The sequence below is a fragment of the Bacteroidales bacterium genome (assembly GCA_016707785.1).
Classification (GTDB): Bacteria; Bacteroidota; Bacteroidia; order Bacteroidales; family UBA4417; genus UBA4417.
In genome coordinates this window covers 1-52,796 of the sequence record JADJGZ010000024.1, presented here as the reverse complement: position 1 = coordinate 52,796, position 52,796 = coordinate 1, and the positions used below count along the sequence as shown (strand labels likewise).

Sequence of the window (52,796 nt, the reverse complement as noted above, 5' to 3'; positions counted from 1 at the left end):
ATTTTCCAGACCTGCCAAACTAGTCAGGAATAAGTTCAATCTTCAAGATGAACATCTCCCGGAATGGCAGTAAGATTGTCTAATCCAACGTTAGGTTGGCAATGAAATAGTTGCTCAATATGGAGACCTCCGATTGAGCTCAAATTGTCCAGTCCTTCCAGGTTGGTGAGGTAACTTTGTCTTATACTACCACACTCTCCTATAGACGCCAGGTTATCCAGTCCAATCAAATTGGGTAATAAAGACACCCATAGATAGATAAACTAACCTCCAATGGATCCACATTATTTAATCCGTTCAAATTGATTAACCCGTATCCATTGATTGCAAGATTTCTCATAGGATGTAACCACACTCAGTGCCATTCAGATTTGTAATATCACTTCCCGCTATTATCACATTTCCTGCGAGTTGTGTACAACCTGGATAAAGAGTCTGAAAATTATCAATATCACTCTGGGAGTAAAAGCAGTAGTCGCCATAAAATAGACAGGAAAATGCTATCCCACAGTCATCAGCCACTTCAGGTGATTATTGCAACCACTTGAATTGCTTGCTATAATAATTGTTCCGTTTGGATTAGCTAAGTAATTGCATACGCTTTCTATATTGCAGGTTGTTAATGAATCGTTATAGGTTAATTCTAAATGGTAGATTGAACCGGCATCAATATTATCAAGTCCCGACAGGCTTGACAGTATACTGTTTCCACTAATCTTAATTTCACCACCAGTGCTGGTAAGATTATTTAGCGCGGACAAACTGGTAAGTGAATAGTTTTCACTGATAGAAAGACCTCCTTGAATGGAAGTCAAATTATCAATTCCGGTAAGACATGTAAGTGAATTGTTATTTCTGATATCCAGGGCTCCCCCTATCGAAGTTAATCCTTCAAGCCCTGATAAAATGGTTAGTTCCGGATTTCCATCGTACCAATAAGGCCCTATTATAAAATTACCTCCAATAAAAGTTAGGTTATCCAAACCGATCATATTACTCAGGTATGTTTGTCCAATATGAAAATTTCCGACAATGGATGTCAAAGGAAATAACCCGTTCAGATTAACGATACTGTTCCCTTCGATATAAACACTGCCCTCTATTTGTGTGCATCCCGGATAATTGACCTGGAAACTATCAATCTGGGTTTGTGTGCTAAATGCAATGCCTTCGGGCAGGCAGCCCTGCCTGACCTGCGCTGATGCTGAGTCAGGCAGGCAGGCCAGGGAGAATACAGTTGCATGGCTGATGGTAAGTAATGCGAATAATAACATAAGTTTTTTCATAACCTGGGTTTTCCCTCACCCTTTGGTCCCCTCTTCTGGAGGAAAAGGGGAATGAAAAATAACATTACTGCATTTTTACAATTTTCTTTGTAAGCAATTGATCCTCAACCTTAAACCTGCAATAGTAAATTCCTGCCGGCAGGTTCCCGGCATTCCATTCTACCTGGTGTTCCCTTTGCATTGGTATTCATTTACCAATACCCTGAGCTGTTGCCCCAGGTGATTATGGATGGTTGCAGTAATGCTGGAATTATTCTTTATTTCATATTCAATCACTATGCGTTCCCTGAATGGGTTTGGATGAACGGTCAATGTAGATGTCGCCGGAGGGGCTTCTTCCCGGCCCACATGCCCTCCGCCGTTGGGAGTCATCAGGATGAGGCCATCTTCACCTACCGCATAGCCGGTATTGAGATTATTGAAAAATACAGATTGTAAGCTGCGATCCGGATAAGTCGACTGAACGGTCCAGCTTGCTCCTCCATCATCCGTTTTATAAATAATTCCAGACGTGGTATAAAAGCGACCTACAGCATATCCGGTTTCAGGTTCCGGAAAGCAGATCGATTTGAGCAACCCTGGACTTGCCATGGATGTGCTTGTCCATGATGAACCTCCATCAGTGGTTTTCAGGATAATTCCATGGTAATGTCCATTAATAAATTGATTACCTGTAGCATAACCGTTTTCAGCATCGATAAAAAAAACCGAGTTTAATGAAGCATCGGATGGGGCACTCATTAGTTGAGACCAGGTAGATCCGGCGTCAGTTGTTTTAATTACCTTATTACCTCCAACTGCATATCCGTTAGAAGCATCTGGAAAGCAAACTGAATTAAAACCACCATTTGCACCGGTACAGGCAACCAGGTCTCACCGCCATCCATAGTCTTGCAGACACCATTACCGGCTATATAACCGGTAGTGTTGTCAGTAAAATAAACAGAATACAAATTATTCAATAATAACAATTCCGTTATATACCATGAAACGCCTCCATCGATTGTTTTATAAATCACTCCCTGCCCATATACTTCTTCTTCATCGTAACCAACAATATATCAATGCTATCGCAAGGGAAGTGAATAGATTTTAAGCAAAAAGGACTATTAAAAATCACTGTCCAATCATTGCCTCCATTGATAGTCTTCAGAATTGGGTTAGAATGATAAAACGGATCACAACCATAAACATATCCCAGGGCAAAACCAGTGGAGTCATCCGTAAAGAAAACGGAATTAAGGTCTCCATAGGTAATACTTGATATATTGTTCCATCCTAAACCTTCATCAAATGATCGACAGATGGCTCCATTTTCTATACCAACCGCATACTTAATCATTTATCCCGTTGGTGGACGGGATAAAACAAACCGAATATAGCGATGAAAATAAATTGTGCATCTCGGAGGGCTCAGCCCAGGTTGTTCCTGCATCCATTGTTTTCAAGATGATCGGTCTGATACAGTAGATAGCATCTAACCAACCAACAACGTACCCTGTAGAATTATCAGAGAACATAATTGAATTGAATCCTACATTATAATTGGTACTTATATTCACAACCGACCAGGTTGCGCCACGATCAATAGTTTTCAAGATAGCTTCGCCACCAGCCGCATAAACTGTACTGTCGTTTGAAAAGCAAACACTTTTAAAGATATAATCTGATCCGCTGAATGAACTGCTCCAGGTCAATCCACCATCAGTCGTTTTAAGAATAATCCCACTCCCGTTGCCAAATCCCGCGATATAGCCAGTATTTGAATCGGTGAAGCAGACAGAATTCAGGAGAGTTACCGATCCCACCCATAAAACATTCCAGTTTATACCACCATTGATAGTTTTGATGATAACACTTGAATCCCCTGAAGTGTAATCTCCCCAACGGCATAACCCACATTGGCATCCGTAAAATAAACAGAATTTAATTTAAATCCTGTACAAGCTGTTAATGGAAGCCATGATAAGCCCCCGTTGATAGTTTTCAGGATGGTACCGCCATCTCCTACGGCAAACCCGGTATTGGAATCAATAAAATAAACAGCATTTAACCCGAATGTAGTGCCACTTGTCAAAACAGACCAGTTATTTCCCCCGTCAGAGGATTTTATAATAGTTCCCCTGGTACCAACTGCATATCCTGTGTTGGCATCGGGAAAGACGACAGATCTCAGATGCCTATCAGTAGGATGAGGATTTTGCATTACCCATTGGGCGGATGCAGTGAAGCAGAATAATGAAAAAGCAAGGAAGAAAGTAAACTTTTTCATAGCTGTGCGTTTTAAGCCTCGCCCACTGGCCCCCTCTTCTCTTGTAGAGGGGGCCAGGGGGTAAGGTTATTGAATTTTAATAATTTTATTTGAAACTATGCGTTCACTTGCCTGCAAATGGAAATAGTAAATCCCTGCCGGAAGGTTCCCAGGCATTCCAGAATACCTGGTGAGTCCCTGGAGCCAGCTCTCCATCCGCAAGCGTTGCCACAACCTGCCCCAGGCCGTTGTGCACAACCAGGTTTACCTTTGATGGTTCTTGCAGGTAGAATTCAAATGTAAATTGGCTTGGGGATGGATTGGGATAAATAGTGCAAAAGCCTTTTTCAGGAGAGTTTTCCAACCCCACCTGGCATGCCGCTTCCACTTCTTCAGGGCTGTTGCAGCCTGCTGTATTGGCATATATTTCAACAACACCATTGGGCGCGGCTAAATAATCACAAATGCTTTGTACCTCACAGCCAGATAATAAATAATTATAAATAATGTACAGATTTGTTATTGACCCGGCATCTATATTATTTAGTCCCGTCAGGCTGGTCAAGGTCGGGTTTACATTGATCTCAAGGTCTCCCCCGATGGAAGTCAATCGCCAAACCCATCAGGCTGGTCAGAACATAGTTATAATAAATATAAAGGCCTCCCCCGATAGTAGTCAGGTTCTCCAATCCCGCCAGGCTGGTCAAGGCAAAATCTCCCTGGTATAATTCGCCAATTATTAAATTCCCCCCGATGGAAGTCAATCCCTCCAATCCAGTAAGACTGGTCAGGGCAATGTTATGATAAAGCCCGAAAGATCCGCTGATGTATGTCAGATTCTCCAATGCTGTCAGGCTGGTTAGTGCATAGTTGGATGAAATCTCAAGGCTTCCTCCGATAGAAGTCAATCCCTCCAATCCAGTAAGATTGTCCAGGTAAATGTTATGATAAAGCCAAAATGATCCCTCGGTGGATGCCAGATTCTCCAATCCTGACAGGCTGGTTAAGGAATAGTTTGATGAAATCTCAATGCTTCCCCCGATGGATGTTATATTATCGAGCCCACTCAAGTTGTTAAGTTCGTTAGCTTTACGAATAGATAGAATCCCTCCAATGGAAGTCACGTTCGTAAGTCCGGATAAGTTGGTAATATCATTCCCTTCAATCATCACATTCCCCTCCAATGCTGTGCAACCCGGGTAATTGTTGGTAAAATTGTCAATGTCTGCCTGGGTATGAAAATAATAGTCCCCATAAGGTAGGCAAGGCATGGTCATTCCGCAATTACTGGCGATTTCCGGTGGGCTATTGCATCCGGATGCATTACCAAAGATTTGAACAACACCATTGGGTGAGGATAAATAATCGCATATGCTTTGTATGCTACAATTAGTTAAAGAATCATTGTTATTGATATACAACCCGGCAATGGAGCCGGCAGCTATATTTTCAAGACCATTCATGCTTGACAAAACAACATTCCCTTCAATTCTAAGATCTCCCCCGATAGAGGTCAAAGCTTCCAAACCCGTTAAGCTGGCCAGGGAATTATTGCCATAAATAGTAAGGTTACCCCCAATGGAAGTCACATTATCCAAACCCGCCAGGCTGGTCAGTGAGCCATTATAAGCAATAGTAACGGAATCCCCGATTGAAGTCACATTATCCAATCCTGTCAGGCTCGTCAGGGCGTCATTGCCTGAGACTGCAAGATAACCCCCAATGGATGTCAAATCTTCCAGGCCTGTTAAACTGGTCAGGGCATCATTATTTCCAATATCGAGGTATTCCCCGATGGAAATCACATTAGCCAATCCTGTCAGGCTCATCAGGGCGCCATTGTCTGCAATAGCAAAATCACCCCCGATGGAGGTCAAATTTCCCAAACCCGTTATGCTGGACAGGGCATTGTTGCCATAAAGAGTAAGATTGCCCCCGATGGAAGTCAAATTTGCAAACCCGGCAATACTGCCCAGGGCTGAGTTGTTAGCGATAGTAAGCAAGCCCCCGATAGAGGTCAAACTTACCAACCCCGGAATACTGGCCAGGGCACTGTTGTAATCAATATTGAGATTACCCCCTATAGAAGTCAAATTTGCAAACCCAGCAATACTGATCAGGGAAATGTTATTGTTAATCCTAATTCCTCCTGGGATGGAAATTACATTGTCCAATCCTGTAAGACTGGTCAGGGAAGTGCTGCAAATACTAATTCCTCCTCCAATAGAAGTTACATTGTCTAATCCTGTAAGACTAGTCAGGGGAGTCCTGAAAATACTAATTCCTCCTCCAACTGAAGTTACATTGTCTAATCCTGTGAGACTGGAGAGGGAATCATTCCCACCTCCATATTCGTCCCCAATTATTAAATTTCCCCCGATGATAGTCACATTATCCATACCCGTCAGGCTGGTCAAGGCAGAATCGTATTCAAATCTAAGATCTCCCCCGATGGAAGTCACATTAGCCAATGCCGACAGGCTCGTCAGGGCATAATCGCCTTCAATATCAAGATTACCCCCGATGGAGGTCAAACTTTCCAAACCCGTTAAGCTGGACAAGGCATTGTTGCTATAAAGATTAAGATTGCCCCCGATGGAAGATACATTGTTCAGCCCGGTCAGACTGATCAGACCCCAGGCACCAGTGATAGTCAAGTTGCCAGGAATGGATGTTAACCCTTCCAGCCCGGTTAAACTGGTTAGATTAAACCATCCAACATCAACAAGATTACCTATTTCAAGGTTACCGCCGATGGTAGTCAGATTACTTAAATCTGACATATTTGTCAAAGCTGTACCAAATATGCTAAGATTCCCTCCTATCGAAGTAAGTGCATGCAATCCATTGAGATTAAAAATATTATTTCCGGTAATTATATTTCCCTGAATATAAACACTGCCGTCTATTTGAGTGCACCCCGGGTAATTGATCGGGAAACTGTCTATCTGGGCTTGATTGCTAAATGAAATGCCTTCGGGCAGGCAGGCCTGGGATAATACTGTTATGTGGCTGATAGCCACTGCTGCGAGAATGAGAATAAGTTTTTTCATAGCTATTGAATTATAATAATTTTGTTGGTGTAGGTTTGAGCGCATACCTGCAACCTGCAATTGTAAATCCCTGCCGGCAGATTTCTTGCATCCCAATCAACCCGCTGTTCTCCTTCCTTCTGAAAGGAACTTACTGGTTCTGCCACCAGTCGTCCACACCCATCGAAAACCTGAAGCTGAACCTGTGATGCTTCTTCCAGGTTGTAGAGCAAGGTTGTTGAACTCTTAAACGGATTAGGGTAAATCTTCAATCCGAAATCTTCAATCCGAAATCCGAAATTATCGATCCCTGTATAATCAGTATATTCATATGCGCCCATATCAATATAGCTTGAACCCCATGGTCTTGGCGCTCCCAGGATATCATATTGCGGGCAGGAATGTGTTTCGCCGCAAACACAGGTGAATGATGCAATGCCGGCCTCGATTACAGGACTCCAGGAAGGTACATTTAAAGAATCCAGGTCAATAAAAAGCGGGTCCGAATTAATATTCCCTCCACCATCGAGAAAGTGTCCACCAACTACCTGAGCTGGTATAAAAATAGAATTTGCTATTTCAAGAGAGTCTTCTGATACGTCAATATAAATTTCATCGCCCTGTACAGCTGTATCACCCCAAAACACTGAATTAATGATCAAAGTATGAACTGAATGATAATCAACATAATATGCTCCTCCACGGTTATTAGCTTTGTTCCCGAAGAAACTACAATTAATAAAGGTAATCAGATGTTCTGTGTTCCCTGTCAACCCATATGCTCCATACACAGCGCCACCAAAAGCGGTAGCATGATTCCCACTGAAGACATTGTTTTGCAATACAACTGGTGCACCATTTAACTCTGCGGCACCACCTCTTCTGGCTTTATTATTGAAGAAATAATTATTTTCGACCAAAACCATTGCCTGATTCGGATTGCCAGAAGGGGCTTCAATACTCAATGTCCCAATATCATTGCTGATATTTTGCCTGAATATGTTATTCCGGACAACAGAACCCTCCTTTGGTGCCCACAATAATACCGCAGCACCGCCTTCAGAACTTGTACCTGTGCTGACTTCATTATTTTCAACTATATTATGTGAAAAAATTCCTGTAACTGATGCCAAACACACACCAGAGGAATGGGCCTGATTAATTTGCGCTTTTGAAAGATTATTATTTATTATGTTATTCTCAACTATAGCGAAGAAAGTAAAAAGAGATGCTGGTGGCTCGCAGTATAATCCGCTACCATAGGAATATGAATCTGCATTGCCATTGAGTGTATTGTCAGAAATTGTATTCCTGATTATCCTTGAGTTATAAAACATGCTGATTCCTGCTCCGGTTGCTCCAACACTGTTCGATGTACATGAATTATGATCAATTATATTGTCGCTTACAACAACCCAACTGTTATATGCATTCCATTCGCAACCAATTCCTGCACCATCAGCAAAATTGGTAGCTACATGCAGTGTATTGTTCAGGTTGTTCTCCGTAATATGGTTATGAATGATCTTTGCGCCCGAGGATGATATAAATACACCTCCTCCTCCTCTGTATGTATTGGATTGAGCTGCATATACAGTACCTCTGCCATGCCGGATGGTGAAACCACAAAGCACCGACGTTGTATCTTCTCCTGAAACAAAATACACCAGGGAAGCACTGTCCAAATTAGTAAACGTGCTTTTATCAATGATGGTGTTGTCAATATGGCTCATATTGCCATCCATTAGAAACAGGCTGGAAACCATCAAAGGCTTTTTCCCTTTGAAGTTGATCTGTTCGTCATAGGTGCCTTCGGCAACAAGAATGGTATCACCTGGGCTGGCAGCGTTGATCCCTTGCTGGATCGTTGGATAATCGGCAGGTACATGGATGATCTGTGCCTGTAATGCGGTCATAACCAACAGACAGATTGCAAAAAGCAGATTCTTTTTCATATTCTGAATAGTTAGGATGAATACTAAAGTGCTGATATTTAGAAGAGCAACTCTTAAATTCTCTATTTGAAAGGATTTAAAATAGAGCCCAGAAGGAAAATTACCTGGAAGGAACGCTGTCGTTAGCGGAGGATACAAATACGCAGAAGGAACTTAATTATACTGATTAGGAATAGCTTTGCAAATAAAGAAGTTCTTCCTTTTGGTATAACTCATTCTAATCAGTTTTGCTATCGCAAACTTGCCAGGAACGAGTCTGGCCTTCATTCAAACAGAGTTTAGTTTGTGTTTGTATTTATACTAAAGATAATGCACTTTGAACTGATATGCAAGTTTTTTATATGTGTACTAATGATTAATGCAACATTACTATTGTACTTGTTGAAATAATGAAAAGAATTTGTTAGTTGAAATATGTTAACTGTCTGTTTCAATCTCCTGTCAGCCATGGCTGACACCCCCTTTTGAAAAAAGGGGGACTACAAGTCCGTCCCCCTTTGGAAAAGGGGGATTAAGGGGGATTTGAAGCGGACATTTCTCAGAATGATTTTGCTTTCTGACAGCATCTTTCTGCATGGGGGAAAAATCCCCCGTCAGCCAAGGCTGACACCCCCTTTTCAAAGGGGGACCACAATAACCGTCCTCCTTTGGGAAAAGGGGGACTGCAAGTACCGTCCCCCTTTGGAAAAGGGGGATTAAGGGGGATTAATATTTCCGCCGTTCTTGTAATTTAATCGCAGTATAGATACTTTTCACCACATCATCAGTCCTATAGACTGCCTCATACTCAGAAAAGCGAATCACTGTATAGCCAAGTTTCTCTAAGTAATCCTGTCTTTCCGCATCCTGCTTGCCTTTAGTTAAATGGCTGCTTCCATCAATTTCGATGATCAGGTATAATTTTCGACATAAAAAATCAACAATATAGTTATCAATGGAAAATTGCCTATTGAACTGATATCCTTCCATAGCTCTAGCTTTAAGAGCTTTTTTCCAAAGGATAGCCTCTCCCTTTGTACCATCTTTTCTTAGTTTCCTTGCTAAAGGTTTAAAATTCTTATTGTAATGAGATAATGATGACATAAAAATGCAGATAAATAGAAATTATTGATAAAGTAAATTATAATCTAAAGAATCAAATATACTGAATTTTAAGACAATGTAGATGAATTTTTACTGCTATGAAGATCTCTTTATTGGCTGACAATGAACCCATTGCCGTCACCATTTGGAAAAGGGGGATTTGATGGGGATACTTCTCAGAAGGATTTTGCTTCCTGATGGCATCTTTGGACACCCCCTTTTGAAAAAAGGGGGACTGCAATAAGCGTCCCCCTTTGGAAAAGGGTGATTCAGGGGGATTTCAATCAGAACAAAACATTGAGCAGGCTGTCGTCAACAATATTGGGAAGAGTTACCTTCAGTCCAGGTTCTTCCTGCATTGCCCTTTGAATAGCAAACATTGCCCCTTCATTACGAGCCCAGCTGCGGCGGGCAATACCATTATTCACATCCCAATGAAGCATATTCTTTAAACGACGGTCGGCATCGGCAGTACCATCAAGCAGCATTCCGAAACCTCCATTGATGACTTCACCCCATCCGACACCTCCGCCATTATGGATACTCACCCATGTGGCTCCCCTGAAACTATCGCCAATTACATTCTGAATGGCCATGTCGGCAGTAAACCTGGATCCGTCATAGATATTGGATGTTTCACGATAAGGCGAATCTGTACCTGATACATCGTGATGGTCGCGGCCCAGGACTACCGGAGCAGAAATCCTGCCTTCAAGAATGGCTTTATTGAAAGCTTCAGCAATACGGGTCCTTCCAAGGCAATCAGCATAAAGAATGCGCGCCTGTGACCCGACAACCAGTTTGTTTTGTTTGGCTTCCCTGATCCAGCGGATATTATCATGCATTTGCTGCATAATCTCTTTAGGAGAATCTTTGGCAAGCAATTCAAGTACTTCCATAGCAATCTGGTCAGTTTTGTCCAGGTCTTCCGACTTTCCTGAAGTACAAACCCAGCGGAAGGGTCCGAATCCATAATCGAAACACATTGGACCCATGATATCCTGAACATAGGAAGGATACCGGAAAGTGCCATCTGGACTCATAATATCAGCTCCTGCACGGGAAGATTCAAGAAGGAATGCATTTCCATAGTCGAAGAAGTACATACCTTTTGCAGTCAGTTTATTTATGGCAACTACTTGTCGGCGTAATGATTCCTGCACTTTCTCCCTGAATTTTTCAGGTTCGGCAGCCATCATTTGTTTGGATTCTTCAAAACTTAGGCCTGCAGGATAATAACCTCCTGCCCATGGATTATGAAGAGAGGTTTGATCTGAGCCCATTTCAACTTCAATATTATCCTTTGCAAGGCGTTCCCACAGGTCAACCACATTGCCCTGGTATGCCAGTGAAACAGCTTCTTTCCCTGTTTTTGCCTTCCTGATCCTGGTCATCAGTTCATCCAAATTTGAATAAACTTCATCCACCCATCCCTGGGAATGGCGGGTATACACAGCTTTGGGGTTGATCTCAGCAATCACTCCAATGGCTCCGGCAATTACAGCGGCTTTGGGCTGCGCACCTGACATGCCTCCAAGTCCGGAGGTAACAAATATCTTTCCTGCCAGGCCTTCATCTCCCTTTTGAATTTTGCGTCCGGCATTCAGCACAGTAATGGTTGTCCCATGAACAATCCCTTGCGGACCGATATACATATAGGAACCGGCAGTCATTTGTCCGTATTGAGAAACCCCTAAAGCATTGAAGCGTTCCCAATCGTCAGGTTTGGAATAATTGGGGATTACCATTCCATTTGTTACCACAACCCTGGGTGCATCTTTATGTGAAGGAAATAAACCAAGCGGATGGCCGGAATACATGACGAGTGTCTGCTCATCAGTCATTTCCGACAGGTACTTCATGGTAAGCAGATATTGTGCCCAATTCTGAAAAACAGCACCATTCCCGCCATAGGTGATCAATTCATGGGGATGCTGAGCAACAACCGGATCCAGGTTATTCTGAATCATCAGCATAATAGCTGCTGCTTGCTGGCATTTAGCGGGATACTCTTCGATTGGCCTGGCAAACATGGGATACGCCGGACGGAAGCGATACATGTATATACGGCCGTATTTATTAAGTTCTTCTGCAAATTCGGGAGCCAGCACCTCATGATGCTTCTTATCGAAATACCTCAAGGCATTGCGTAAGGCTAGTTTTTTTTCTTCTGCATTCAATATATCTTTCCTGACAGGAGCATGATTCACTTCCGGGTCAAAAAAGGGGGCTAAGGGAAGGCTGGATGGTATCCCCTGGAGAACGGCTTTCCTGAATTCGTCTTTGTTCATATTAAGTATGCAATTAACTCATTATCAATATTTCTGTCATAAATCTACTGACAAAATTAGTGAATCCCAATCATAGCATTGCCAGGAAATGGGTATTTCTTGAAAATATTAATGGTTTTTAGGATGAGATAGTGAAAGAGCAGTTAAAGACCCGTTAATTCTAATGGTATTGCATGTCGAAGTTCATAACACAAGAATCTAACCAGGATGCATACTGATCATTTATTTGATTATCATTAATTAACCTATTAAAATAAGAATCCGACTGTCAATTTAAATGCCAGGTTTTCTTTCCAGGCAGGAAGGGAATAATAGCCGTATCTATAGAATGCTCCCACCCCTAATTTTGTAAGACCAATATTTAAAAGGTTGTTGATCAGGAGTCCTGACTCGAAATAACCTTTTTCATAGCTTTTAACTTCAAAGCCTGTATGATTTTCAGGGTGTGAAAGGGTTCCGATACCTATACTTGTTACTAATTCAGGTTGCGGATTGAAATGTTTGCTTCTGAAGAGAAGGCTTGCGAAATTATGGCGTAAGAAGAGAGCAGCATAACGATCGGCAACGAACTCACCCATTCTCATAGTAGCAAAACTATTTAATGAGTAAACAGAGAAAACTGCATAATCGCTCAATGCATTGAAAAGACAAGGATAAGGAGCATCCTTGTCCATTAAGCCCGTTAGAAGCGTGAAAGAACTCTTTCCCAGGTACTTAAAGGAAAATGTCTTCTGAACTTTTAGGTTGAGCCTTTATAGGAATATTGACCTCCAGCCATTCCATTGAAGGCTCCGGCCAGGTTTAACCAAACAATTGGATAGGTGGTTCCCATGGATACCAGTGACCGACTGTTCCTCATAAACTTTTCGCCATAGGCAAATCGGATCTGTATATTTGCCTCCGTTATATCAAACTCTTTGGATATTACCTGCAACCCTTCGTTTCTATGGGTTATGTAGCCATAATCGTATTGAGGAATAATATGTGATTTCAGTAATGATAATTCAACTTTGGTATAATTCAGGAACCTGCTGCTCAAAGCAATTTTAAACGATTTAGCATGATCCATCCTACTCACCAGAAGCTGCCTGTAATTCTCAGGATTAGTGAAGAGTTTATTATTCATAAAAGGATCTTCAAGACCCGCTTCGTTAAGATCGTCTTCGTATGAAAACCCAACCTTTGATTCATAAAGCCGGTTAAAAAGGATTTCAGCATTACCGCCATACTTTATCTTATGATCTTTGAATCCATATCCTCCATAAGCCCCCAGTTGAATAATTTTTGAGAATTTTTCATTGGTGTGCATCCCCGCTCCTAATCGTGTGCCTTCAAAACGATTCCACTTCAGTATTTTATCCATCTCCAGATACATAAATCCTATGGACATTTTACCATTCATTATTGCATCCAGCTTATATCCAAGGCGGTCAAAATGACGGGCTTTACCTATGCTATCCATAATATGATAGGTATTAAGTTCCCTGATGGTCAGGCTGTCGACCCTGTATTGTTCCCAAACATGCTCAGGTTTTCTGAAAGCATCCGGCTGCACATCTACCTCAACAAATCCAAACTGGCTTTTTTTAAATGCAGGATTAAGCCGGATGTTGGAAATATAACTTTTACCTCTTCCAACAAGGTCGCTTTGGTCAGAAGCTGGATTCTCCGGGCTCTTTCCAATAGTTATGTTTCCATTACCTATCACATTTTTAAAGACTATATCTGTATTCAACTGCAAAGGGAACCAATGCTCATCCTGCATAAAATCATACAGCTGCTGAATTTTTATTGTCATGTTTCCTGTCAACCTGGCTGGCTCTGCTATTACATTCCTGATAGCATAACCATTTGTGCTTATGCTGATGACTCCTTTCAGACCGTCAAAATTAGTCTGCAAAAGTGGCCTGAATGTCATGATATAGGTAGTATCATAGGGCCAGGGTTCGACGAGTGTATCAACCAGCTCAAAATTATATTTCGACAGGGTTCCGGAACTAATGGGATTAATATACTGCTTATCAGAAATTGTAATGGTTTCCTTATAAAACGAAGTTGACTGTATTTGCGACATCAGGAAGATAAATAATGGATCGCCGAATCCGGATATACGCGAGGCAATCACTTTATTATAGTTTTTGTCAGGGAAAAGGAATTTTCTTTCAGCTACACTTTCCATGATAAACAGGTATTGCCTGTCGAAAAATTTCTTCATTCTAATCGCCGAACTATCTAATGCCATGGCATCTGACCATGGAAGAGTATCATTCTCAGGTCCGAAAGTTATTTTTTCATAACTGGAATAGGCAAAGGATTCCATTCGTTCGTGATCATTCAAAAACCTGTTCTCCAATACTTTCCTGATGATTTTGTGAGCCGGATTAATTCCGGGCCTTATCACTACTTCTTCGAGCAGGACTTCACTTTTCTGAAGATTTACTGTTTGGTCTTTGCCATCTGGCCTGACTTCAAATACCATGGGTTCATACCCAATATAACTGATCCTCAAAGTCTTGATTGGATTGGTATCCCTGACCAGAAATTTCCCATCGATATCTGTTGCTGCGCCCATAGGCCCGGCATTGGAAATTATATTTACAAAGGCAAGTGGTTCATGGGTTTCGGCATCCAGGACCCGGCCTTTCACAAGAAATTCCTGCGCCAGAGAGGGAGAAAGAAATAAAAAGAGACTAATGGCCCATAGGAGTATAGGCTTACTAAAAAAAGGCATTGACAAAGTCAGGGTTTATGTGTAAATCGGCCTCAAAGGTAATCAAAGCATTCGAATGCATTTCATTTGACTATCAGGGCTCTGCAAGGAATAATACAAATCAGGTTTGGAGATAATTTACACACTAGTTTAATTGAAAGATAAATATGATTCTTAAAATTTAGTCCAATGGCCTTGATAAAAGAACTTTTACCTGAGTTTTTCATTATTCTTATGTCGCTCAGCATCCCTGACAGTCTTCTTCTCCAGGTTTTTTGCCAGGGCAGATTCCAGGTCGATCCCTGTTTGATTAGCCAGACAGATCAGGACAAAAAGCACATCAGCCATTTCATCACCCAGGTCTTTGTTCTTATCTGATTCTTTCTCTGATTGCTCTCCATACCTGCGCGCCATGATCCTTGCGACTTCTCCTACTTCTTCCATCAAAATTGCAGTATTTGTGAGCTCATTGAAATAACGAACACCGGTGGTTTTAATCCATTGATCAATGGTCTGCTGAGCCTGTTGAATGGTCATCAATTTGGTTTTTAGGTTGGGAAAACAAAGGTAGGAAGATTTGGGATGTTTGCGGATGTGGGATGTCGGATGTCGGATGTTGGATGTCTTATGTCTTATGTTTGATTTCGGATGTGTGATGTTGAGATTGTGAGATGAGATAATTTGGCAATTCGACAATTAAAAATTAATATTTCAAAATTTAGAAATTTTAGAAATAAAAACTACTCAATAGATAGGAACTCCCCTATTGGGGCTTTAGGGTAACCAAGGTGAAAATTGTGCTTAAATGGCCCATTGTTTAGCCAACCCCCCTGAGCAGGAGGAGCAGATTGAATTAATGAACACAATGATTGCTCCTAAACGAAAGAACAGAGAACTCCCTTTTCATAGGGGTGGGAAACACACAAATATTGCACTAATCCGATAATTTAGAAATTACAGGCAATTGAATAACTTAACACGAATCCGTCGAATTTTGACACGGCGACGTGGAAAATCTTCGTGTGCATTCGTGGAACATTCGAGGAAATTCGTGGAAAAAATAAATGTACTATGAAAAATATGCCAGCTCAGCTTTCAATAACTATATGTCCAGCACTTTTCACCCAGCACTCAGCACTCAGAGCCAAAGGCTCCCCTTTGGGGCACCCGGCACCCGGCACTCAGCACTCAGCACCTGCCCGACTGAGAGAATTATCTTTATTTACGCGCAATTTCCTCGGTCAGGCGGGCTCAGAGCCAAAGGTTCCCCTTTGGGGTACTATTCATTTCCCGCCTCCCTAACTTCCAGCCGGAAACCAGTGCCATGAACATTTACAATGGCTACATCGGGATCATCCTTAAGGTATTTCCGAAGTTTGGTGATGAACACATCCATACTCCGGCCAATGAAGTAATCATCATCGCCCCAGACTTCTTTAAGGGCTTTTTCCCGGGTAAGAACGGTGTTTTTATGACGGCATAAAACTGCTAGTAGTGCAGCCTCTTTTGGTGTGAGGCTATGCCGTACATTCTCATAGATAAGTTCAAAATTGGCTGAATCAAAAACATATTTACCCAGTTTCATCAGCTCTGGCTGGGCAGGTTGTGCAGACATGCATCTCCTCAGAATAGCTTCTATCCGGAGACTTAGTTCTTCACTGCTGAAAGGTTTGGAGATATAATCATCACATCCGGCTTTGAAGCCAGTGACCCTATCCTCCATCATCCCCCTGGCAGTGAGAAAGATAATAGGAACTAGCTTATTTTCATTACGTATATCAGCAGCAAGAGTAAATCCGTCTTTCCTGGGGAGCATCACATCCAGGATACAAAGATCGATCCTGGATTTACGGAAACTCTCGAGTCCTTTAACACCATCGGCTGCATGAATGACTTTATATCCCAGTAAATCAAGATAATCCTTCAGAACATCACTGAGGTTCGGATCATCTTCTACGAGTAGAATAACTATTTTATTCTCCGGAATTCCCATGAGTGTCTGTTTTACTGAAACCAAATGGTACAAATAATTCAAACCGGCTACCTTTGCGGAGCTCACTCTTAAGCTTTATCCTCCCCCCATGAGCTTCTATCATTGTCTTTACATAATAAAGGCCAAGTCCAAACCCCCTTACATCATGCACATTCCCGGTAGAGACGCGATATAGTTTCTTAAAAATATGTTTCTGGTTTTCATGACTAATGCCCATCCCCTTATCTTCGACAGCTACCACGATACCATCCTGATTACTTGAGGTTTCAATCAGAATGGAAGGGTGCTGTGGAGAATACTTGCATGCATTATCGAGTAAATTGGATAGTACATTTCTCATATGCATAGGATCCACATAGGCTTTCGCAGCAGTTGCTGAAAGTTGCAACCGGATATCACCTTCTCTCTCTTTTACATGCATCCTGAAAGGTTCTGCAAGTTCTTCTATCATCTGGTGAATATCTGTCTCCTGTTTGCGCAACCTGAACTCTTCCCTGTCGAGGACCGAAATCTGTAACACATGCTCTACCTGGTTTCTAAGGCGCTGGTTTTCGTCATAAATGATACCGGCGTATTTCCTTGCTTTTTCCTCCGAGGCAATAACAGCAGGCTTCAAAAGCATCTCACTTGCTAAAGAAATAGTGGCAATTGGTGTTTTGAATTCATGAGTCATATTATTCACGAAATCTGTTTTCATTTCGGAGAGCTTTTTCTGTTTCAGAAATGAAAATATGGTATAGGAAAACCCGAAAACGAGCAACAGTATCAAGACGAAGCACAGGATTAGCCACCACATGATATTCAATAGAGCCCTTTGTCCCTCATCAGGGAAGTAAGCTCCCAACTGCGTTTCACTTGAGCGATAGATGCATGAAAGGGATACTGCATGGTCACTGAGAATCAACTCATTTTTGTAGGTTGTATCGGAAATAAGGGAAACTTTACCGGTTTCAGGATTAAAAATTCCATAAACATAAGGTTCTCTCAGACCCATGCTTTTAAATTCAGCATGTATCAATGAGTCAAGGTAAGCACGGTTAATTTCTACCCTGTGACTGGAATGAGAATGGCTGCATTCCTCCTTACAAAACAGGCTACCTTCACAGGTATCATTCCTGCATTCATACATTTCATTTACAACGCTCTTCAGGCTGAGAATTGCACGATTGTCGAACTGCTCTTCCTGCAAGGCCACAGCATTCCTGATCCAGAATACCTGGATAAAGATGATCCCACATAAAGCAAGTCCGGTAAGTACTACAATTATCAGGAAGGTTGTGCGCTTCATGCAGCAAATGTAGCAAGTATTATCTTACCAGAATAGGTGATTAACAAGTTGTTAACAATATACAGATGTTGAGAACTACATTGAATGGCAAATAGGAATTAGCTGGTTCAAAACGCTTACCTTTGCAAAAATCTTTTTTCATGGAAACTGTTCGGATTGAGTATATTGGTGATTTAAGGACAAAAGCCAGGCACATGCGTTCAGGTGATGAATTTATCACTGATGCTCCAATAGATAACCAGGGAAAAGGTGAAGCATTCTCTCCAACGGACTTACTGGCTACTTCCCTTGGAACCTGCGCTATTACAACCATTGGTATTGCTGCCCGGACTCATGGATTCAGCATTGATGGAACTGAAGTGAAAGTCACCAAAATCATGGTTTCTGATCCAAGAAGAGTGGGTGAGATCATCGTAGAAATGAATTTCCCAAAAAATGATTATTCTGATAAACAAAAAGAGATCATTAAAAAAACCGCTGAACATTGCCCGGTAAACAAAAGCCTTCATCCTGACACTATCCAGACCTTCCATTTTAATTTCTAAAGCCAGAATGGAGAACCCGGGGGTGGAGGCCCCCCCCCCATTTAAAGCCGCCCCCCCCCCCCCCCGCCCTGCCGGGGGGCGGGGGGGGGGGGGTTCCCCCCCCCCCCCTAAGTGCTGGGAGGGAGCAACCACCCGGGGGGGGGCCCCCCCCCCGCGGAAGACAGGCCGACCCCGGGGGGGGGGGACACCCACCCCCACCCCAAGGACCCCCCCGCCGCCGGGGCCCCCCCCCCCCCCCCCCCCCCTCAGGGGGGGGGGGGGGGGAGAACCCTTTTTTGGGGGAAAAAGCTTTGTGAAAAAAGGGAAAACGGGGGGCGAACCCCACCCCCCCATTTAGTTGATAAACAGATTCATGAGTAAGTTTTGACTGCTTATGGTTCAATATTGAATTAAATCAGGCTGTTCGCAGTCCCTATACCTAAAGAGTTGACAGACAACACACAATTACCGGAAAAAAAATCATTAATTGCAAAAACGATCGCAGGCCTTGAGGAAGTTCTTGCCAGGGAACTTCAGGAACTGGGTGCCGAAGACGTTGAAATCCTTAACCGGGCGGTTCGTTTCTCAGGCGATGAACGCATGGTTTATAAGACTAATTTCTGTTCCCGGACTGCCTTGCGGATCCTGGTACCTCTATTCGATTTCCAGTTAGCGGATGAAGATGACCTTTATGGTCAATTTTTCAATTATCCGTGGGAAGAAATCATGAATGTTACCAGTACCCTGGCCATTGATGCTGTCGTAAGTGACTCAGAACTCACTCATTCTCATTATGTTTCGCTGAGAGCCAAGGATGCTATTGTTGACCGGTTCAGGGAACAATTTAATGGAAGAAGGCCATCCGTAGATATTGATGACCCTGATTTCAGGATCAACATTCATATTTTAGGGAGTACCTGTGATGTTTCCCTCGATAGTTCAGGAGCTTCTCTTCATAAAAGAGGATACAGGGTTTCCAATGCCGAAGCTCCGATGAGTGAAGTGCTGGCTGCCGGGCTGATCATGCTTAGTGGTTGGGATAAAAAATCTCATTTCATCGATCCTATGTGTGGATCAGGCACACTGCTCATTGAAGCAGCCTTGATTGCCAACAATTTCCCCCCGGGCATGTATCGGAAGTCCTTTGGATTTATGCGCTGGAAGAACTTCAATAGTGAATTATGGGAAGAAGTGAAACAGGAAGCTCATGATCAGGAAACGGAATTTGAATACCAGATTATTGGAAATGATATCTCTCCAAAAAACTTAGGTACCGCCAAGGCAAATGTTAAATCGGCCCGACTTCATAAAGATATTCATCTCAAACTGGGCCCCTTTTCTGAGTTAATGCCTCCTGAAGGTGAGCCTGGTGTAGTTGTGATTAATCCACCTTATGGTGAAAGAATTAAAACCGGCGATATCATCGGATTATACAGAGAAATCGGTGATAACCTGAAGAAAAATTTCGCGGGTTACCATGCATGGGTGATCAGTTCAGATCATTATGCTCTCAAATCGGTAGGACTCAGAGCTATTCGGAAGGATATCGTCTGGAACGGGCCGCTGGAATGTCGTTTCGCTGGGTTTGACCTTTATGTCGGAACTAAAAAAACCTGGATCAGGGATGAGCATCAACATGAGTTGGATACAGAAAAGACGGAAGGTACCGACGCACCTGAAGATCCTGGAACTGAGGGTACAACCGAAGTGAAGAGAAGAGTATCCTCCAATACAGGCAATGAACCGGAAAATGAAGGGGGCAACATAGAAAAGCCCTTCCGCAGGAGAGAAGAAGGCGAAGAGAGACGTTCGCCACGAGGCACAGGAAGTGAAAGGCCGGAACGTCCTTATCGCCGTGATGACCGTCCATCCGAAAGGAATGAACGTGGTTCCAGGTCACCAAGGAATGATAGTCATGGAGATCGCCCAGTGAGAAGGGATAGAGATAATGATAAACCTTTTGAAAGAAAAGACGGGCCTTCGAGGCCTTACCAAAGAGACCGCAATGATAGCAACGGGGATCGTCCGGTAAGAAGGGAAAGGGATAATAACAGACCTTTCGAAAGAAAAGACGGACCTTCGAGGCCCTACCAAAGAGACCGAAATGATAGCAATGGTGATCGTCCGGTAAGAAGGGACAGGGATAATGACAGACCTTTCGAAAGAAAAGACGGGCCTTCGAGACCCTACCAAAGAGACCGAAATGATAGCAATGGTGATCGTCCGGTAAGAAGGGACAGGGATAATGAAAGGCCTTTTGAAAGAAAAGACCGCCCATCAAGGCCCTTCCAGAAAGATCGCAACGAAAGCAGCGGTGATCGCCCGTTTAGAAGAGACAAGGATAATGACAGACCCTTTGAAAGAAAAGAACGAAGTTCAAAACCGTTTCACAACGACAGGAATGATAATAGTGGTGACAGGCCTGTAAGAAGGGAAAGAAAGGAAGGTGACGGGGATCGCCCGTTTAGCCGCGATAGAAAGAGTGACAGTCCGTTCAAACCTTATGGTAAAAGCAGGGATGAGAATCGTCCACCAAGAAGGGACAAGGATTCCGACAGGCCCTATCAGAAAAAGGATCGCCCGGACAGACCTTATTCAAGTGAAAGAGACAAGGACAGGACTGATCGCCCCCGGAAGTATGATGATCGCACTGACAAGCCTTATTCATCAAGGGGTAAAGATGCACCACCTCCCGGTGAAAAGAAAGAAATAGAAGTATACCAGCCTCAGAATCGGTTCAGTAAACCGGAGAAGACCTACCGTCGGTCAGATGGGAAAGTAAATGAGGGTGATCCGTCCGGCAGTAAAGAGAAACCTAAAAAAGAGAGCCGGCCAAGAAAACCACGGAAAGACGAGGATTAGAATCAATATTCCAGTCCTGGCAGCAGCTGACCATTTCCATGTTCTTACATTTGTAAAGTTCAGTTATAATTAATTTCCTGCCAACGATGCGCAAAACCCTTTTTGTTCAAGTTATGCTTCCTCTTCCGGTTGCAGGGCTCTTTACCTACAGAGTGCCCTTTGAACTGAATGAGGCTGTCATGATTGGCAAACGGGTGGTTGTGCAATTCGGGCAGAAAAAAGTCTACACAGGGCTCATTCATTCAATTTCAAATAAAGCCCCGGAATTCCAGGCTAAATATATCTTATCTGTTCTCGACCTTAAGCCCATCGTGAATGAGATCCAGTTTAAATTCTGGGATTGGATTGCTACCTATTATTGTTGTCATCCGGGAGAGGTGATGAATGCCGCCTTACCATCCGCCCTTAAGCTAGCCAGTGAATCAAAGGTAATGCTGAATCCAGAGGCTGTAATTGATGCGGAACTGCTGAATGAGCGGGAATACACCCTTCTGTTTGCACTCCAAAGTAATGGGAAAATGTCGCTGAGTGAAGTTTCGCGAACCCTTGAACTGGCTAAGGTTATTCCTCTTATTCATACCCTGATTGAAAAAGGATATATCATTACAGAAGAAGAGATTAGCGAAAAATTCAAGCCGAGGATTGAAACTTATGTTAAATTACATGAGGATTTTTCGGGGAATGAAGAGTTACAGGCACTATATACCAAACTAGAAAAAAAAGCGCCAAAACAACTGGAAGTACTGATTGAATATGTCCAGCGGTCACATTGTCTTTCCGCAATTCCATCAGAAGTGAGCAAACCCCTTTTACTTCAGCGAATCCCTGATGGACTGGCAGCATTGAACAGCCTTATAAAAAAAGGGGTATTTGTATTTTATGAAAAACAGGTAAGCCGCTTGAAAACCGGTACTGCCGCCTTTCACCCTTCTTCCATTAGCCTGACTCCGGCACAGGCAGATGCAATGGAAAAAATCAGGGCTGAAATGGAGAGTAAGAATGTGGTATTGCTCCATGGGGTGACCTCCAGCGGCAAGACTGAAATCTATATTAAGCTGATAAGGGAAACCCTCGATGCAGGGAAACAAGTATTATACCTGCTTCCGGAAATAGCCCTGACCGCCCAGATCATCAACCGGCTTCAAAAGTATTTCGGCAGTGAGGTGGGGATCTATCATTCACGATATGATGAAAATGAGCGGGTTGAAATATGGCAACATGTAGCCAAGTCTATTCCACAGGTAGTAGAAGGTGAACAAAAGCCTGAAATACTGACAGGTTCCTTCAATGTGATTCTTGGTGCACGTTCGGCTATGTTCCTTCCTTTCGAAAGACTGGGGTTAATCATTGTTGATGAGGAGCACGACAGCTCTTTCAAGCAGTTTGAGCCAGCCCCGCGATACAATGCCAGGGATGCAGCTATATTCCTTTCTTCCCTGCACCAGGCAAAGGTCCTGCTCGGATCAGCCACTCCTTCGGTTGAATCCTATTACAATGCTCAGAACGGGAAATACGGACTGGTAACCATTTCTGAACGCTTTGGAGGAATCCTGATGCCTGCCATCGAGGTGGTAGATCTACGGGAAGAACATAAGAGGAAAAGGATGAAATCCATCTTCTCTGAACCTCTCTTACAAGGTATTGAACAGGCACTTTCACAGAAAGAACAGGTGATACTTTTCCAGAACCGAAGAGGGTTTTCACTGCATATCGACTGTGACAATTGCAATTGGGTCCCGCAATGTATTCAATGCGATGTTTCTTTGGTCTATCATAAGAAGCAAAACTTGCTCCGATGTCATTATTGCGGGTATTCAACCCATATCCCGGATAAATGTCCTGAATGTGGGTATACAGGATTACTCATGAAAGGCTTCGGTACTGAAAAAATTGAAGAGGAATTATCGATCTTTTTCCCTACTGCAAGAATTGCGCGAATGGACCTGGATTCCACCAGGAGCCGTAACTCATTACACCGGATTATCTCTGATTTTGAAGAAGGCAGGATTGACATTCTGGCTGGCACCCAAATGGTAACCAAAGGCCTTGATTTTGATCATGTTAGCCTTGTTGGAATCATGAATGCCGATAGCCTCCTCTCCTACCCTGATTTCCGTGCCCATGAAAGGAGCTACCAACTTATGGCCCAGGTAGCCGGGAGATCAGGAAGGAAGCAAAAACAGGGGAAAGTTCTGATCCAGGCATTTAATGCCAAACATGCCATACTTCAGCTGGTGATCAATAATGACTACCCCGCCATGTACCATCAGCAAATTCTTGAAAGAGAAAAATTCAAATATCCTCCCTATTACCGATTAATCAGACTAACCTTGAAGCATGCCGACAATGATGTTCTGAACAGCGCAGCCGCTGAACTGGCGAAAATATTAAAGGGAAAATTCGGGAAAAGAATCCTTGGTCCCGAATATCCACAGGTTAGCCGGATTAGGAATCTCTACCTGAAGAATATCATGATCAAGCTTGAAAAAGGAGTCAATCTTCCCAAAGTAAAAGAGGACATTTTTTCTGCAATTCAGAAACTTTATACCAGTCATATTCATAGCCCGGTCAGGGTGATCATCGATGTTGATCCAGCCTAGTTTGAAGAAGTATTTCTTCTCAACAGAATAATATACCCTTTATATTCCTTAAATACATGGTAATCTGGATCAGAACCTGCTACAGCGGTTTCGAACCAGCGGTATTTCTCCTGATCGTCTTTGAGGTTTTTGTCGAGGAGGATGCAATCAATACCTAAATCCTTGCAACGTAATAACGCCTCGCTGCTATCCAGCTTTTTATTATTTATGACTTCATAGTACTCCAATGAATGGTATGTGAGTATTGATTTTTTACCAATTTCGTTGAAAATATAATGATAAGGTGCAAGAATTTTCTGTGTTTCAGGTGGGAGCATTTCTCCGATCTCAGCGTGAATAGAAGTGAAATTATAATTCTTTTGGAAGATGGAATAACAATGTTTAGAGAGTACTGCCAACTGTAATATGAATAATACAGCTGTAACAGAAAGCAGGATTACACGTTTTTCATTGACCAGGTTACGGATTGAAACGGCGATAATAATAGCCATTAAAGGCAGATAATAGATAAGGTATCTTTCGGCAATCTGGCTTCCCAGCAAGTTCAGTAAAAGGATTAAAAGTCCGGTATAGATCATCAGTGGCCGATGATGCTTTAAAAGATAACTGAATGAAGTGATTACAGAGAAGAAGAAAAGAGCAGAGAAAACAGCTACTTTGTCGCTCCAGAAGAAGCGCTGGTGCTCATTTCCTAATTTCAGCAGGATAGAAAGAAGAATGGAATTGTCTGATATATAATTTCCACTTACTGCATCAGGCCAGTTTTTCATCTGGGAGAGGAAAAGCTGTACGTTTCCGGCAGGGATCAGATCAATAAAATAGAGGGATGCTAATAAAACAGCTGAAATCGAATAAGCTATAATTTCCTTATACTTTCGGTAAATGATCAGGTAAAAGAAGCCAGCCACCCCGAAGATAATTCCATTCAGATGGGCAAGGAAAGCAGTTCCAACAGCCAATCCTGCCAGGGAAGCCCAAATGTAGTTGCTTTCACTATGATTCCTGACCTTTTCCAATGCCAGGAATGAAGACAATCCAAACATCATTACCAGGATTTCAGGACGATAGGTAAAGCCATAAATAAACATCAATGGATTCGCAAACACCAGAAAGGCTGTTAAGAGGAAAGTTTCCTTAGTGTAAATATTCCTCTGACTTTTCATCATTCTGTGCAGGAGCAGAAATGATAAGAGGTACACCAGGAGAGTAAAACCTTTAAAATAATAGACTGACCATCCCAGGGTCATGATCAGTAAAGCTCCAATCCAGATATTCAATTTATGGTAAACCAGCAGCCTGTTTTCCCATCCCAGTCCGGCTTCAATGCTTTTAGTGCTGACAGTTCCATCCTTCACCAACCAGTAAGCTTGTTCCCCGAACCAGCAGTCGTCGATATAGGCATACCTATGCCAAAGACTTACTAAGAAAGCAAGAACAACAGGAATAAAAAGAAAAAGGAGTATTTTTCTGGAGAAAAGTGAGGAAAGCAGATTCATGACATTTTTGATAGGCTAGAACAAGCCATGCAGATCAGCCTGTACGCGTTCAATGATCTTGCTTAAATCTTCAGGATTATCCTGGAAGTTCATGTCATCCACTTCGAAGATCAGTAATTTACCTTCTGTATAACCATTGATCCAGGCTTCATACCTTTCACTCAGACTTTTCAGGTAATCGAGACGAATGGATGCTTCATATTCCCTTCCCCTTTTCTGAATATTCCTGACAAGGGTGGGCACCTCAGCTCTCAGATAGATCAGCAGGTCAGGGGGTTGAAGGAAGGTAGTCATCAATTCAAAAAGTGATTTATAATTTTCAAAATCACGGGTGGTCATCAGGTTCATATCATGCAGGTTCGGTGCGAAGATGAAAGCATCTTCATAGATAGTCCTGTCCTGGATCACATTTTTCCCACTTTTCCTTATATCAACGATTTGCCGGAACCGGCTGTTAAGGAAATAGATCTGAAGGTTGAAGGACCAACGCTGCATGTCTTCATAAAAACTTGAGAGATAAGGATTGGTATCAACATCTTCATAATGTGCCTGCCAACCAAAATTCTTGGCTAATAATGCTGAAAGGGTTGTTTTTCCTGAGCCGATGTTTCCTGCGATTGCGATATGCATATGTAATAGAAATTTTATGTTAGAAGTAAATCTCAGTAATTATGAAGGATGCTGAGAGGTTGAAGTTAAGGTAAAATTTATTGTGATGGTATGAATGTTAATTATTGGGGCATTTGTAAGATATCGTCAACATATTTCCGGTCGTTCGAGAGTCGGGGGACTTTGTTCTGCCCACCCAGTTTACCCTTATCCCTGAGCCAGTTGTAGAAGGTTCCGGGCTTCAGGGAACGTACGATAGGAGGTTTTAAAATCATGTTGTGATACCGCTTGGCTTCATAGTCCGAATTTAAGGATTTTAATGCATTATCGAGGATTTCAGTAAAATATTCCAGGCTCTCGGGTGGGGATTCGAATTCTACCAGCCATTCATGTGCTGCATATTTCTTTTCATCCAGGTAAATGGGAGCGGCAGTATATTCACGGATTATAGCTTGCGATTTTTCACATGCTATTGCGAGTGCTTTATCGGCATTTTCAATCACCAACTCTTCACCAAATGCATTGATGAAGCTTTTTGTGCGCCCGGTGATCCTGATTCTGAAGGGATCGGTTGAAGTAAAAGTAATGGTATCACCAATCATATATCTCCATAAACCTGCATTAGTAGAAATCACCATGGCATAGTTTAAACCAATTACTACCTGATCAAGGCCAACAGTTATCGCATTGGGATTCCCAAGCTCGCTCACAGGAAGGAATTCATAATAGATTCCATAATCCAGCATCAAAAGCATATCGTCACCTGACAACCGATCCTGAATGCCAAAAAATCCTTCGCTGGCATTGTAGGTTTCAAGGTAATTCATTCCCGGCGGACATATTTTACGATACTGTTCCTGGTAGGGAATAAAGCTTACACCACCATGAACAAAGAGTTCCAGGTTGGGCCAGATTTCATTTATATTTTTAATGCCTTTTAATTCCATGATGCGATTCAGCAGCAACATCATCCATGATGGAACACCGGTAATATTGGTAACATCTTCTTCCATTGTAATCCGGGCAATCCTTTCAATCTTGGATTCCCATTCATCCATAAGAGCCACACTCAGGTCCGGGGTACGGATGAGCTGGATCCAGAAGGGAAGATTCTCCATAATAATGGCTGAAACATCTCCATGATAGGTATCAGCCTGCGCATCATCCAGGTTAAAACTACCACCCAATCCAAGCCATTTACCGCTAAAAATCCTTGTGTTCGGATTATTATTGCAATAGATGGATAAAAGGTCTTTCCCTCCTTTGAAATGACATTCTTCAAGGGCTTCCTCGGTAACAGGGATGAACTTACTCTTATCACTGGTAGTACCCGAACTTTTGGCGAACCATTTTACATCCGAAGGCCAGAGGATATTTTGATCCCCTTTACGCAGGCGGTCAATATAGGGTTTCAGGTCATTATATTCACTAATAGGGACCCGCTTCCTGAAATCATCCTCTGTTTGGATTGACCTGTAATCATACTTTTTCCCCCATTCAGTGTCCTTTGCTTCATTGATGAGCTTCTCAAACCATTCTTCCTGAACTTCATGAGGGTATTTCATGAAGAGCTCAATCTGGTGGATGCGTTTTCGTATAAACCAGGAAATGACAGAATTAAGAAGGGGCATGATGGAAAAGTTCGAGATTCAAACTTACATAAAAATGTGTTTACTTAGGCAGGGGGAGGGAAAAGAGTGCCGAAAGTGCCTGGAGTGAGCTAAAGTGCCTAAAGTGAGCTAAAGTGAACTAGAGTGAGCTAAAGTGAACTAGAGTGAGCTAAAGTGCATAAAGTGACTAAAGTGCATGGAATGACAGAAGTGGGATAAAGTTATGGAGAGTCATTGATTCTCAAGTTGCGAAAAACCCGGCGGGGTCCGTCGGTTGACGGACCCGACGGTGTTTGGGTTTTGCTAACCCTATTAATACTTCAACTTTTAGTACCTTTGATAGAGAAAAATAAATGAGATGAAAAATGCGATGATTGTCGGGGCCACCGGACTGGTTGGGGCTGAACTACTTCAACTTTTGGTGAAAGAGCATCTTTATGAAAAAATCCTCCTGCTGGTGCGCAGACCTCTTGATGTTAAGGATCCATCGATAGTGCAGGATGTGATCAATTTTGACCAGCTTGGGACTTTCCAGCCTCCTTTTCCTGTTGATGATGTGTTCTGCACCCTGGGAACCACCATTAAGACTGCAGGATCGCAGGATGCATTCCGCAAAGTTGATTTCGATTATGTGGTGGAACTGGGCAGATGGTGCAAAAGAAATAAGGCCAGGCAAATGCTGGTTGTGAGTGCCATGGGGGCCGATCCGAACTCCGGTATTTTTTATAACAGGGTGAAAGGTGAAATGGAACAAGCCCTCAGAAACCTCGACCTCCCGGTTACCATTTTCAGGCCCTCACTATTGATGGGCAACCGGAAAGAACACCGCTCAGGAGAAAAGATGGCTCAGTCGGTAATGGGAGGACTTGGTTTTCTTTTCGTGGGAGGATTGAAAAAATACAAGGCCATACCTGCCAATACCGTGGCAAAAGCTATGATCAGGGTTGCCAATGAAGGCACTAGCGGATTTAAGGTGCTTGATTCTGCGCAATTATGGTAAAATCAGCTATCTGAAAGCATCAAATGCAGATTTCAGGCAACGAAAGAACAATTCTGTCAATTTTATCAGATATTTGTAAACGGTAGCCCTAAGGTTCACCCATTTCAGGGCCATGGGATCATTCATCGTCAATGTTCCGGACTAAAGTTTCTATAAACCCCAGACTATGCAAACCATACCTGATTTCTTTGAACAGAGTGTAAGGCAGTTTCCAGAAAACGTTTACTTACTCGAGAAAACCAAACAGCACCTTTGATGGCACATCTTATGCAGAAACCCCAAATTGGTTCAACAATTTGCTGCTGGACTGCTCTCCATGGGTATACAAAAGGGGGATAGAATAGCCCTATTTTCGAAGGGAGAAATGCATGGATCATAAGTGAATTGGGCATTTGTATTCTGCGGAGCTATTAATGTTCCGATGTCGGTAAAGCTTACGGAATACGAAGAGATTAGGTACAGGGTTGCCCATTCAGGTTCAAGAATGGCTATTGTTTCCGAAAGGCAGGCTGATAAGGTGAGGGTTGCCAGGATGGACCTGCCTCAGCTCGAAACACTTATTGTTATTGGTGAAAAATCAGGGCAGCCCGGGGAAATTACCTTTGGAGAGGTGATGCAAAAAGGTGCGGCATACCTTGAAGCACATCCTCAGGCAATTACTGAAAGCCTTAAAACATCCTGCCAACCGATCCCGCCCGGCACAACGGCCGCACCTAAAGGTATTGTCCTGTCCCATAATAATTATGTGTCCAATGTCCTTCAATCTTATACCCTGATGGACATTCCACCCGATTATACCACGCTAGCCATCCTACCCTGGGATCATGCTTTTGCCCACACAGCCTGCATTTATTGCATGATGGGGAAAGGAGCCTCTCTGGCATCCATCCAGCTGGGAAAACTGCCCTCGAAACCCTGAAGAACATCCCCATCAATATCAAGGAAATCAAGCCCCACCTGATGATGAGCGTGCCGGCTCTTGCAATCAATTTCAGGAAAATATCGAAAAAAGCATCAGGGAAAAAGGCCCGGTTATCAATGCACTTTTTAACCATGCGTTGAAAGTATCATATAAGTATAACCGGACCGGTTTCGACAAAGGACAAGGCCTGAGTTTCATATATAAACCACTCGTTGGACTTTACGACAAAATCCTGTTCAGTAAGATCCGGGAAGGCTTTGGTGGCAGGCTTGAATTTTTCATTGGGGGTGGAGCTTTACTCGACATCGAACTACAGCGCTTTTTCTATGCTGTAGGAATGCCAATGTTCCAGGGATACGGGCTTACTGAAGCTTCTCCTGTCATTTCCTCCAACTCAAAAGCCAAACATAAGCTGGGCTCATCAGGGGTGTTAGTGAAAAACCTGGAATTGAAAATCTGTGATGATAAAGGCAATACGCTTCCCGTTGGTGCAAAAGGCGAAATCGTTGTAAGGGGTGAAAATGTGATGCTGGGATATTGGGATAACCCTGAAGCCTCTGCCGAATCCTTAAGAGATGGATGGCTCTATACCGGCGACCTGGGTTATATGGATAAGGATGGATTCCTTTATGTACTGGGCAGATTCAAGAGCCTGCTGATAGCTGATGATGGCGAGAAATACAGTCCTGAAGGCATTGAAGAGGCTTTCATTGCACAGAGTGATTATATCGACCAGTGTATGCTCTATAATAATCAGAGTCCTTATACCATTTGCCTGCTGGTTCCCAATAAAGAAGCACTGAAACGACACCTGGAACATAAACACCTGGGTTTGGATACCCCTGAAGCCACCAGGGAGGCTTTGCATATTCTCGACAAGGAACTGCAACACTATAAAGGACATGGTCATTACCATAAGATGTTCCCCCAGCGCTGGCTGCCTGCTGCAACGGGTATTTTGTCGGAAGCCTTTACAGAGGATAATCATATGATGAATTCCACCCTGAAAATGGTAAGGGGCAAAATAACTGAAGCTTATAAAGACAGGATTAATTTGTTGTATACCGCTGAAGGAAAGGACTTTTACAGCAAGGAGAATATGGAGGCGATGAAGAAGATGCTTACAAGGTAATTTAACAGGAAGCTATATGAAGACTTACAGTTTGGAGGAAATGATTGATAAACATATTGGTAAACCGGGTACTCCAAACCGGGATACCTTTGAAAATTGGCTTGACTTATTGGGTGAAGCAATAAAACAAGCCAGGAAGGAACGTCATTCAACTTAGGAAGAATTAGGAAATTGGTAGGTGAAAAAAAGCACAAATCTCAAAGCTGGAGAATAGCTTGACCGATGCAAGGTTTGAAACAATAATGAAGGTGTTTAAAGCACTCAATGCTAAAAATCTTCAATGTTGAGCTCTTGAATCATAAAGTTAAAATAGCGACCCAACCTAGCGCAAAATGGGTTCCGGCTTGTGTGAAGGAGGTACCACATCTTGACATCATTCTTGCTTTGACTAAAAAGCACCCACAAGTCTAATTGACTATTGAAAGGACACCATCCGGCAAACCCCTGATTGACAAGCAATAGACACAATTACATTCTTTGTTTCTTATGCCTTTATAGCTGGAAACTTTTACTATTCCGCCATTGAAAATGCTCCTTTTACAAGGATATCTTTTATTTCTTCATTTCCCAGAATTTCGGTGAAGCCACGGCTGGTTTTGCCTGTTTTTACCTCCTTGCGGGTGAAAGTGTATTTATCATTTGATTTCTTATTCAGGACATAAACAAAACTTTGATTCCCCGATTTGATGACAGCCTCCTCAGGCAGCGCCATGGACTTATTCTCCCCCACAATCAGCTCCATTTCCACATACATTCCATCAATCAACCCATTCTCCGGAACCTTTACCCAACTTGCCACACAATTAACGGTCTTATCGGTCGGATTCACCGTCTTACCCACCTGCATAACCCTCGCTTCAGTGCCTGTTTGATCCGGCCCTGCCATATTTAACCTGGCCTTCTGCCCGACTTTCGCCCTGCTGATATCCTTTTCATACAGTTTGAACTGGATCTGTAACTTACTTACATCCACAATTTCAAGCAGCCGGTTCTCAGGATTCACATACTGCCCGATCACTCCATTCTGGGATGTAATATACCCTGAAATGGGTGCATATATGCTGAAATAAGGCTGAATTACAGGTTTTGCAGCATCATCGGGTTCAAGGTTCAACAGGGCAAGTTCAGCCCGGAGTCCGCTCAGTAATGCCTGGTTGCTCTTATACTGACTCTCCATCGACACCCTATCCTTTTCGGATGATATATTTTCCTTTGCCAGTGCAGAAACCCTCTGGAAGTCCTTTTCAAGTCCTTCCATTTCCCTGCTCAGCCGGTAGTATTCCTTTTGAATATTTATGACTTCCTTGCTTTCAATGGTATAAAGCAGCTGTCCTTTCTGAACAAAACTACCTGCCGGGAAGGCAATCGTCCTGATCATCCCCGGGAGCTTGGCATTCACCTCCGCTTTGGCCTGGATGGGTGCCATCATCGTTCCCTGTGTGCGAATCACATCTTCAAACACAATCGTATCCATCTGTCCGATGGCCATCTTTTCAGCAGCAAACTGCTCATTGGTGATCTCAAAGATCATCTCACCGGACTCAGCTTCAGTTGCCGTTTCATTACCGCCATTCCCACAGGCTGTTGCCAGCAGTATCATGCTGCCGGCACAAAGCATTACTATCCTATTCAATTTCATCTCAGGCATTTATAAAGTTAAGTAGCTTAATTCAATCACTAGTTCATTGTACTTGCTAAGGTTTTCGAGGTAGGCCAGCCTGATATCGATGGCTGCCTCCAGGCTTTGAACAAACCGGAAGAAATCAATTTCTCCCATGGCATAACTGCGATTGGCTGCCCTCAGGATTTCCTGGTAGAGCTGATCGCCGGAAGTACGGTAATAGTCGATGGCCGACTGGTATTTCTGAAGTTCAATAAGCAGCGCACTTTTCCGGTTCTCAAGGGAGAGCGTATACTGATCCCTGAAATTCTCAGCCATGGCAACACCGATGATCCCTGTTTTAATCCTGGACTGCTGTTCCCTGAAAAAGAGAGGCAGGCCAATTCCCACCTGGTAACCATAATAATTGGCGGCCCCCTGGTAACGGTTTGTTCCGCTGAAGAAACCCAGGTTCAGCGAAGGCAGCATGGCTCTTTTCTCAGCAGTAACCATCATTTTTCGTTGCCGGATGCTCTGTTCCATGAACAATAAGCCCGGGTCGGAGGATGCAGACTTATCGGTTACCAAAGGCATTAATGCAGTCTCAGCGATACCATATCTGACCTGAGTCTGCATCAATAATTTCAATTCATTGTATGCAAGCTGAACCTCAGCATCCATTTCTGTCAACTGCCGGCTCATCTCCGCTTGCTTCGCCTGTGCTATCATCTGGTCGAGTTGGGTTGTGGCCCCATGCTTAAACTGAAGAGCAGCAGCATCGGCATAATGCGAGAAAACACTGTCAAGGTAATGGTAATAGGCCTTTCGGTTTTCTTTATAAAGCACCCCATAGTAAGCCAGGGCAACCTTTTTCCGGAGGATCCTGGCCTGCTTTTCATACTCAAGTTTGGTCATGCCTACCTGCAGTAAATTCACTTTCTGCTGTGCCAGGTAAGTCCCGGGGAAAGCAAAGGATTGTTCTGCCCCGACCACATAAAGCGGATAGCCGTTTTCTGCAATGTTGTTCTGATCGAAACCCATAAAAAACTGGGTTTTTTCAATAGCAAAAGCAGATGGGACAGCAGCTTTGTCATAATCAATTCTCATGCGGGCCAGTGCCAGTTCCCTGTTGTTCTGAACGGCAGAATCCATGCATTGCTGAAGGGTAAGCGATTGCGACTGTGCACCCGATATCAGCAGGAATAAACCAATGAAAATCATCAATCTTCTTGAAAGAAGGCTTTTCATCCATTTACCTTTCTTCTTCTCATCATTAAGTATGGCATAAAGCAGTGGTAAGGCAATCATTGTGAGTAAAGTAGAAGTTACCAGTCCGCCAATGACAACCGTAGCCAGTGGCCGCTGGACTTCGGAACCGGCAGAAGTGGAAATAGCCATGGGTAAAAAGCCGAGTGCTGCAGCTGCCGCAGTGAGAAGTACCGGGCGTAACCTTTCCCTGGTAGCTTTCATAATCAGTTCTTTCATATCGGTCATACCATCTTTCTTTAGCTCTTTCAGGTGCTCAATCAGAACGATACCATTCAGCACGGCCACACCGAACAGCGCAATAAAGCCAATACCCGCGGAAACGCTGAAAGGCATGCCCCTGAGCCACAGGAAGGCAACCCCTCCCACTGCAGATAATGGAACTGCGGTAAAAATGAGCGCAGCATCGCGCAGCGACTGGAAAGCAAAATGCAGGAAGATGAAGATCAATAAAAGTGCAACAGGCACTGCCAGTTTAAGCCGCCGGGTGGCATTCTCAAGGTTTTCGAACTGTCCTCCGTAAACCACATAATTCCCGGGTTTCAACTTGAGTTTTTTATCAAGGGTGGATTGTATATCAGTAACAACGGATTGCAGGTCCCTGTTCCTTACATTCACACTCACCACGACTCTTCGGTGGGTGTTTTCCCTGGAAATCTTAGCCGGGCCTGTGGTATTCTCAATTTCAGCGAATTCGCTTAGGGGTTTCTGACTGCCATCAGGCAGGGCAATATTCAGGTTTCGGATGTCTTCAATCCCTTTCCTGTGCAGCTCATCGAGCCTGACTACCAGGTCGAATTTCTTTTCTCCTTCGAAAATACTTCCGGCAGTAAGTCCGCTAAAAGCCATTGAAAGTTGCCGGTTGACATCTTCCACATTCATCCCATAGTAGGCCAGGCGGTCGCGTTTATAGGATACCGCCATTTGTGGAAGGCCGGCAGTCTTTTCAAGTATCACATCGGCTGCACCGGGGATGCCATCGATCAACCGTTTAACCTCATTGGCTTTCTGGTTCAGATAGTCGAGGTCTTCACCGAATATCTTTACGGCAATATCAGCCCTTACCCCTGTGATCAGTTCATTGAAGCGCATTTCAATAGGCTGGGTGAATTCGTAGTCGATGCCGGGAATCACCTGCAGGGCTTCTTTGAATTTATCGGCCAATTCCTCTTTCGTATTAGCGGAAACCCATTCTTTTCGGGGTTTTAATTTGATGATCATGTCAATTTCTTCCATCGACATGGGGTCGGTAGGGACTTCAGCCGCGCCAATCCTGCACACTATTTTATCGACCTCCGGGAAACCTGCTTTTAAAATGCTTTCCATCCGGGTGGTCATTTCCACAGTTTTCGAGAGGGAGGTACCCGTTTTCAGTACAGGCTGGATCACAAAATCGCCTTCATCAAGGGTTGGGACAAACTCTCCTCCCATATTCGAGAATAAAATCCCGGTAAAAATTAAGGAGAGCAAAGCCAGTCCGAGTACATACTTTTTATGCGAATACGACCATTCGATAGCCGGTTTATAGGAACGATGAATCCATTTCATCAGCCATTTTGAAAACGTTTTCTTATCCTTATCCACCGGCCTGAGGAATAAGGCGGATGCTACGGGAAGCCAGGTAAGTCCCAGGATCATTGCCCCCAGGATGGCAAAACTGAAAGATAGCGCCATCGGCCTGAACATCTTACCTTCAACACCACTCAGGGCAAAAATCGGGATCAGAACGATCAGGATGATGATCTGTCCGAAGATGGCTGAATTAATCATCCGGGAAGCTCCGTCATAAGTAATCCTGTCGAGAAGGAACCTCCGCTGTTCCGGGTTGGAAGATGCCAGCTCGCTTTTCCGGTCAGTAATGCGGATGGCAATGAATTCAACAATGATCACAGCCCCATCGATGATAATTCCGAAATCGAGGGCCCCCAGGCTCATCAGGTTGGCATCGATGCCAAAAATAAACATCATCGAAATGGTAAACAGCAAAGCCAGGGGAATCATAGAAGCGATAACCAGTGCCGAGCGGAGGTTGCCTAAGAGCAGGATCACGATGAGCATAACGATGAGACAGCCCAGGATCAGGTTTTCCGCTACGGTGAAGGATGTTTTACCTATCAGTTCACTTCTTTCAAGAATGGGATTGATGTATATACCTTCAGGGAGGTTTTTCTGCACTTCTTCCACTCTTTTCTTCACTTCCGAGATCACCTCCTTCGAATTGGCGTTCTTCAGCATCATGATCTGTCCCAGCACCTTCTCCCCTTCACCATTGGCTGTAATGGCTCCAAATCGGTTGGCATGTCCGAATTTCACCTGTGCCACATCCCTGATAAACACAGGCTTTCCATCAATATTCCTTATAACGATCGATTGTATATCCTCCAATGAATTTACCATTCCATCACCCCTGATGAAATAGCTTTTATTCTGTTTTTCGATGTAGGCACCTCCTGCAACATTGTTGTTCAGCCGGAGGGCATCATACACTTCAATCAATGAGATATTCATCCTTCGCAGCACTTCCGGGTCAATGGCAACCTCGTATTGTTTCAGAAATCCACCCCAGGTGTTCACCTCTACCACCCCTTTGATCCCTGAAAGCTGGCGCTTTACCACCCAATCCTGGATAGTGCGCAGCTCCATGGCAGTATAACGCCCTTCATAGCCGGGTTTTACATCGAGGGTGTACTGGTAAATTTCACCTAATCCGGTGGTGATAGGTCCCATTTCGGGGGTACCAAAGCCCTCGGGTATATTGGCGGCGGCTGTTTTCAGCTTTTCGGCAATCAGTTGCCGTGGCAGGTAGGTTCCCAGGTCATCATCGAACACAATGGTTACCACTGAAAGCCCGAATTTCGATATCGACCTGATTTCTTTCACCCCCGGGAGGTTCGACATCTCCAGTTCGACAGGGTAAGTAAGAAATTGTTCCACATCCTGGGTTGCCAGGTTTCCGGAGGTGGTGATTACCTGCACCTGGTTGTTGGTAATGTCGGGGACCGCTCCCACAGGGATCCGCATTACAGCATAAATGCCATATGCGGCTATTGTAAGGGTAAACAGTATGACAATCAGCTTATTCCTGATTGAAAAATTGATAATATGATTGATCATTCCCTTATAATTAATTGTGATTCAAAACCCATCAAAACAAAAACCGATACTGACTAATCCACTTATACGTCAAATAAATCCCTGCTTCAAATCATAGTCTAAAGTTATTAAAGAAACTAGATTTCCGGCACAATTTCTTTGTAAAAAACTATCCAAATATTATGATTTATGTATATTTGCCTGAGAAAAATTATTGTATTAGTAATCAAGGGATTATCTAGGGTTAGTTTGATTTCATACAACAATGGTAATATAAAGAAAAAAGAATCCAGAATTCAGAATTCAGAAGCCAAAGGTGAATAGAATGTTTGCTTGTCATGAAATAAAATTATGAAGAAAGTGATAAAATTAGGAACTTAAAGACTAATGTATTCTGAATTCTCGTGTCCTGCTGGAAGCCTTCGGCTTGAATTCCATATTATTAAACAGTCCAACTTTACCTATGAAAAACAAATCACTTTCCCTTACCTTCATTCTTGTGCTTGTATTTTCCTTTTCATACGCACAGCTAACTTTTGAACAATCCTACACCGGGGCAGCAGAAGTGGCCGATGTGGAAAACTTTGGATATAAATACTTTGTTACGGATTACCTAATGAATTCTGTCCAGGTTTATAATGAAGACCATACCCCCTGGAAAAACATATCTGTTCCTGTTCCTACGAACACCTATTTGTACGATGTTGCCTATGTAAGCTCAAAAGTCTTTAATCTGGATGACCTGGTTGAAATTCTTGCCGTGAGTTATGAATATGTAGCTACTTCCGACACTTCGGGGTATTACATTTATACCACCCTGGTGTTCAACGAAAATGGAACTGTTTTGCTTACAGTGCCAGGAGGGGCTTACTCATTTACATTTACTGACAATAGTAATAAGAGCAAATTGGTGGTTTATGTTTATGATTATTCGGTTTCGACTTATATCACCTCCACATCGGTGTATGCACTCCCTGATAAAGTCTCGGGCATAAAAAACGGCGAAACGCCTAACCCGCTGCCATTTCCCAATCCAGCTGCGCAGGAAATCAACATTCCTATTGGGAATCAATTGCAACAAACCTCCCATTTCATTGTGATCAGCGACCTCAACGGGAAAGAATATCTTAAGGTGCCGGTACAGCAAGGACAATCCCTCAGCAATATTTCAACCTCATCATTACCCTCAGGATCATATATTTACCGGGTTGAAGGGAATGGAATTTCGATGCCTGCCGGAAAATTTGTCAAACGATAGTTTTCCACTGCTTCCCGGTGATTTCCGGGTCATACTTTGTTCCTAGGTACAGATCGGAAATGCTTGCTACAAAGACTTAGCGTACTTATTACATATTCCTGTTCTGACAGAAAAAAGCTGATGCCGGATAAGTCTCTTTTCGTAGATTTGCCGCGGTATCAAAGCATGCAGCCATGGATTCATGCTGATTCAGGTGCTTTGTAACTCTTTCAAAAGTCTGACAGATTCTTTTCAGCGGGAGCAAGTTAAACATGGAACAACACAGTTTACCCACCACTTCATTTTCTGATACAAGAAACCATTATGTTATTCTCGACGGGCTGAGAGGTGTTGCAGCAGTCATGGTGGTTATTTTTCACTTCTTTGAAACCTTTTCGGGTGGGAATCATCTGACCCAGATCATCAATCACGGGTACCTGGCAGTTGACTTCTTCTTTGTTTTATCGGGCTTTGTGATCGGGTATGCCTATGATGATCGGTGGAAGAGTATGAGTGTTAAAGAATTCTTCAAGAGGCGTCTGATCAGGCTTCACCCGATGATTATTATCGGGATGCTCATTGGCGCCATTGGTTTCTATTTTTCTGCTTCCCCTGTTGTATTCCCCGGCATCAGCGCTGTTCCTGTGTGGAAAATGCTGCTGATCATGCTGATTGGATTTACTTTGCTGCCGGTTCCTCCTTCCATGGATATCAGGGGCTGGGGTGAGATGCATCCTCTTAATGGCCCGGCCTGGTCGCTGTTCTTTGAATATGTGGCCAATATCCTATATGCCTTCTTCCTCAGGAAAGCATCCAAACTTGTGTTGTCGGTACTGGTGGCCCTGGCAGGAATTGCATTGATACACCTGGCTGTTTCAGGCCCCAATGGTGATGTGGTTGGAGGCTGGTCGCTCGACCCGGTGCAGATTCGTGTTGGACTAACCCGATTGCTTTATCCCTTCATGGCTGGACTCCTGCTTTCAAGGATCAGTAAGCCGGGAAAATTCAGGCATGCCTTTCTATGGTGCAGTTTGTTGCTCATCCTCATCTTTTCATTTCCACGCATCGGGGGAAGTGAACATCTATGGTGGAATGGGCTTTATGATTCGCTTTCCATCATTTTTCTGTTCCCGCTTATTGTCTACCTGGGTGCCAGCGGACAACTCAGGGGAAAAATTTCTGCCAGGGTTTGTGGATTCCTGGGAGATATCTCCTATCCGATTTATATCATCCATTACCCTCTTATTTACATCTTCACAGCCTGGGTTGTCGATAACCAGGTTCCATTACAGAAGGCATGGCCGGCGGGATTGCTGTTGTTATTCTCATCCATTGCCATTGCATGGGCCAGTCTGAAATTGTATGATATCCCTGTAAGAAAATGGCTTGTGAAACGACTGATGGTGAAACCCGTCAAATAAGAAGTTTTATCCACGAATTTCCACACACCTTCATCCTGGGGCATTCAATGCTTCATTTTACCCCTTCACCAATAAAACAGGCACCTTCACCGGAAAATAATTTCAGCACCAAAGCAGTGTAAGGATATTTGCATCCTCAATAGTGGTCGTTTCTAAAAAATCTGCTGTTGAGGAAACTGCAAGAAGAATCACCCCTCCAAGCTGCCGGTCTATGAAATTAATATCTGCTTTAATTATAACAGTTCTTATGCTGATAAAACTCCCATTTACCGGGCTGTGTCAGCAAATTACCCCCTCCGATTCATTAACAGGACAGGTCAGCATTCTAACTGACAACGGCAAAGTGCTGCATATTACCACCCTCACCTATGGTGGCACAGGTGTATTGTTTACCTCTGTCAATAACCAGTTTACGGTTATGAATGGGGGCCGGGGTTCTGCAACTTTCAACAATCGGCTCACTTTTGGTGGTGGCGGATGGGGAATGGCAAAAGGGGTTGAGGTGACGAACATCCAGGAAGACAGCTACTCTTTTATCAAAATGGGTTATGGGGGACTTGAGATCGGCTATATAGTGCTTCCCGGAGAAAAACTGAATATCGGCACTCACCTGATGACTGCCTGTGGTGCGCTTTTCAAGGAAACCATCCCGGATGATGGCGAAGATGTTATGAAGATTTTCCCGGTAGTGGAACCTTCCGTTTTTGCACAAGTTTCGCTAGGCAAAATCTTTCGTCTCGACATTGGATTAAGTTATCGCTTTGTACGAGGTGCCAATTTCCCGGAAGTGAGCGACCATGAACTGAGTGGTTTTTCCTGCTACTTGGCACTCCTTGCCGGTGCCTGTAAATGCAATAATTAAGACATGAGCATTCCATGAAGAAAAACCCATTTCCATCACACCCATGTAACCGCAATTTCTAAACTACATGAATACATGTCAAAAGCTTCCGGAAATAAATTTTTAAAAATCGCCTTGAAAATGTTTCTCTATATCCTTTCAGGTATTGCAGCCATCCTCCTCATAATTATTGGGTTACTGATATACCTAAGCCCTGGCACTCCTGAAAAATTCAAAGATGAAAACAACCTTGTCATTGAAGGCAGTATCTCCGAAAAAGTGTTTGTAACCATTGGGGGAGTCAGGCAGGGAATGTTTATCCGGGGTAAGAATATCCACAACCCTGTGCTGCTATACATTCACGGAGGGCCGGCATTCCCTAATTATTTCCTCATCGATAAGTACAAGCCCGGACTGGAAGATCATTTTACGGTCTGTTACTGGGAGCAACGCGGAGGTGGCCTTTCCTACAGTCAGGAGGTTACTCCTGCAAGTATGACCTTTGAACAACTAACCAAAGATGCCATAGAGGTTACAAACTACCTGCGCAAAAGGTTCGGACAGGAGAAAATCTTTTTAATGGCCCATTCGGGTGGGACTGCCTTCGCGATTAAAGCAGCTGAACAGGCTCCTGAACTTTATCATGCATATATCGGTATGGCACAGATTACCAATCAGTTGAAGTCGGAGAGGATTGCATATCAGTATATGTTGGAGCAATACAAGGAAAAAGGGGAACATTCCAAAGTAAAAGAATTGCAGCAATACCCCGTCATGCGGCTTGATACGGCTGCCTTGTCATTTTATAAATCACTGGTTAGGGATCAGTCCATGCATGAATTAGGTATCGGGACTATGCGATCCATGCATTCTGTTTTTACCGGGGTATTCGTTCCTGTCTGGCTATGCAAAGCCTATACGCTGAAAGAAAAGTGCAATATCTGGAAATCAAAATTCTCTTTCCTCAAAAAAACGAATCTGTCAAATCAACTGTTTGAAACAGATCTCCCGGTTCAGGTTACAAAACTCAATATTCCCGTCTATTTTATGAGTGGTAAATATGACCTCACTGTAAACACTGCACTTTCCCGTGATTATCTTGAAAGCCTTGATGCACCGGTGAAAGGGTTTCTACACCTTCGAAAAATCTGCCCATAGCCCGATTTATGAAGAGCCTTCGAGGTTTATGGAAATAATGGTAAAGGATGTGGCAGGGTTAACCAATGAACTTGCAGATAATCCTGGAAATGACTGAAAGTACAGTGCCTGAAATGCAGCATACTCGCGCAGTTTGAAATTTTAAGCACAAACATAGGAATATGAATCGGTCAGGCCTAAAGGCCCGGATCAGATCACTTAGACTAACCCCAGCCTGAAGGCTGGGGTTACAGGATGAATCAATTGATCTTGAAACCCCAGCCTTTAGGCTGGGGATGAGCAAACTGAACAAACCTATGGCCTTCAGGCCTGACTTATTATTTGACCATGCTCAAGAAAAGACTTCAAAATTCATCTTGAAACCCCAGCCTTGGCGGGTGAGCAACAACAAATCTGCTCTCCCCAAAAAACCATGGTCAGTTTGATATGCAGAAAAGATTCAAAATTATCTTGAAACCCCAGCCTTTAGGCTGGGGATGAGCAAACTGAACAAAACCTATGGCCTTCAGGCCTGACTTATTATTTTGACAATGCTCAAAAAGGGAAAACTATTGTTCCAATCATCCCGACAGTGTTCAAAAGAACAATATTCATGTTTACCTCCTGCACCCCAAGCCTTTTAGCTATTCTCATAAACGAAAAAAAGACTGCCCTTTCGGACAGTCTTTGGCTGACTAGTATAATTGAGGTTAAGGAAGCTGAAGGAAAGCGGTTCCGGAGTATGTCCCATTGATCCAATCGATCCTGTAGCGGGTGGGGCATTCATCATCACCGATGGGCTCATTATTTGTGTTAAATCCGAAGGTGATGGTGGCAGATTTATCAACTGCGGGAATCTGGTGGATCTTGATTCCTGATACCGGATCCCATCCGCATACTTCTTTATGCACCACACTCTGAGTGATTTGCGTGTAGAACTGTTCTCCCTGCCTGTTGGTTCCCCAGGTAACAAGATTAGTATATCCTTCAGTTGAACCAAAACCGTCGATGGTAACGAGCAGTTGTCCGGGGGTGCCTGAGTAGGTGGTCTGACGGGCTACACTCCAGTTGCGGGTGGTACCATTATCGAAGGTAATATTCATGTAACCACTTACTTTATGCACCAGGGAGGTCATTGAGGTTCCCAGCATCCAGATGAAACCGCCACTTACATTTTCGAAGGTTTTTTCACCATTCAGGACAATGGAACGTCCGGTAGCTACGCGGGTAACAGTGAAGTCGATGTACTTAATTTTTACTGTCGATAAAGGCTGTCCCCAATGTGAACCTAATTTTTTCCTGATTTCAACCTGCCCTGTACGCATGCGGGTTCCGTTGCAATTCAGTCCGTCGTAGGTAATGTATAAGGTGATAGTATCATTTACCACGGAAACCGAATCTACAGTTGCATTGCAGGGGATTCCGGAGGTAGACTTATAGCCACCCTGATAGGAAAGTACTCCTTCCACATCTTTCAGAGCGTCTTCAGTTACGTTTTCAACATTGTTTTCATCGGCACTCAATTGTTCCATTGAGGTAGAATCTGCTTTCCCTTCATCAATATTGTCTTTTTTACAACTTGTCAGGGATAGGCTCAATACAGTAAGAAGAAGAGCGCCAAGTCGGATAAATCTGCGTGTTTTCATGGTCATAAGGTTTAGAGTGATGTGTTGTTTTGTTTTCAGGTCAAATTTTGATGTTGTAGACATCTATATTACACCCTACTCATTTTTTACCCTTAGTCAAATGGGGGATTTTTTTGAGAAATTTTCTATCTTATTATGATTTAATTACTTAGGGGTAGACTTTTGTTTCCGTTTAAGAAGAATTCAAGAATTCAAGAATCCAAGAATTCAGGAGTCAGAATTCTCCCGAAGGGAAGCCTTCGGCTTGTATTCTTTTTTCTATGAAAATTCTTTTCTGCAAATTTCTGACAATCAGGCGTCCCATTCATCAATGATATCCCAACCGCATAAATCAGCCTGAAATCTCACTTATCCTCTATTTCTTAATAGAGTCTTTTCACTTTTACGGACTTTATTTCCGATTGGCCAACATCATGCTTCGTGATTTGAAACTTTTCCTGCTCAAGGTATCGTTCGATAAAAGGGAGATCCGGAGCATAAATAAAACATCCCCCAGGTTTCAATGAATCTAATATCTCCATGTACCTTTTTGCATAACCTATGAAATTCCCGTCATTACGCAAATGATGGTGCATGAAATGGTTGGTAAATCCTAAGTTACTGATGATGGTACCCCACTGCTGTTCTTCAAAAGGGAATTCAAACCAGTCAGCCTTTATCAAATCGGGTGTTTCTTCAACAAACCTGTCGAAGCCATAGGCTACAAAACCTTTCAGTCGCAAATATTTTACTAACTCCCCCTTTATCCCGCAACCCATATCAAGAATAGGCTCAACCAGTTGATTCATATCGAGTTGCAAAATCTCAAACTGAAGATCAGGGGAATACTCCGAACATGCTACGGCTTCCAGTTCCTCTCCTTTTGATGAATAGATCTTCTCAGCAAAAGGATTGGTCTGCTGCAGCCAGCTGATAATGTTCTCATAATGATGAGCAGCAATGGTTTCAACGGGTAATTGTCCTGTCTTTAGATTCAGGAAAAGCTCTACATATAGACTTCTTAAAGCCTTATATGCACCAGTGTCGAACGAATAATACTGATTCAGGTTACAGAACTTCTGAATTGCCCGATGGGTTAAATAATCAATTAATAAAACCTCAGCCTCTTCACTGAGCTGATGAATATTTTCGATGGCTTTCAGGGTTTCAGGACTGAACTTCAAGGAGTTTAATATTCCGTCCTGAAACAGGTTTTTATTTCGGTTATATTCGAATTGATTTTCAATATTTTCCTCAAAATTTTTCATTCCACAGAATGTAGCAGTTGAAATAAATAATAACCCCTGTATGGATTATTGTTCAGTATCTGTCAAAGTAGATTTGGATATCAGTCCATTAACCACTGATGTATTTGAGAGCACTGCACAGGCGCCGAAATAGCCAATAGCCCCGGAACTTAGATTGGTACCCACATTAGAAGGTGCGGAGCTGAAATACCCTCCCTGCCAGGTAGTTTCCGACAGTAAATCCCTCACAAAATCTGCATGCTGAGGGGTGAGTGTGTACCTTCGTTCCGTGATTTTGGTACCTAATGGGAACCTTACAGCTTCAATTGCCGGAGCAAATATTTCACTCACATCCAGCGTGGGCAGTGTGTAATAAAACATCCTTGCATGTGTGGATGACCAGCTGGAATCCTTCCAGGCGGGAAGATGCGACCAGTCGATAAGCAATTCGTACATCAGGGCTTTTTTCGGATGATAAGGCCTCGAGAGCCACACCAGGCGATACAGGTTGTCATCCTTGCGTGTAACATAAATGCCTTCACCGAAATTTCCCTGCCAGTTCACCATACCCGATTTGGCTGTAAAAACCTTGTTACCGTAACTAATCAATAAGGAGTGTTCCTTCCCGGGTTTCCCTTCAAATGGCACATTCGATAAATAGATCCCGGGCTGATCAGGCGACTCCTTAAAGTTGTATACATTTCCATTGACTGTTACAATCACTTCGGCACCTCTTACAGGCAAAACACTATCATTATATCCTTCCTGCGGGAATGTGATCTTCACCGATTGTTGTTTCATCTCATTGGTGATCACGGATTCAACAACAATCATATCGCTGGGCACTGTTTGTAAATCCCAGTCTGTCTGCTCCTCACAGGCATTCAAACCAAGCAACATTAGTAAAAGTGCCAGGATACTACTGAAAAAACCGCTTAACCTGCCAGAATCCTTTCGATTCTTATCGTTCCCTGAAGTATCTTCGGTATATGTTGTTTTGTCGTTCATTTGCTTTTAGGCTTCTAAAATCTGAAGGTATAATTTAAGGATGGAAGGGCGCCGGCTACCGATAGCTGGGTTGGAACAATTTCAAAATTCCCGTCGAGGTCGGAAGGAACATAAAAATTTCCTTTATCATCCATAATTTTATTGAAATTCACGATGAAAGGATTATGCCTGCCATATAAATTATAAACAGAGAAGACCAGGCTATGGCGGAATCGGTTTCCCGGTTTATTCAGCCAGCAGGTAATCGCCACATCCATCCTGTGATAATCGGGTAGCCTGTCGTTATTCTTTGCTCCAAAAATAGGAACGGTATAACCATTGTATTCATAAAAACCTACCGGTGTGGAAGTGGGTGAGCCGGTTAGATAAATCCAGCTTCCCGAGAACTCCCAATGCTTTCCTGAGCGATACGAAAGGTTGACACAAACGGTATTAGGCCTGTCGTAGTAAGCAGGATACTCTTTACCATTATTAACCCCTTCAATAGTCCGGAATACCCTCGACCAGGCATAGCCAATCCAACCTGAGAATTTGCCTTCCGATTTCCGGAGCAAGGCTTCCACCCCGTATGATTTCGCATCGCCAAAACGGATTTCTCCTTCAATCAGAGGATTATACAACATATTAGCGTGATCCATATATTCAATCTGATTCGAGAACAACCGGTAATAGGATTCAAGGGTAAAACTAACCCCTCGGGAAAATTGCTGAACGATGCCTAAACTAATCTGATCTGACTTTTGTGGCTTAATATTGGGTCCCGAGGGAGCCCATACTTCCAGCGATGTAAAAGGACTGGTTGAATTGGAAAGCATCTGCAGATACTGGACGGTATGGCTATAACCCGCCCTCACCAATAACCTTTTGGTTAACGCATAACCAATGCTTAACCTGGGCTCAACATTGGCAAAGCTTTTATAAACAGCACGGTCAGCCACTGTTGCTGTATCGATCACTTTATGGGTTCCATCAAAAAGGTACACTGTGGTAGGGCCCAGATCCCTCCAGGAGGTGAATCGCAATCCATAATTCAGCATGAGTTTTTCCCTGATGATCTGCTCATTGCTCAGGTATAATGTAACATCAACCGACTGATACTGAGGAATTACGGGTGTATTCTTCTGAATATCATCCTCAGAAAAATGGATATTACCCGGGTTGGAGTGATGATTACTTAATTCAACACCTGTTTTTACTGTATTGCCAGGGTTGGGGTACCAGGTGAGGTCGGTTTTCAGGGTAGCATTCGAAATGGAGGAAGTCCAGTAATTATTATCCTGACGCGAAATAAAAAGGTAATAATCATACCGGCTGAAACTGGCTGTGGTATTGGAAAACAATCGATTATTGAATATGTGATTCCAGCGTAACGTACCCGCCGCATTCTTCCACTGAATACCAAAAGTATGTACTGCAGAAGTGGAAAAACGACTGAAATCGTCATTCCCGGAATATGCGGTCAGAAACAGCCGGTTATTCCGGTTAAGCCTGATATTTATCTTGGCATTCAGATCATAGAAATTAATACTGAAGGTACGATTGCTTAAGCTTGAAAAATTTAACCAATTCAGATTTGACCTGCGGCCGGAAATAATAAAGGAGCTGAATTCCTTTTTAATCGGGCCTTCCAGTGTCAGGTCCGATGTATAAGGCCCAAGGTTCCCCGAGAACCCCAGCCGTTTCATATTGCCATCCCTGGCCCTGACATCAATTACGGATGATAACCGACCTCCATAAGAAGCCGGGAAATCACCCTTGTAGGCTTTTACATCCTTGATGGCATCAGGAGCTAAAGCAGAAAAGAAGCCAAAAAGATGAGAAGGATTATATATCGGGGCATCATCAATCATTAACAGGTTATGGTCGTTATTACCTCCGCGGACATAATAAAAAGTGGAACCATCGCCAAATGCATTAATTCCCGGCACTGAATTCAGCGATTTGATCACATCCACATTCCCTGCAAATCCGGGCATCTGCTTCAGGGTAGAACCGGAAAGCCGGACACTACCATTATTTACTTTTACAAGTGCCTCATCCCCTTCCTTACTCACAATTTCTATTTCCCGCATACTGATTGCAGCCTCTTTCAACTCTACCGACAGACGCATGTCTGAAGTCAGCTGAATGGGTTTTTCTACTTTTTCATACCCCAGGATCGAGAAAGCCATCTGGTAATTGCCTTCTGTGAGTGTGATGGAAAAAAAGCCGTACCCATTGGTGGTTGTCCCCTGGTAGGTGTCCCTGTCGTACACATTGGCTCCAATGATAATCTCACCCGTTGACTGGTCGCGGATGTACCCGCTTAGTGTAAACTTCTGCTTTTTTTGCAGGGTTTGTGCTGATTCATCTACAGTACCCGCAGGCTTAAGTACAATCTGCTGCTCGACTACACTATAGCTTATTCCAAGCGGGGTAAGTAATTGATCCAGCACCTGCCTGAGTGGCTGATTCTGAACTTTCAGGCTAACCTTTTGTTGCACTGGAACAGATTGCCGGCTATAGGAGAACATAATATTCCCCTTCTCCGAAATCTCGGAGAGCACCTTCCTTTAAAGGTTTATTCTTCACATTGAGTGAAATGCGCTGATCGAGGTTCTGGGCATAGGAACCACTGACAATAAACAGGAATAACAATATCCCTATATACCTGTATGTGAGGATATTAAATTTCAACAATTCAGATTTTAATTATTTACAGGCTTTACCTGAAAGGATGAAGATACTACCTTTTTGCTGTACTTTTAAATCCAGGGTGCTGGTGATAACATTTAATACCGAAGTAAGGGGCTGCTGATCAAAGGATGCGGTCACTGTGCATTCAGCCAGTCCGGGATCAGTGAACTGAAGTTCAACACCATATACTGATTTGAGCGTGGCAATGATCTGATCCATCCGGGTATCATCAAAATTGATTTTTCTTGTCTTCCAGGCCAGGTAATTCAGGTCGGTATTTACCTGCCTGATGATTGAATTCTTAACCGGAGAAACTTCAGCCTGATCGCCAGGACTGAGAATCATTTTTTTCGATGGGCTTGAATCGGTATAAAGGGAAACCTTTCCTGAGGTAAGTACTACCTCCATATTGCCCTGCTGATTCCGGGTTTTCACATTAAATTGGGTTCCCAGTACCTCCACATTCGACTCATTGCCTTTCACAATAAAGGGCTTCCCGGCATCGTGAGCAACTTTGAAATAAGCTTCTCCTTCCAGACGGACTATTCTTTTGTTCTTGAATGTTTTAGGATATTCAAGTTTTGATCCCTGGTTGAGCGATATCACTGAACCATCGGGCAGGGTAACTTCCCTGATGCCTGCATCGGCTGTGATTGTTACCATGCGTGAATTCCCAAAATAATAATATACAAATGTTGATGAAGCAATGAGTATCAACAAAGTTGCAGCCAGTTTCAGCCAGTTTTTTCCGGTTCCTTTTTTGGTTGATTCAGCGGCTGAGATATTGATTACTTTAGGTTCATGACGCTTTTCTTCAAAATTGATTTTGCCTGACAATGATGACCATTCAGCGTCCAGGTCAATTTTCTGGTCAATTATGGATTGTTCGGTGAGATTCCAGGCCTTGCCATAATCCTCAAACAACTTCCTGTTTTCAGCACTTTCTTTGATCCATCCTGACAATGACATCAGCTCTTCAGGACTTGCTTCTCCCGAAAAGTACCTGGTTATCAGGTCGATGTAATATGTCATTGGTTCTTCCATGGTCTTGTTCTATCAATAATACACCTGATCAATGGTTTACCCTTATCATGCACTAATATTTTTAAACTACCGAAGTCACTAAAATTGATTGCCACAGGTACTGAAAATTACCTATTTGAATCTGGATAAAGGTGCATCAGCAGGATCATGCATTTACTTATATTCAGCCAGTCGGAGCCGCATATGCTGCAAGCTTTCACATCTGCGCCTCAACGGTTTTCTGAGAAAGCTGTAAATGTTCAGCAATCTCATGATACTTAAGGTTTCGTAGCGGTTCAGCAGGAAAATCTCCTGCATTTCTCCGGCAATTCATCAATGACTGCTTTGATTGCCCGGCAAGTTCGGCTTCCACCAGGAAATCGGAGGCAACATTTTCGGAGAACTCCAGCAGGTTTTCAATTTCGAGGATATCGGAATTAAACTTCCTGTTGTCGCGAAGGTAATTCTGGCAACGATTGAAAATGATGGTGGTAAGGTAGATTTCACCGGACGGTTGGTATCAATGCTTTCCCGTTTTTCCCATAAGGTGATAAATGCATCCTGCACAGCTCTTTTGCTGTTTCAAAGTCCTTCACATACTTCTGTGCAAAGAAGCAAAGGCCTTGAATTCAGCACGGAAACAGGGATTCAAAAACGCCCTTGTCGAGAGCGCTGAAGTTATGGGATGCGTTACCTTCCAGTTTGATTATTTTTTTGCAAATCTAAGATTTGTGGATCAATTGCCCATATTTATTCCGGATAACGGGAAAAGGTAATATCCGATATACTGCTCTTGAAAAGTAAAAAATAGGCGAACCTGAAGCCGGTGAATATCTGGTTTCAGAAAATCAATAGCGTCCTAGCGCTCCCTTTGCGTCTTTGCGGGTAAAAAACCTGCTTTCTGCTGTTGGTTTTCCTATAACCTGATAAACTTAAGAGAATGAGATTCTTCTCCGGAAGGTTTATAAAATACATGCCTTTTTGCAGATCCTGTTTGTATGATTATCGTTGAGCCTTCTGAAGGAATTAACCCTTCAATCTTCAGATAATCAACCACAGGATTCGGACTGATCTGAATCCGTGCTTCTGTTGGCTCAGAAACAGAAGTAGTAAAGAAATCAGTGATAAACGGACTTCCCATCCAGCCATTGTCAATAGTTTGTACTGCCCAATAATAAGTGCCTGATGGAAGTTCGATGGAAAATTCATTTTGCGTGCCCATGTTTCCTGCGACCGGGTATTAAGTGTCTGTCCACCAGGTTGCGACAGGGGTGCCATAATTTCACATCCCCCGGGAGTGGTCCCAATGCGAAGATTGTACGTAAGGCATGGCTGCGGTGTAATTTCGTCGAAGGCTTCTTCCCAGCTGAATACAATCAAGTCCCCATCACTATTCGCCTGCAGGTTTTCAGGGCCACCAGGAGCGGTATTAGGAGTGGTTCCTCCTGTACTTCTATATACCATGCAATTCCTTCCCCCATAAGCATTCGCACCGGCTACCAAAACATCAAGAAAACCATCCTGGTCATAATCAGCCCAGGCCACATCACCATACCCTAAACCGGGAAAGGCAAGGTCATTTTCCGGCGTAAAAGTATCATCTCCATTGTTCCTGTATAATTTTGTCTCTGGAATATAAAAGTTGGTATCCAGCGACCCAATCATTAGAATATCCATGTATCCATCGTTGTCGTAATCTCCACAACCCAGGCTACTCCCTGTTGCCGGTGGAAGCATATGTCCGCTGAGCTGCAGGAAGGTCCCATCTCCCTGGTTTTTATACACATTTGTAGTAATGTCACGGTTCAATTCATTTCCTGAAGAGCCTGACTCAATAATATCAGGGAAACCATCATTATTAATATCACACCATACCGCCTCTCCGTAATAAACTCCAACCAGATCAGCAACCTGTGTGAAACTGCCTGATCCATCGTTTCTGAAGACTTTAGTTACCGGTTGTTCGTTATATGGATTACCGGTTGCGCCACAAAGTAAAAAATCAAGGGAACCATCATTGTCAAAATCCTGCCACCGGGCAGAACCATGGTAAACCCCGGGCAAAACAATCTGTGATTGTAATGTAAAAGTACCATCGCCTTTATTCCTGTATATACCGAAAAAGGATAAAGCTGATCAGAATTTAATATGCTGTCGCCAACCACAATCAAATCCATAAAGCCATCCTTGTCATAATCACCCCAGTCGGCATCTACAGATGGGCGTGTAAAGGCCATGATAATTTGTACTGTAAAGCATTGTCACTTCTGAGTAAATACCCTGCCCGTCATTCTTCATGATTTTCACAAGTAAATGTCCTGGATTATCTACCTTGTTAATAAAATGTCAAGGTCACCATCGTTGTCAAAATCCATCCAGCCTTCCTCACCACTGTCAACTCCGGGAAGATTAAGTGAGGTTAGTCCGGTGAATACCCCATTCCCATCATTCTTGAAAATCCTTGTGATGTTCGTATAACCTGAATGGCCGGTATTCAGTATATCCAGGTCGCCATCGCCATCATAATCACCCCAGTCCACTGAATTACAGACCGAAAGGGGCCATTGTTCAGGGTTTAACCCAATGTATAAAGTATCCACAAAGACAAACGACTGAGCCTTTAGTGAAAAATTTATACCGAAAATGGAAATGAGAAGGATTCCATAAAACAGCCGGGGAAACTTAAGACTAATACCTGATTTCATATTGAAGATTATTTGAATTGTAAAAGACTAAAGATAATGAATTTAAGTAGCTGTCTGAATGCATACTGCAATCATCGTGAAAGGATTATTTTCCCGGAATTCCAGGCATTATTGTGAAAGTATTTCAGCAGGTAAATCCCTGTTGGAAAACTACCCAGGTCAACTTGTACTTCTTTCCTGTTTTTATAATCATCAAGCTGCCTTTTGGACGTGAAAGCCGAACATTAGAACTGTACTTTCAGGTATTTCATTTTACCTCCTCCTTCCCTGATAATGATGATATAGACACCTCGAGGTAAGCTGGAAATGTCTAATTCCATAAGTTTGTCGAAGGGTTGAGGCTCAATCAGTTGCCGGCCCATTAGCGAAACCATGCTTACTTCCGTACCTCCTACACCTTTCTCTGAATAAAGAATAAGTCGTGTGTGGTCAGGAAGATACCACCGATAAACCGGTTCTGCTTCCTGCTCCCTCGTACCTGTCGTATAAGGATGACAATCACTGGCTTGCGAAGTGAGCTGCCGGATATGATCCGATTCCAGCCATACTTCCACCCTGAAGCGTGTCATCCCCTGGTAGGTCGTATCCGGCCAGACCGGATGAATGTGCCCGGAATATACATGGGCTGTGTATTCTCCCGCTGGCAGAGAATCCAGGCTGATCGAATAATCAAAAAAGCACATGCAGCCACACCAGATATAAGTGGTGTCCATCTGATACCACGACAAGGTGGAATCATTCTCCAGGTAAACACTTTGTAAGGCAGGTACAAAACAACAGTTCTGATAGGCATTGTCCTGGTGAATAGTCACCTGGTTACCGGTCACCACAGCGTATATGGTATCCAGTGCAGACTGGGAATGGACTGCAAGATGCAGCATCAATACCGGGATAAGCAGAACTCGTTTCATGATCGTTGTAAAAAGAATTTATTTAAGTGTATAATTTGTCTTGATCTGTATCCAGTGCTGAGAAATCGTTATTATGAGACTGTCAGTACCAAATTGTAGGTATGCCTTTTGTTATTTGGATAAAACGGATCAATCCTTCAGAACCAAAATTCTTACTATCTGATTACCAATATTTTTGATTTTAGGTTATTCCATTATCCAGCAACAGCCTGAAGGTGTAGAGCCCTGAAGGAAAGTGTGAAACATCAATGGCCAATTCCAACAAACCGGCAACCTCCCTGCTTTCCACACAACTGCCCTGGCTGTTCAGAATACTATATCCATGAATGGCTTCAGTACTTTTTACTGTAACCAAGGCTGAT

Annotated in this window: 40 protein-coding genes and 3 pseudogenes; 11 read left to right on the top strand and 32 right to left on the bottom strand. The window is 43.2% G+C overall.

Annotation, left to right across the window (positions count from 1 at the left end; all coding sequences use genetic code 11):
* Positions 1–35 precede the first annotated feature (35 nt).
* The 17 genes from IPH84_13735 to IPH84_13655 form a co-directional block, all read right to left on the bottom strand.
* On the bottom strand, positions 36–248 hold the full coding sequence (locus IPH84_13735) for a hypothetical protein (GenBank protein MBK7174261.1): 213 nt from the start codon (positions 246–248) through the stop codon (positions 36–38).
* Positions 249–500: 252 nt separating this feature from the next.
* On the bottom strand, positions 501–1,286 hold the full coding sequence (locus IPH84_13730; protein ID MBK7174260.1) for a hypothetical protein: 786 nt from the start codon (positions 1,284–1,286) through the stop codon (positions 501–503).
* Positions 1,287–1,445: 159 nt separating this feature from the next.
* Positions 1,446–2,156 (bottom strand): hypothetical protein, encoded by a 711-nt coding sequence (locus IPH84_13725; GenBank protein MBK7174259.1) that lies wholly within the window; start codon positions 2,154–2,156, stop codon positions 1,446–1,448.
* On the bottom strand, positions 2,066–2,305 hold the full coding sequence (locus IPH84_13720) for a hypothetical protein (GenBank protein MBK7174258.1): 240 nt from the start codon (positions 2,303–2,305) through the stop codon (positions 2,066–2,068). Before IPH84_13720 ends, IPH84_13725 begins: the two co-directional genes overlap by 91 nt.
* A complete protein-coding gene (locus tag IPH84_13715) occupies positions 2,302–2,628 on the bottom strand; it encodes a hypothetical protein (GenBank protein ID MBK7174257.1) in 327 nt (108 codons plus the stop codon). Before IPH84_13715 ends, IPH84_13720 begins: the two co-directional genes overlap by 4 nt.
* Entirely contained in the window at positions 2,621–3,094 is a 474-nt protein-coding gene (locus tag IPH84_13710; GenBank protein MBK7174256.1) for a hypothetical protein, read from the bottom strand. Before IPH84_13710 ends, IPH84_13715 begins: the two co-directional genes overlap by 8 nt.
* A gap of 17 nt (positions 3,095–3,111) precedes the next feature.
* Positions 3,112–3,558, bottom strand: a complete 447-nt coding sequence (locus tag IPH84_13705; GenBank protein MBK7174255.1) for a hypothetical protein — start codon at positions 3,556–3,558, stop codon at positions 3,112–3,114.
* Positions 3,559–3,661: 103 nt separating this feature from the next.
* Positions 3,662–4,147, bottom strand: a complete 486-nt coding sequence (locus tag IPH84_13700) for a hypothetical protein (GenBank protein ID MBK7174254.1) — start codon at positions 4,145–4,147, stop codon at positions 3,662–3,664.
* The gene (locus tag IPH84_13695) at positions 4,122–6,590 is read right to left on the bottom strand and encodes a leucine-rich repeat protein (GenBank protein ID MBK7174253.1); all 2,469 of its coding nucleotides are present in this window, start codon (positions 6,588–6,590) and stop codon (positions 4,122–4,124) included. Before IPH84_13695 ends, IPH84_13700 begins: the two co-directional genes overlap by 26 nt.
* 2 nt (positions 6,591–6,592) lie before the next feature.
* Entirely contained in the window at positions 6,593–8,524 is a 1,932-nt protein-coding gene (locus IPH84_13690; GenBank protein ID MBK7174252.1) for a T9SS type A sorting domain-containing protein, read from the bottom strand.
* Positions 8,525–9,229: 705 nt separating this feature from the next.
* Positions 9,230–9,607, bottom strand: coding sequence for a DUF559 domain-containing protein (locus tag IPH84_13685; GenBank protein MBK7174251.1), 378 nt, complete (start codon positions 9,605–9,607; stop codon positions 9,230–9,232).
* A 284-nt stretch (positions 9,608–9,891) separates the two neighbouring features.
* Positions 9,892–11,898 carry a urocanate hydratase gene (locus IPH84_13680; protein ID MBK7174250.1) on the bottom strand — a complete coding sequence of 669 codons (2,007 nt, stop codon included), beginning with the start codon at positions 11,896–11,898 and terminating at the stop codon, positions 9,892–9,894.
* 248 nt (positions 11,899–12,146) lie between these two features.
* Positions 12,147–12,572 (bottom strand): hypothetical protein, encoded by a 426-nt coding sequence (locus tag IPH84_13675; GenBank protein MBK7174249.1) that lies wholly within the window; start codon positions 12,570–12,572, stop codon positions 12,147–12,149.
* A 65-nt stretch (positions 12,573–12,637) separates the two neighbouring features.
* Positions 12,638–14,629 carry a carboxypeptidase-like regulatory domain-containing protein gene (locus IPH84_13670; protein ID MBK7174248.1) on the bottom strand — a complete coding sequence of 664 codons (1,992 nt, stop codon included), beginning with the start codon at positions 14,627–14,629 and terminating at the stop codon, positions 12,638–12,640.
* A 189-nt stretch (positions 14,630–14,818) separates the two neighbouring features.
* Positions 14,819–15,145 (bottom strand): nucleotide pyrophosphohydrolase, encoded by a 327-nt coding sequence (locus IPH84_13665; protein ID MBK7174247.1) that lies wholly within the window; start codon positions 15,143–15,145, stop codon positions 14,819–14,821.
* Positions 15,146–15,887: 742 nt separating this feature from the next.
* Complete coding sequence (locus IPH84_13660; GenBank protein ID MBK7174246.1) at positions 15,888–16,601, bottom strand: response regulator transcription factor; 714 nt, start codon at positions 16,599–16,601, stop codon at positions 15,888–15,890.
* Positions 16,582–17,889, bottom strand: a complete 1,308-nt coding sequence (locus IPH84_13655) for a HAMP domain-containing histidine kinase (protein MBK7174245.1) — start codon at positions 17,887–17,889, stop codon at positions 16,582–16,584. Before IPH84_13655 ends, IPH84_13660 begins: the two co-directional genes overlap by 20 nt.
* A gap of 140 nt (positions 17,890–18,029) precedes the next feature.
* Between IPH84_13655 and IPH84_13650 the strand changes: the two genes are divergently transcribed.
* The 3 genes from IPH84_13650 to priA all read left to right on the top strand — a co-directional run bounded on the left by IPH84_13650 (position 18,030) and on the right by priA (position 23,875).
* Positions 18,030–18,434: an OsmC family protein gene (locus tag IPH84_13650; protein MBK7174244.1), complete on the top strand. Its 405-nt coding sequence runs from the start codon at positions 18,030–18,032 to the stop codon at positions 18,432–18,434.
* Between the two features lie 426 nt (positions 18,435–18,860).
* Positions 18,861–21,275 carry a hypothetical protein gene (locus IPH84_13645; GenBank protein MBK7174243.1) on the top strand — a complete coding sequence of 805 codons (2,415 nt, stop codon included), beginning with the start codon at positions 18,861–18,863 and terminating at the stop codon, positions 21,273–21,275.
* An 86-nt stretch (positions 21,276–21,361) separates the two neighbouring features.
* On the top strand, positions 21,362–23,875 hold the full coding sequence (gene priA, locus IPH84_13640) for a primosomal protein N' (GenBank protein ID MBK7174242.1): 2,514 nt from the start codon (positions 21,362–21,364) through the stop codon (positions 23,873–23,875).
* Here priA and IPH84_13635 read toward each other — a convergent pair.
* From IPH84_13635 to IPH84_13625, 3 genes are all read right to left on the bottom strand, one after another.
* Complete coding sequence (locus IPH84_13635) at positions 23,872–25,371, bottom strand: hypothetical protein (GenBank protein MBK7174241.1); 1,500 nt, start codon at positions 25,369–25,371, stop codon at positions 23,872–23,874. The two genes, priA and IPH84_13635, sit on opposite strands and share 4 nt — an antisense overlap.
* A 15-nt stretch (positions 25,372–25,386) precedes the next feature.
* Positions 25,387–26,001, bottom strand: a complete 615-nt coding sequence (locus tag IPH84_13630) for a deoxynucleoside kinase (GenBank protein MBK7174240.1) — start codon at positions 25,999–26,001, stop codon at positions 25,387–25,389.
* A gap of 101 nt (positions 26,002–26,102) precedes the next feature.
* Entirely contained in the window at positions 26,103–27,611 is a 1,509-nt protein-coding gene (locus IPH84_13625) for a GH3 auxin-responsive promoter family protein (protein ID MBK7174239.1), read from the bottom strand.
* Positions 27,612–27,948: 337 nt separating this feature from the next.
* Between IPH84_13625 and IPH84_13620 the strand changes: the two genes are divergently transcribed.
* From IPH84_13620 to IPH84_13610, 3 genes and pseudogenes are all read left to right on the top strand, one after another.
* Complete coding sequence (locus IPH84_13620) at positions 27,949–28,590, top strand: NAD(P)H-binding protein (protein MBK7174238.1); 642 nt, start codon at positions 27,949–27,951, stop codon at positions 28,588–28,590.
* A gap of 166 nt (positions 28,591–28,756) precedes the next feature.
* Positions 28,757–30,644, top strand: a pseudogene (locus IPH84_13615) (AMP-binding protein).
* A gap of 16 nt (positions 30,645–30,660) precedes the next feature.
* Positions 30,661–30,931, top strand: a pseudogene (locus IPH84_13610) (helix-turn-helix transcriptional regulator).
* A gap of 224 nt (positions 30,932–31,155) precedes the next feature.
* On the opposite strand, the gene IPH84_13605 reads toward IPH84_13610, so the two are convergent.
* Both IPH84_13605 and IPH84_13600 read right to left on the bottom strand, forming a co-directional pair.
* Complete coding sequence (locus IPH84_13605) at positions 31,156–32,283, bottom strand: efflux RND transporter periplasmic adaptor subunit (GenBank protein MBK7174237.1); 1,128 nt, start codon at positions 32,281–32,283, stop codon at positions 31,156–31,158.
* Positions 32,284–32,292: 9 nt separating this feature from the next.
* On the bottom strand, positions 32,293–36,624 hold the full coding sequence (locus tag IPH84_13600; protein MBK7174236.1) for a CusA/CzcA family heavy metal efflux RND transporter: 4,332 nt from the start codon (positions 36,622–36,624) through the stop codon (positions 32,293–32,295).
* Between the two features lie 442 nt (positions 36,625–37,066).
* Between IPH84_13600 and IPH84_13595 the strand changes: the two genes are divergently transcribed.
* The 4 genes and pseudogenes from IPH84_13595 (at position 37,067) to IPH84_13580 (ending at position 41,357) form a co-directional block, all read left to right on the top strand.
* Positions 37,067–37,861: a T9SS type A sorting domain-containing protein gene (locus IPH84_13595; GenBank protein MBK7174235.1), complete on the top strand. Its 795-nt coding sequence runs from the start codon at positions 37,067–37,069 to the stop codon at positions 37,859–37,861.
* 251 nt (positions 37,862–38,112) lie between these two features.
* On the top strand, positions 38,113–39,261 hold the full coding sequence (locus IPH84_13590; protein ID MBK7174234.1) for an acyltransferase: 1,149 nt from the start codon (positions 38,113–38,115) through the stop codon (positions 39,259–39,261).
* 247 nt (positions 39,262–39,508) lie between these two features.
* Positions 39,509–40,123 carry a hypothetical protein gene (locus IPH84_13585; GenBank protein ID MBK7174233.1) on the top strand — a complete coding sequence of 205 codons (615 nt, stop codon included), beginning with the start codon at positions 39,509–39,511 and terminating at the stop codon, positions 40,121–40,123.
* A 75-nt stretch (positions 40,124–40,198) separates the two neighbouring features.
* A pseudogene (locus tag IPH84_13580) lies at positions 40,199–41,357 on the top strand (alpha/beta hydrolase).
* A 592-nt stretch (positions 41,358–41,949) separates the two neighbouring features.
* Here the strand turns inward: IPH84_13580 and IPH84_13575 are convergent.
* The 6 genes from IPH84_13575 to IPH84_13550 form a co-directional block, all read right to left on the bottom strand.
* Positions 41,950–42,885, bottom strand: coding sequence for a hypothetical protein (locus IPH84_13575; protein ID MBK7174232.1), 936 nt, complete (start codon positions 42,883–42,885; stop codon positions 41,950–41,952).
* A gap of 362 nt (positions 42,886–43,247) precedes the next feature.
* Complete coding sequence (locus IPH84_13570) at positions 43,248–44,132, bottom strand: class I SAM-dependent methyltransferase (GenBank protein MBK7174231.1); 885 nt, start codon at positions 44,130–44,132, stop codon at positions 43,248–43,250.
* Between the two features lie 45 nt (positions 44,133–44,177).
* Entirely contained in the window at positions 44,178–45,119 is a 942-nt protein-coding gene (locus IPH84_13565; protein MBK7174230.1) for a DUF4249 family protein, read from the bottom strand.
* Between the two features lie 14 nt (positions 45,120–45,133).
* Positions 45,134–47,602 (bottom strand): TonB-dependent receptor, encoded by a 2,469-nt coding sequence (locus IPH84_13560; protein ID MBK7174229.1) that lies wholly within the window; start codon positions 47,600–47,602, stop codon positions 45,134–45,136.
* A gap of 16 nt (positions 47,603–47,618) precedes the next feature.
* Entirely contained in the window at positions 47,619–47,795 is a 177-nt protein-coding gene (locus IPH84_13555; protein ID MBK7174228.1) for a hypothetical protein, read from the bottom strand.
* 15 nt (positions 47,796–47,810) lie between these two features.
* Entirely contained in the window at positions 47,811–48,839 is a 1,029-nt protein-coding gene (locus IPH84_13550; GenBank protein MBK7174227.1) for a FecR domain-containing protein, read from the bottom strand.
* Between the two features lie 328 nt (positions 48,840–49,167).
* Here IPH84_13550 and IPH84_13545 point away from each other — a divergent pair, with 328 nt between their 5' ends.
* Positions 49,168–49,494 (top strand): hypothetical protein, encoded by a 327-nt coding sequence (locus tag IPH84_13545; protein MBK7174226.1) that lies wholly within the window; start codon positions 49,168–49,170, stop codon positions 49,492–49,494.
* 365 nt (positions 49,495–49,859) lie between these two features.
* Here IPH84_13545 and IPH84_13540 read toward each other — a convergent pair whose 3' ends face one another.
* The 4 genes from IPH84_13540 to IPH84_13525 form a co-directional block, all read right to left on the bottom strand.
* Positions 49,860–50,882 carry a VCBS repeat-containing protein gene (locus IPH84_13540; GenBank protein ID MBK7174225.1) on the bottom strand — a complete coding sequence of 341 codons (1,023 nt, stop codon included), beginning with the start codon at positions 50,880–50,882 and terminating at the stop codon, positions 49,860–49,862.
* Positions 50,883–51,145: 263 nt separating this feature from the next.
* Positions 51,146–51,523, bottom strand: a complete 378-nt coding sequence (locus IPH84_13535; GenBank protein MBK7174224.1) for a VCBS repeat-containing protein — start codon at positions 51,521–51,523, stop codon at positions 51,146–51,148.
* A gap of 224 nt (positions 51,524–51,747) precedes the next feature.
* Positions 51,748–52,434: a T9SS type A sorting domain-containing protein gene (locus IPH84_13530; GenBank protein ID MBK7174223.1), complete on the bottom strand. Its 687-nt coding sequence runs from the start codon at positions 52,432–52,434 to the stop codon at positions 51,748–51,750.
* Positions 52,435–52,615: 181 nt separating this feature from the next.
* The coding region (locus IPH84_13525) for a hypothetical protein (protein MBK7174222.1) at positions 52,616–52,796 on the bottom strand (181 nt) is incomplete at its 5' end.

What these genes read in the sequence shown, in the direction of transcription:
- IPH84_13550 (MBK7174227.1), bottom strand. Translation starts at nt 48,839, where the DNA reads ATGGAAGAACCAATGACATATTACATCGACCTGATAACCAGGTACTTT.
- IPH84_13585 (MBK7174233.1), top strand. Translation starts at nt 39,509, where the DNA reads ATGCTGATAAAACTCCCATTTACCGGGCTGTGTCAGCAAATTACCCCC.
- IPH84_13670 (MBK7174248.1), bottom strand. Translation starts at nt 14,629, where the DNA reads ATGCCTTTTTTTAGTAAGCCTATACTCCTATGGGCCATTAGTCTCTTT.
- IPH84_13665 (MBK7174247.1), bottom strand. Translation starts at nt 15,145, where the DNA reads ATGACCATTCAACAGGCTCAGCAGACCATTGATCAATGGATTAAAACC.
- IPH84_13620 (MBK7174238.1), top strand. Translation starts at nt 27,949, where the DNA reads ATGAAAAATGCGATGATTGTCGGGGCCACCGGACTGGTTGGGGCTGAA.
- IPH84_13655 (MBK7174245.1), bottom strand. Translation starts at nt 17,889, where the DNA reads ATGAAGCGCACAACCTTCCTGATAATTGTAGTACTTACCGGACTTGCT.
- IPH84_13590 (MBK7174234.1), top strand. Translation starts at nt 38,113, where the DNA reads ATGGAACAACACAGTTTACCCACCACTTCATTTTCTGATACAAGAAAC.
- IPH84_13530 (MBK7174223.1), bottom strand. Translation starts at nt 52,434, where the DNA reads ATGAAACGAGTTCTGCTTATCCCGGTATTGATGCTGCATCTTGCAGTC.
- IPH84_13605 (MBK7174237.1), bottom strand. Translation starts at nt 32,283, where the DNA reads ATGAAATTGAATAGGATAGTAATGCTTTGTGCCGGCAGCATGATACTG.
- IPH84_13705 (MBK7174255.1), bottom strand. Translation starts at nt 3,558, where the DNA reads ATGAAAAAGTTTACTTTCTTCCTTGCTTTTTCATTATTCTGCTTCACT.
- priA (MBK7174242.1), top strand. Translation starts at nt 21,362, where the DNA reads ATGCGCAAAACCCTTTTTGTTCAAGTTATGCTTCCTCTTCCGGTTGCA.
- IPH84_13595 (MBK7174235.1), top strand. Translation starts at nt 37,067, where the DNA reads ATGAAAAACAAATCACTTTCCCTTACCTTCATTCTTGTGCTTGTATTT.
- IPH84_13730 (MBK7174260.1), bottom strand. Translation starts at nt 1,286, where the DNA reads ATGAAAAAACTTATGTTATTATTCGCATTACTTACCATCAGCCATGCA.
- IPH84_13635 (MBK7174241.1), bottom strand. Translation starts at nt 25,371, where the DNA reads ATGAATCTGCTTTCCTCACTTTTCTCCAGAAAAATACTCCTTTTTCTT.
- IPH84_13695 (MBK7174253.1), bottom strand. Translation starts at nt 6,590, where the DNA reads ATGAAAAAACTTATTCTCATTCTCGCAGCAGTGGCTATCAGCCACATA.
- IPH84_13630 (MBK7174240.1), bottom strand. Translation starts at nt 26,001, where the DNA reads ATGCATATCGCAATCGCAGGAAACATCGGCTCAGGAAAAACAACCCTT.
- IPH84_13660 (MBK7174246.1), bottom strand. Translation starts at nt 16,601, where the DNA reads ATGGGAATTCCGGAGAATAAAATAGTTATTCTACTCGTAGAAGATGAT.
- IPH84_13600 (MBK7174236.1), bottom strand. Translation starts at nt 36,624, where the DNA reads ATGATCAATCATATTATCAATTTTTCAATCAGGAATAAGCTGATTGTC.
- IPH84_13690 (MBK7174252.1), bottom strand. Translation starts at nt 8,524, where the DNA reads ATGAAAAAGAATCTGCTTTTTGCAATCTGTCTGTTGGTTATGACCGCA.
- IPH84_13575 (MBK7174232.1), bottom strand. Translation starts at nt 42,885, where the DNA reads ATGAAAACACGCAGATTTATCCGACTTGGCGCTCTTCTTCTTACTGTA.
- IPH84_13685 (MBK7174251.1), bottom strand. Translation starts at nt 9,607, where the DNA reads ATGTCATCATTATCTCATTACAATAAGAATTTTAAACCTTTAGCAAGG.
- IPH84_13565 (MBK7174230.1), bottom strand. Translation starts at nt 45,119, where the DNA reads ATGAACGACAAAACAACATATACCGAAGATACTTCAGGGAACGATAAG.
- IPH84_13675 (MBK7174249.1), bottom strand. Translation starts at nt 12,572, where the DNA reads ATGGACAAGGATGCTCCTTATCCTTGTCTTTTCAATGCATTGAGCGAT.
- IPH84_13535 (MBK7174224.1), bottom strand. Translation starts at nt 51,523, where the DNA reads ATGAAATCAGGTATTAGTCTTAAGTTTCCCCGGCTGTTTTATGGAATC.
- IPH84_13715 (MBK7174257.1), bottom strand. Translation starts at nt 2,628, where the DNA reads ATGATTAAGTATGCGGTTGGTATAGAAAATGGAGCCATCTGTCGATCA.
- IPH84_13650 (MBK7174244.1), top strand. Translation starts at nt 18,030, where the DNA reads ATGGAAACTGTTCGGATTGAGTATATTGGTGATTTAAGGACAAAAGCC.
- IPH84_13570 (MBK7174231.1), bottom strand. Translation starts at nt 44,132, where the DNA reads ATGAAAAATTTTGAGGAAAATATTGAAAATCAATTCGAATATAACCGA.
- IPH84_13680 (MBK7174250.1), bottom strand. Translation starts at nt 11,898, where the DNA reads ATGAACAAAGACGAATTCAGGAAAGCCGTTCTCCAGGGGATACCATCC.
- IPH84_13625 (MBK7174239.1), bottom strand. Translation starts at nt 27,611, where the DNA reads ATGCCCCTTCTTAATTCTGTCATTTCCTGGTTTATACGAAAACGCATC.